Origin of the sequence: Pseudomonas laurylsulfatiphila (genome assembly GCF_002934665.1) — a bacterium.
GTDB classification, from domain to species: Bacteria; Pseudomonadota; Gammaproteobacteria; order Pseudomonadales; family Pseudomonadaceae; genus Aquipseudomonas; species Aquipseudomonas laurylsulfatiphila.
Genome location: NZ_NIRS01000001.1, coordinates 801184 through 857042, shown reverse-complemented (window position 1 = coordinate 857042; position 55859 = coordinate 801184). Strand labels below are relative to the sequence as shown.

59 protein-coding genes and 1 pseudogene (2 of these 60 only partly in view) are annotated in these 55859 nt (G+C 62.0%); 29 read left to right on the top strand and 31 right to left on the bottom strand.

Annotation, left to right across the window (positions count from 1 at the left end):
* The 7 genes from CD175_RS04040 to CD175_RS04010 form a co-directional block, all read right to left on the bottom strand.
* Positions 1-270 carry the 5' portion of a TusE/DsrC/DsvC family sulfur relay protein gene (locus CD175_RS04040; RefSeq protein WP_104447769.1) on the bottom strand. The gene continues 66 nt to the left of window position 1, outside the view, so only the first 270 of its 336 coding nucleotides appear in the window; it begins with the start codon at positions 268-270; the stop codon falls past the left edge of the window.
* Positions 267-560 carry a sulfurtransferase complex subunit TusB gene (gene tusB / locus CD175_RS04035; protein ID WP_104447768.1) on the bottom strand — a complete coding sequence of 98 codons (294 nt, stop codon included), beginning with the start codon at positions 558-560 and terminating at the stop codon, positions 267-269. Before tusB ends, CD175_RS04040 begins: the two co-directional genes overlap by 4 nt.
* A complete protein-coding gene (gene tusC / locus CD175_RS04030; RefSeq protein WP_104447767.1) occupies positions 560-922 on the bottom strand; it encodes a sulfurtransferase complex subunit TusC in 363 nt (120 codons plus the stop codon). The genes tusB and tusC overlap by 1 nt, the downstream gene beginning before the upstream one ends.
* 1 nt (position 923) lies before the next feature.
* Positions 924-1316, bottom strand: coding sequence for a sulfurtransferase complex subunit TusD (tusD, locus tag CD175_RS04025; RefSeq protein WP_007977064.1), 393 nt, complete (start codon positions 1314-1316; stop codon positions 924-926).
* A gap of 186 nt (positions 1317-1502) precedes the next feature.
* Positions 1503-2207 carry a YoaK family protein gene (locus tag CD175_RS04020; RefSeq protein WP_104447766.1) on the bottom strand — a complete coding sequence of 235 codons (705 nt, stop codon included), beginning with the start codon at positions 2205-2207 and terminating at the stop codon, positions 1503-1505.
* Between the two features lie 25 nt (positions 2208-2232).
* The gene (locus CD175_RS04015; protein WP_007977062.1) at positions 2233-2562 is read right to left on the bottom strand and encodes a DUF6388 family protein; all 330 of its coding nucleotides are present in this window, start codon (positions 2560-2562) and stop codon (positions 2233-2235) included.
* A 20-nt stretch (positions 2563-2582) separates the two neighbouring features.
* Positions 2583-2831: a hypothetical protein gene (locus tag CD175_RS04010; RefSeq protein ID WP_057714184.1), complete on the bottom strand. Its 249-nt coding sequence runs from the start codon at positions 2829-2831 to the stop codon at positions 2583-2585.
* A 148-nt stretch (positions 2832-2979) separates the two neighbouring features.
* Here CD175_RS04010 and CD175_RS04000 point away from each other — a divergent pair, with 148 nt between their 5' ends.
* A complete protein-coding gene (locus CD175_RS04000; RefSeq protein ID WP_104447765.1) occupies positions 2980-3330 on the top strand; it encodes a hypothetical protein in 351 nt (116 codons plus the stop codon).
* A gap of 85 nt (positions 3331-3415) precedes the next feature.
* Here the strand turns inward: CD175_RS04000 and CD175_RS03995 are convergent, their stop codons facing one another.
* On the bottom strand, positions 3416-3838 hold the full coding sequence (locus CD175_RS03995; protein ID WP_104447764.1) for a GNAT family N-acetyltransferase: 423 nt from the start codon (positions 3836-3838) through the stop codon (positions 3416-3418).
* Between the two features lie 145 nt (positions 3839-3983).
* Between CD175_RS03995 and CD175_RS03990 the strand changes: the two genes are divergently transcribed.
* Both CD175_RS03990 and CD175_RS03985 read left to right on the top strand, forming a co-directional pair.
* On the top strand, positions 3984-4421 hold the full coding sequence (locus CD175_RS03990) for a hemerythrin domain-containing protein (protein WP_104447763.1): 438 nt from the start codon (positions 3984-3986) through the stop codon (positions 4419-4421).
* 57 nt (positions 4422-4478) lie between these two features.
* Entirely contained in the window at positions 4479-5072 is a 594-nt protein-coding gene (locus CD175_RS03985) for an NUDIX domain-containing protein (protein ID WP_104447762.1), read from the top strand.
* An 89-nt stretch (positions 5073-5161) separates the two neighbouring features.
* Here CD175_RS03985 and CD175_RS03980 read toward each other — a convergent pair whose 3' ends face one another.
* On the bottom strand, positions 5162-5674 hold the full coding sequence (locus CD175_RS03980; RefSeq protein ID WP_104447761.1) for a methylated-DNA--[protein]-cysteine S-methyltransferase: 513 nt from the start codon (positions 5672-5674) through the stop codon (positions 5162-5164).
* A gap of 138 nt (positions 5675-5812) precedes the next feature.
* Between CD175_RS03980 and ggt the strand changes: the two genes are divergently transcribed.
* Entirely contained in the window at positions 5813-7540 is a 1728-nt protein-coding gene (gene ggt, locus CD175_RS03975) for a gamma-glutamyltransferase (protein ID WP_102699181.1), read from the top strand.
* A 69-nt stretch (positions 7541-7609) separates the two neighbouring features.
* Positions 7610-8143: a cysteine hydrolase family protein gene (locus CD175_RS03970; RefSeq protein WP_104447760.1), complete on the top strand. Its 534-nt coding sequence runs from the start codon at positions 7610-7612 to the stop codon at positions 8141-8143.
* A 94-nt stretch (positions 8144-8237) separates the two neighbouring features.
* Here the strand turns inward: CD175_RS03970 and CD175_RS03965 are convergent, their stop codons facing one another.
* Positions 8238-9140: a LysR family transcriptional regulator gene (locus CD175_RS03965; RefSeq protein ID WP_104447759.1), complete on the bottom strand. Its 903-nt coding sequence runs from the start codon at positions 9138-9140 to the stop codon at positions 8238-8240.
* Positions 9141-9338: 198 nt separating this feature from the next.
* On the opposite strand from CD175_RS03965, the gene CD175_RS03960 reads away from it, so the two are divergent.
* From CD175_RS03960 to CD175_RS03930, 7 genes are all read left to right on the top strand, one after another.
* A complete protein-coding gene (locus CD175_RS03960; protein WP_104447758.1) occupies positions 9339-10838 on the top strand; it encodes a purine-cytosine permease family protein in 1500 nt (499 codons plus the stop codon).
* Complete coding sequence (locus CD175_RS03955; RefSeq protein ID WP_104447757.1) at positions 10835-11677, top strand: nitrilase family protein; 843 nt, start codon at positions 10835-10837, stop codon at positions 11675-11677. The genes CD175_RS03960 and CD175_RS03955 overlap by 4 nt, the downstream gene beginning before the upstream one ends.
* Before the next feature lie 87 nt (positions 11678-11764).
* Positions 11765-12787: a helix-turn-helix transcriptional regulator gene (locus CD175_RS03950; protein WP_104447756.1), complete on the top strand. Its 1023-nt coding sequence runs from the start codon at positions 11765-11767 to the stop codon at positions 12785-12787.
* A gap of 201 nt (positions 12788-12988) precedes the next feature.
* Positions 12989-14785, top strand: coding sequence for an amidohydrolase (locus CD175_RS03945; RefSeq protein WP_104447755.1), 1797 nt, complete (start codon positions 12989-12991; stop codon positions 14783-14785).
* Positions 14786-14803: 18 nt separating this feature from the next.
* The gene (locus CD175_RS03940) at positions 14804-16543 is read left to right on the top strand and encodes an amidohydrolase (protein WP_104447754.1); all 1740 of its coding nucleotides are present in this window, start codon (positions 14804-14806) and stop codon (positions 16541-16543) included.
* 107 nt (positions 16544-16650) lie between these two features.
* A complete protein-coding gene (locus CD175_RS03935) occupies positions 16651-17391 on the top strand; it encodes a TorF family putative porin (RefSeq protein ID WP_104447753.1) in 741 nt (246 codons plus the stop codon).
* A gap of 45 nt (positions 17392-17436) precedes the next feature.
* Entirely contained in the window at positions 17437-18825 is a 1389-nt protein-coding gene (locus CD175_RS03930) for a purine-cytosine permease family protein (protein WP_104447752.1), read from the top strand.
* 149 nt (positions 18826-18974) lie between these two features.
* On the opposite strand, the gene CD175_RS03925 is transcribed toward CD175_RS03930, so the two are convergent.
* The 7 genes from CD175_RS03925 to CD175_RS03895 all read right to left on the bottom strand — a co-directional run bounded on the left by CD175_RS03925 (position 18975) and on the right by CD175_RS03895 (position 26177).
* Complete coding sequence (locus tag CD175_RS03925; protein ID WP_104447751.1) at positions 18975-19691, bottom strand: L,D-transpeptidase family protein; 717 nt, start codon at positions 19689-19691, stop codon at positions 18975-18977.
* Entirely contained in the window at positions 19688-20446 is a 759-nt protein-coding gene (locus tag CD175_RS03920; RefSeq protein WP_104447750.1) for a M15 family metallopeptidase, read from the bottom strand. Before CD175_RS03920 ends, CD175_RS03925 begins: the two co-directional genes overlap by 4 nt.
* Before the next feature lie 33 nt (positions 20447-20479).
* Positions 20480-21469: a lipoyl synthase gene (gene lipA / locus CD175_RS03915; RefSeq protein WP_104447749.1), complete on the bottom strand. Its 990-nt coding sequence runs from the start codon at positions 21467-21469 to the stop codon at positions 20480-20482.
* Positions 21470-21635: 166 nt separating this feature from the next.
* Positions 21636-22892 carry a serine hydroxymethyltransferase gene (gene glyA, locus CD175_RS03910; protein ID WP_104447748.1) on the bottom strand — a complete coding sequence of 419 codons (1257 nt, stop codon included), beginning with the start codon at positions 22890-22892 and terminating at the stop codon, positions 21636-21638.
* 32 nt (positions 22893-22924) lie between these two features.
* Positions 22925-23308, bottom strand: a complete 384-nt coding sequence (gcvH, locus tag CD175_RS03905) for a glycine cleavage system protein GcvH (protein WP_104447747.1) — start codon at positions 23306-23308, stop codon at positions 22925-22927.
* 376 nt (positions 23309-23684) lie between these two features.
* The gene (locus tag CD175_RS03900) at positions 23685-25193 is read right to left on the bottom strand and encodes a transcriptional regulator GcsR (RefSeq protein ID WP_104447746.1); all 1509 of its coding nucleotides are present in this window, start codon (positions 25191-25193) and stop codon (positions 23685-23687) included.
* Positions 25194-25262: 69 nt separating this feature from the next.
* Complete coding sequence (locus tag CD175_RS03895; protein WP_102699166.1) at positions 25263-26177, bottom strand: LysR family transcriptional regulator; 915 nt, start codon at positions 26175-26177, stop codon at positions 25263-25265.
* Positions 26178-26328: 151 nt separating this feature from the next.
* On the opposite strand from CD175_RS03895, the gene speB reads away from it, so the two are divergent.
* The 5 genes from speB to CD175_RS03870 all read left to right on the top strand — a co-directional run bounded on the left by speB (position 26329) and on the right by CD175_RS03870 (position 32952).
* Positions 26329-27330, top strand: a complete 1002-nt coding sequence (gene speB, locus CD175_RS03890) for an agmatinase (RefSeq protein ID WP_104447745.1) — start codon at positions 26329-26331, stop codon at positions 27328-27330.
* A gap of 55 nt (positions 27331-27385) precedes the next feature.
* Entirely contained in the window at positions 27386-28894 is a 1509-nt protein-coding gene (locus tag CD175_RS03885; RefSeq protein ID WP_104447744.1) for an aldehyde dehydrogenase family protein, read from the top strand.
* Between the two features lie 167 nt (positions 28895-29061).
* Positions 29062-30636, top strand: a complete 1575-nt coding sequence (locus CD175_RS03880) for a purine-cytosine permease family protein (protein WP_104447743.1) — start codon at positions 29062-29064, stop codon at positions 30634-30636.
* A 2-nt stretch (positions 30637-30638) separates the two neighbouring features.
* Positions 30639-32327 (top strand): choline dehydrogenase, encoded by a 1689-nt coding sequence (betA, locus tag CD175_RS03875; RefSeq protein ID WP_104447742.1) that lies wholly within the window; start codon positions 30639-30641, stop codon positions 32325-32327.
* A gap of 166 nt (positions 32328-32493) precedes the next feature.
* Positions 32494-32952: a GNAT family N-acetyltransferase gene (locus CD175_RS03870; RefSeq protein WP_104447741.1), complete on the top strand. Its 459-nt coding sequence runs from the start codon at positions 32494-32496 to the stop codon at positions 32950-32952.
* Positions 32953-32965: 13 nt separating this feature from the next.
* On the opposite strand, the gene CD175_RS03865 is transcribed toward CD175_RS03870, so the two are convergent.
* Positions 32966-33271 (bottom strand): NIPSNAP family protein, encoded by a 306-nt coding sequence (locus CD175_RS03865; RefSeq protein WP_102699161.1) that lies wholly within the window; start codon positions 33269-33271, stop codon positions 32966-32968.
* 230 nt (positions 33272-33501) lie between these two features.
* Between CD175_RS03865 and CD175_RS03860 the strand changes: the two genes are divergently transcribed.
* Complete coding sequence (locus CD175_RS03860; RefSeq protein ID WP_104447740.1) at positions 33502-34164, top strand: ATPase; 663 nt, start codon at positions 33502-33504, stop codon at positions 34162-34164.
* A 67-nt stretch (positions 34165-34231) separates the two neighbouring features.
* A complete protein-coding gene (locus CD175_RS03855; protein ID WP_104447739.1) occupies positions 34232-34570 on the top strand; it encodes a hypothetical protein in 339 nt (112 codons plus the stop codon).
* A 286-nt stretch (positions 34571-34856) separates the two neighbouring features.
* Here the strand turns inward: CD175_RS03855 and ppk2 are convergent, their stop codons facing one another.
* Positions 34857-35774 (bottom strand): polyphosphate kinase 2, encoded by a 918-nt coding sequence (gene ppk2, locus CD175_RS03850; protein ID WP_104447738.1) that lies wholly within the window; start codon positions 35772-35774, stop codon positions 34857-34859.
* A gap of 177 nt (positions 35775-35951) precedes the next feature.
* Between ppk2 and CD175_RS03845 the strand changes: the two genes are divergently transcribed.
* The 4 genes from CD175_RS03845 (at position 35952) to CD175_RS03830 (ending at position 38393) form a co-directional block, all read left to right on the top strand.
* Entirely contained in the window at positions 35952-36881 is a 930-nt protein-coding gene (locus CD175_RS03845; protein WP_104447737.1) for a Ppx/GppA family phosphatase, read from the top strand.
* Between the two features lie 24 nt (positions 36882-36905).
* The gene (locus CD175_RS03840; RefSeq protein ID WP_104447736.1) at positions 36906-37349 is read left to right on the top strand and encodes an arsenate reductase ArsC; all 444 of its coding nucleotides are present in this window, start codon (positions 36906-36908) and stop codon (positions 37347-37349) included.
* A gap of 62 nt (positions 37350-37411) precedes the next feature.
* Positions 37412-37804, top strand: coding sequence for a DUF1801 domain-containing protein (locus CD175_RS03835; protein ID WP_104447735.1), 393 nt, complete (start codon positions 37412-37414; stop codon positions 37802-37804).
* 199 nt (positions 37805-38003) lie between these two features.
* Positions 38004-38393 carry a c-type cytochrome gene (locus tag CD175_RS03830; RefSeq protein WP_104447734.1) on the top strand — a complete coding sequence of 130 codons (390 nt, stop codon included), beginning with the start codon at positions 38004-38006 and terminating at the stop codon, positions 38391-38393.
* Here the strand turns inward: CD175_RS03830 and CD175_RS03825 are convergent, their stop codons facing one another.
* Positions 38394-39251: a LysR substrate-binding domain-containing protein gene (locus CD175_RS03825; protein WP_104447733.1), complete on the bottom strand. Its 858-nt coding sequence runs from the start codon at positions 39249-39251 to the stop codon at positions 38394-38396.
* A gap of 134 nt (positions 39252-39385) precedes the next feature.
* Between CD175_RS03825 and CD175_RS03820 the strand changes: the two genes are divergently transcribed.
* The 4 genes from CD175_RS03820 to CD175_RS03805 are packed head-to-tail and all read left to right on the top strand — an operon-like array spanning position 39386 to position 43627.
* Complete coding sequence (locus CD175_RS03820) at positions 39386-40438, top strand: agmatine deiminase family protein (protein WP_104447732.1); 1053 nt, start codon at positions 39386-39388, stop codon at positions 40436-40438.
* Between the two features lie 4 nt (positions 40439-40442).
* Positions 40443-41351 carry an N-carbamoylputrescine amidase gene (gene aguB / locus CD175_RS03815; RefSeq protein WP_104447731.1) on the top strand — a complete coding sequence of 303 codons (909 nt, stop codon included), beginning with the start codon at positions 40443-40445 and terminating at the stop codon, positions 41349-41351.
* A 1-nt stretch (position 41352) separates the two neighbouring features.
* Complete coding sequence (locus tag CD175_RS03810) at positions 41353-42453, top strand: extracellular solute-binding protein (protein ID WP_104447730.1); 1101 nt, start codon at positions 41353-41355, stop codon at positions 42451-42453.
* Between the two features lie 49 nt (positions 42454-42502).
* Complete coding sequence (locus CD175_RS03805) at positions 42503-43627, top strand: agmatine deiminase family protein (protein WP_104447729.1); 1125 nt, start codon at positions 42503-42505, stop codon at positions 43625-43627.
* A gap of 128 nt (positions 43628-43755) precedes the next feature.
* Here the strand turns inward: CD175_RS03805 and CD175_RS03800 are convergent, their stop codons facing one another.
* From CD175_RS03800 to CD175_RS03750, 11 genes and pseudogenes are all read right to left on the bottom strand, one after another.
* Positions 43756-44184 (bottom strand): nuclear transport factor 2 family protein, encoded by a 429-nt coding sequence (locus CD175_RS03800; RefSeq protein ID WP_104447728.1) that lies wholly within the window; start codon positions 44182-44184, stop codon positions 43756-43758.
* Entirely contained in the window at positions 44177-44920 is a 744-nt protein-coding gene (locus CD175_RS03795) for an SGNH/GDSL hydrolase family protein (RefSeq protein WP_104447727.1), read from the bottom strand. The genes CD175_RS03800 and CD175_RS03795 overlap by 8 nt, the downstream gene beginning before the upstream one ends.
* Before the next feature lie 28 nt (positions 44921-44948).
* Positions 44949-45149: a helix-turn-helix transcriptional regulator gene (locus CD175_RS03790; RefSeq protein WP_104447726.1), complete on the bottom strand. Its 201-nt coding sequence runs from the start codon at positions 45147-45149 to the stop codon at positions 44949-44951.
* A pseudogene (locus CD175_RS03785) lies at positions 45146-45510 on the bottom strand (hypothetical protein). The gene CD175_RS03790 and the pseudogene CD175_RS03785 overlap by 4 nt, the downstream one beginning before the upstream one ends.
* A gap of 211 nt (positions 45511-45721) precedes the next feature.
* A complete protein-coding gene (locus CD175_RS03780) occupies positions 45722-46294 on the bottom strand; it encodes a chorismate mutase (RefSeq protein WP_104447725.1) in 573 nt (190 codons plus the stop codon).
* A gap of 81 nt (positions 46295-46375) precedes the next feature.
* Positions 46376-46666, bottom strand: a complete 291-nt coding sequence (locus CD175_RS03775) for a DUF7693 family protein (protein WP_008049285.1) — start codon at positions 46664-46666, stop codon at positions 46376-46378.
* A gap of 220 nt (positions 46667-46886) precedes the next feature.
* The gene (locus CD175_RS03770) at positions 46887-48440 is read right to left on the bottom strand and encodes an amino acid permease (protein WP_104447724.1); all 1554 of its coding nucleotides are present in this window, start codon (positions 48438-48440) and stop codon (positions 46887-46889) included.
* A gap of 163 nt (positions 48441-48603) precedes the next feature.
* Positions 48604-49764: an iron-containing alcohol dehydrogenase gene (locus tag CD175_RS03765; RefSeq protein WP_102673960.1), complete on the bottom strand. Its 1161-nt coding sequence runs from the start codon at positions 49762-49764 to the stop codon at positions 48604-48606.
* A 3-nt stretch (positions 49765-49767) separates the two neighbouring features.
* Complete coding sequence (locus CD175_RS03760) at positions 49768-51159, bottom strand: aldehyde dehydrogenase family protein (RefSeq protein ID WP_104447723.1); 1392 nt, start codon at positions 51157-51159, stop codon at positions 49768-49770.
* 7 nt (positions 51160-51166) lie between these two features.
* Positions 51167-52540, bottom strand: coding sequence for a glutamine synthetase family protein (locus CD175_RS03755; RefSeq protein WP_104447722.1), 1374 nt, complete (start codon positions 52538-52540; stop codon positions 51167-51169).
* A 295-nt stretch (positions 52541-52835) separates the two neighbouring features.
* Positions 52836-54425 carry a winged helix-turn-helix domain-containing tetratricopeptide repeat protein gene (locus CD175_RS03750; protein ID WP_104447721.1) on the bottom strand — a complete coding sequence of 530 codons (1590 nt, stop codon included), beginning with the start codon at positions 54423-54425 and terminating at the stop codon, positions 52836-52838.
* Between the two features lie 226 nt (positions 54426-54651).
* On the opposite strand from CD175_RS03750, the gene CD175_RS03745 reads away from it, so the two are divergent.
* Entirely contained in the window at positions 54652-55404 is a 753-nt protein-coding gene (locus CD175_RS03745; protein WP_104447720.1) for an SDR family oxidoreductase, read from the top strand.
* Positions 55405-55447: 43 nt separating this feature from the next.
* Positions 55448-55859, top strand: partial view of a cupin domain-containing protein gene (locus tag CD175_RS03740; RefSeq protein ID WP_007979246.1) — the 5' portion only. It continues 2 nt past the right edge of the window; the window shows 412 of its 414 coding nt (coding positions 1-412); it begins with the start codon at positions 55448-55450; the stop codon is cut by the window's right edge — 1 of its three bases falls inside, at position 55859.

Sequence of the window (55859 nt, the reverse complement as noted above, 5' to 3'; positions counted from 1 at the left end):
GAACAGTCGGTTCAGGTGCAGGCTGTTGCCTTTTTCCGGGCCGAGTTTCAATGCGGTGTACTTGATCAACGGGCGCGTGGCCGGTGACAGCTGGAACTCGGCGTAGAAACTGCGCAGCAGGTCGAGGACTTCCCAGTGCTCGGGCGTCAGCTCGATGTCTTCGGCAGCTGCCAGGGCACTGGCCACATCGGCAGACCAGTCATTCAGTTCGACCAGGAAACCGTCCTTGTCCAGCTCGATGGCGCGGGCGCCGACCGTCAATGCATTCATAGCCAACTGTTGACCTTGTCATAGTGAATCGACAGTTCGACGAAGGCCGGGTAATCGATCGCCTGGGCCCAGTCCGGAACCACCAGCGCACGGGCCTGGGCATCTTCGGCCAGGACGAACAGTTTCAGGCCCTGGGTGCTGAGTGCCGTGAACGGCGCGGTGCCTGGCTGCAACGCATAGGCGGCATCGCCGGACAGCAGCAATCCGTCGTTGGCGCCGATCACGCGCAGGCAACTGGTCAGGCGTTCGTCGCCGAACGGGGAATGAGACAACACATGCAAAGTCGACATCAGAGGGTGATCACCTGGTCGTAGCGGTCAATGAGGGCGGTGATTTCGTGGGCGGCCAACACCCGGGCTTCTTCCAGCGCCAGGCCGCTCGGGTCGAGGCCGCGCCGGGTGATGCTGTCGCCACAGGCAAACAGTTCCTCGACACCGAACAGCGGCAGGGCTTGCAGGTTGGCGCTCAGGTCTTTCTGTTGCAAGGTCCTGGCGTTCTGGCTGGCGGCCAGCTGGAACACGCCGTCATCGAGAAACAACAGGCCAATCGGCAGATCGAAGGCGCCGCCGGCCAGCACGATATCCAGCGCTTCCCGCGCGCCCGGGCCGGACCATGGCGACTGGCGGCTGATGATCAATATGGATTTGGCCATGTCATGCGCCTCCGAAACAGATCAGGCGGTCGGCATCCTGCGCCGCGTCATGCAATTGGCCGAGGCCGGACAATTCCCACGGCGCACCGACGGCAACGGCCTCGCGCTGATAGCGCCGGGCCTCTTCCTCATTCAAGACACCACGCCGCAGGGCGGCGGCGATGCACACCACGCCATCGAGTTGATGGTCGCTGACAAAGGCGCGCCATTGCTTGGGCAAGTCCGCTTCATCCTGGGGCGTGACCACACTGGCGGACGCGTTGTAGACACCGTCCTGATAGAAAAACAGCCGGACAATCTCATGCCCGCCGGCCAGCGCCGCTTGGGCGAACAGCAGGGCGCGGCGCGAGGAGGGCGCGTGGGCGGCGGAAAACACGGCGATGGCGAACTTCATGACAGACTCGATCAGCGAAACTGCGGCCATGATAATGCTTTATCGGCGGGGCGGCCAAAGTAACCTGCCATATACCCGCAACCCCCCTGTAGGAGCTGCCGCAGGCTGCGATCTTTTGATCTTGTTTTTAAAAAATCAAAGTCAAAAGATCGCAGCCTGCGACAGCTCCTACAGGGGATTGAGGTGTTAGCGCGGCATGTACCCCAACTGCCAGCGTCGCGGGATCTTCAGCGACAACAACCCGAGCGCGGCAGCCAGCAGGCCACTGGCAAACAACGCCTTGAGTCCCAGGTGATGTTCCAGCACGGCACCGAGTACCGCGCCAGCGAACATGCCGGTCCAGGGGATCAGTTGCACGCGCCAGCCGTTACGGCGCTCGCCGAGCATATAGCGTCCCAGTCCGCGGCCGAAACGCGACAGGGCACCGGTGACGTAAGTCAGGCCTACCGGCAGGCCGTTCACTTCTTCCACCGCGGCGTTGAGCATGCCCATTGCGATGATCGCCGCCAGCAGGGCCGGCAGTTGCGCCTCATAAGGCCAGGCTGCGGCGGCGCACAGCAGGGTGGCGATGGACAACAGCAGCGGCAGGGCCCGACGGCGACCCAGGCGGCTGACGATAATGCCCAGCGCGTTGCCGACGATGAAGGTGGCGACGAGTATCACCAGGCGCAGGGTCAAGCCAAGGTCGCCAGCGCTGATGGCGACAGCCATCCGGGTGGTATTGCCGCTCATGAACGAGACGAAGTCGCCGCTGGCCATGAAGCCGATGGCGTCGGTCATGCCCGCGAGTACCGAAAGCATGGCCACCAGGCTCAGGCCTATGCGCCCGCGCCATTTCTGCGTGTGCAAGTGACCGGGGCTGGCGTGGGTCCTGGCGGTGTTGGGCAGCATTGGCGACGGCATCCTTGAACAGTGCTTAGGGTTTTAACCCATTCAACTCGCAATACTCCAGCCAGTCCATACCGGCCATTTCCGCGACTTCCCGGTGCACTTCCAGGCGCTGCGCTTCGTAGTCTTCGGCCGTAGCCGCCGTCAGTTGCAGCGTCAGCTCCCAGGCGAACAATCCTTGCCGTTCTGCCTCGGCTTCGAAGGCTTCGTGCAAGCGTTCGTCGCGGTACTGCGCCGGGGTTTCACCCTTGGCCTGGGCCTGCAACGGGTTGAGGTTGTCGAGGTCGTGGCGCAACTCGGGGCGTTCGTCGAGAAACCGCTTCAGTGCCTGTTCATGTTGCTGTTCGGTTGCCGCCATGGTCGCTCCTTGAGAACGGATTACGAGGGTTGCTTCTTGCTGGCCTTGGCCGCTGCTGCCAGGCATTCGAGGGCAAACTGCTCGGTGTAGGTCATCTGGATCGGCGTGGTTTCGCCTTTGACGGTTCTTTCGCCGTCGAGGATGTAGCGAATCCGCTTGTCGGTGACGCCGATTCGCTTGGCGATCCAGGACGGCGTCTGACCGATCTGGCTGATCAGCTTGTCGGCATATTCAGTGCTCGGTTTGTAGAACTCGGCATTAGGTGTCATCAGATTTCCAGTCAGGGGTGCGATGGGGCGTTATTGGCGCGACAGGGTGCGCGAATCGTTGTGCGCTGTCGCGGTATAAATGCAGTAAAGCAGAACGATACGGGCTGCCGGGGTGATAAAGTCCGCTTTTTCCCGATGAGTGAATGCAATGCGAATTCTGATGGTGGCGCTGGCTGTGACGTTGCTGGCCGGGTGCGCCAGCTCGGCGATGAACGACGCCCGCACCAAGGCCCCGTACAAAACCCTGAACTCGGAAAAACCGGGAAAGGACGTCGCCCAGTGCGTGCAGTTTTCCTGGCAGGACGAGGCTGTGTTCGGCGTTGATGCCGCCGCCTATCTGCAGCCTGGCGAGAAGGGCGGCACGACCGTTTATACCCGTTCGGCGGAGTTCTTCGTCGACGTGACCACCGATGCGTCGGGCACGGTGCTGAGCTTCTACGCACAGAAGGATGATTTCGTGGCCAAGCGCCGCTTGGCGGCGTTGGCGACTTGCCTGTAGGCAAATCAGGATCAAAAGATCGCAGCCTGCGGCAGCTCCTACAGAGGGCGCGAAACCTGTAGGAGCTGCCGCAGGCTGCGATCTTTTAGCTCAGGCGCTTCTGGAAGAAGAAGTGCTTGTGCCCCGGCGGGTAATCGGCAATGTGCCCGATCTCGCTGTAGCCGCATTTCTTGTAGAACTCCGGCGCCTGGAATTCGAAGGTTTCCAGCCACAGACCGACGCATTCCTTTTCGCGCGCAAGGTCTTCGGCCATCTGCATCAACTTGGTGCCCATGCCTTGTCCCCGGGCCTGTTCCGGCACCGCCAGCAAGTCTATGAACAACCACTGATAAAACAACCGGGCGTAAACGCCGCCGACGATTTCGTCGTTGTCGTCGCGTATCAGCAATGCGATATGTTCCGGTGGCGGGCTTGCAGACTTCGAGGTGTTGTAGGCGCGCAACGGCACGAGGATCGCCTCGCGCTCTTCGGTACTGGGGTTGTGCTTGCGTTCGATACGCAGGTTCATGGCTATATCCTTATGGCAGTGAAGCCGCAGCCTATCCCGGTTGCAGCGATTGTTCCATCCCCGGGAAAGTTGAACCGTCGCCAACGCACAGCTGTCATTCCTTAAGACGCGTCACTCCTGACGCCGCTGATGAGGACAACGCCCCGTGAACATTTTTGAAGCCTTGCGCGAAAGCCACGAACGCCAACGGACCTATGCCAAGGCGCTGATCCGTACCAGCGGCGATACGCCTGAGCGGGTCGAGGCGTACAAGCAACTCAAGTCAGAATTGCAGGCTCACGCGACGGCCGAAGAGCGGCATTTCTACATTCCGCTGATGAAGTTCGACAACGGGGTCGACCTCAGCCGTCATGGCATCGCCGAGCATCACGAAATGGACGAAATGATGGAGGCGCTGGATGACACCGAAATGTCCAGCCCGGCCTGGCTGGCGACCGCGAAGAAGCTCTCGGAGAAGGTGCATCACCACCTCGAGGAAGAAGAGCAGAAGTTCTTCCAGATGGCCGGCAAGCTGCTCGACGACAAACAGAAAGAGTCGTTGGCCGGGCAATACGAGAAGGAGTACAAGGCGCAGCTTGCTTGAGGAGGCAGGTTTTCACCTAACATGTGCACTCTCTGACAAATAACAGGACGCGTTGTCATGTCGAACACGGCCGAGCGGGTCAACATCCTGGAGTCCCAGGTGTTGTCCCACGACTGGTACCTGCTGAAGAAAATCACCTTCGATTACCAACGCAACAACGGCGAGTGGCAACGCCAGACGCGAGAGGTCTACGACCGTGGCAACGGCGCGGCGATTCTGTTGTACAACCGCGAAAAGAAAACCGTGGTACTGACCCGCCAGTTTCGCCTGCCGGTGTTCGTCAACGGTCACGACGGGCTGTTGATCGAGGTGGCGGCGGGACTGCTGGAAGGCGCGGCGCCTGAAGACCGCATCCGCGATGAAGCGGAGGAGGAGACGGGTTACCGCGTGCACCATGTGCAGAAGGTGTTCGAAGCGTACATGAGCCCCGGTTCGGTGACGGAAAAACTGCACTTCTTCATTGCCGAATACGACGCCAGGTCGAAAGTCAGCGACGGTGGCGGGCTTGAGTCGGAAACCGAAGAGCTGGAAGTGCTGGAGTGGGCGTTCGACGACGCACTCGAAGCGTTCTACCGTGGCGAAATCTGCGACGCCAAGACCATCATGTTGCTGCAGTATGCGGCGATGAAAAATCTCTTCAATCAATCCTGATCTCCCCGTAGGAGCTGCCGCAGGCTGCGATCTTTTGATCTTTTCAATGCAAGATCAAAAGATCGCAGCCTGCGGCAGCTCCTACAAGGTTAAAAGCCGGGCAGGCGCGCGGTGCCTGGCGTTTGCCCGCCTTCAAGTGTGAGCAACAACGCCTTCGCCTCAAGCCCACCGGCAAACCCGGTGAGCTTGCCCGACGCACCAATCACCCGGTGACACGGCGCCACGATCGAAATCGGGTTCTTGCCATTCGCCGCACCCACCGCCCTGACCGCCGCCGGGTTGCCGATCTGTTCGGCGATCTGGCTGTAGCTGCGGGTCTCGCCGAACGGGATGGTCAGCAGCGCCGCCCAGACCTTTTTCTGAAATTCCGTGCCGGCAAAGTCCAGTTCCAGTTCGAAGCGATCGCGGGTGCCGGAAAAATATTCGCGTAGCTGCGCGGCGGTGCGCACCAGGATCGGATTGTCCGGCGCCTCGCTCATCGGGCCGAGGCGCACCCGCCCGGGTTTGTCGTTTTCCCAGAGGATGGCTGCCAGTCGCGAACCGTTCGCCACCAGCTTCAACTGGCCGACCGGGGAAACCACGGTGATGCAGGTATAGGTCATGCCAGGGCTCGCGGGAAATGGCTGAACAAGCGTTAAGGATACTGTGTCGATGAGGAGGCGCAATACGTAATCCCGACCATACTTGCTCACTGCTTTTGAAGCGTTCCCCCCTGGTTAATAACAAGAAGAGACCGACTCATGAAGTACGAACCTTTTGCCAAATCGCTGATTGCGACCTCATTGGCTCTCAGCTGCCTGACTGCTCACGCCGCCTCCGTGGCCCCGGCGACGGGGGAAAACGGCATGGTGGTCACCGCCCAGCATCTGGCCAGCCATGTGGGCGTGGATGTGCTCAAGAACGGCGGCAACGCCGTCGACGCAGCGGTCGCGGTCGGCTATGCGCTGGCGGTGGTGTACCCGGCGGCAGGCAACCTCGGTGGCGGTGGTTTCATGACCATTCAGTTGGCGGATGGGCGCAAGACCTTCCTCGACTTCCGTGAAAAAGCGCCGCTGGCCGCCACCGCCAACATGTACCTGGACAAGGACGGCAACGTCGTTCCCGATCTGAGTACTCGTGGCCACCTGGCCGTGGGTGTGCCGGGCACCGTTTCGGGCATGGAACTGGCGCTGTCCAAGTACGGCACCAAGCCGCGCAAGGAAATCATCGCCCCGGCCATCAAGCTGGCCGAAGACGGTTTCGTGCTGGAGCAGGGGGATGTCGATCTGCTGGACTACGCCACCGACATGTTCAAGAAGGACATCAAGGATTCCGGCTCGATCTTCCTCAGCAACGGCGAGCCGATGCAGGTCGGGCAGAAGCTGGTGCAAAAGGACCTGAGCAAAACCCTGCGGGAAATCTCCGAGAAAGGCGCCGACGGCTTCTATAAGGGCTGGGTGGCGGACGCCATCGTCACTTCCAGCCAGGCCAACAAGGGCATCATCACCCAGGCCGACCTCGACAAATACAAGACCCGCGAACTGGCGCCCATCGAGTGCGACTACCGTGGCTACCACGTGGTCTCGGCACCGCCACCGAGCTCCGGCGGCGTGGTGATCTGCGAGATCATGAACATCCTCGAAGGCTATCCGATGAAGGATCTGGGCTATCACTCGGCCCAGGGCATGCACTATCAGATCGAAGCGATGCGCCACGCCTATGTGGACCGCAACAGCTACCTGGGCGACCCGGATTTCGTGAAGAACCCGATTGCTCACCTGCTGGATAAAAACTACGCGACCAAGCTTCGCGAAGCGATCAAGCCACAAAAAGCCGCGGTATCGAGTGAGCTCAAGCCTGGCGTAGCGCCCCATGAAGGCAACAACACCACGCATTACTCCATCGTCGACAAGTGGGGCAACGCGGTGTCGGTGACCTACACCCTCAACGACTGGTTCGGCGCGGGCGTGATGGCGAGCAAGACCGGGGTCATCCTCAACGATGAAATGGACGATTTCACCTCGAAAATCGGTGTGCCGAACATGTACGGCCTGGTGCAGGGCGAGGCCAACGCCATCGCACCTGGCAAGGCGCCGCTGTCGTCCATGAGCCCGACCATCGTCACCAAGGACGGCAAAGTGGTGATGGTGGTCGGCACCCCGGGTGGCAGCCGCATCATCACCGCGACCTTGCTGACCATGCTCAACGTGATCGACTACGGGATGAACATCCAGGAAGCGGTGGATGCACCGCGTTTCCACCAGCAGTGGCTGCCGGAGGAAACCAACCTCGAAGCCTTCACCACCAGCCCGGACACGGTGAAGATCCTCGAAAGCTGGGGGCACAAGTTTGCCGGTCCACAGGACGCCAACCACCTGGCGGCGATCCTGGTCGGCGCGCCGTCCCTGGGTGGCAAACCAGTGGGCAAGAACCGTTTCTACGGGGCGAACGACCCACGGCGTAACACCGGGTTGTCGCTGGGTTACTGAGGGTTGTGTCCGGAGGGGGACGGGCTTATGTTCGTCCCCTGAACCATCGACCGTTCAAGGAAGGAAATCATGACCACTGCGTTGTTAATCATCGACGTCCAGCAGGCCTTGTGTTCCGGTGAGTACGAGTGCTTCGAGATTGGACGGGTCATCGACACCATCAATGACCTGTCTGCCCGGGCGCGCAAGGCCGGCGTGACCGTGGTGCTGATCCAGCACGAAGAAGTGGGCAGCCCGCTGACGCATAAGGCTGCCGGTTGGCAACTGGCCGAAGGGCTGCAAACCTTGCCCACAGATCATCGCGTGCGCAAGACCACCCCGGATTCGTTCTACAAGACCAACCTGCAAAAACTGTTGCCGGAGCAGGAGTTCGAGCGCCTGGTCATCTGCGGCTTGCAAACCGATTACTGCATCAATGCCACCGTGCGTCAGGCCCTGAAACTGGGCTATGACGTGGTGCTGGCGCGCGACGCACATTCCACCGTCGACAACGGCAACCAGACCGCCGAAGACATCATCGCCGAACACAACAAGGACCTGAAGCGCCTGACCGGTTCCGTGGCGCGGATCGATGTGATCCTGGCCAAGGACATCCATTTCTGAAACCACCACATTTCCCCTGTGGGAGCGGGCTTGCCCGCGATGAGGCCAGCACATTCAACATTGATGCTGGCTGACCCACAGCTCCCACAGGGCCCTACACCGCTCCAAAAATCTCGATCAGCTCGTTGAGGAACGCACTCACCAGATCCTTTTGACGAGACGAATGCCGCACCGCCGCATGAAAGCTCACCTCATAGCGCAGCAGCTCCGGGTTCAGCGGGTGCAATTGCCCCAGCTGTTCATGCCGGGTCGCGTAGTGCTGCGGCAGAAACCCCAGGTGCTGGCCGGACAGGATCAGCAGGGCCGCGCCGTCCATGCTGTCGGTGAGCACGGTCAGGCGTTCGATGGAGGTGGGGGCCGGCATCTCCGGCAGCGGATGGCTCGGCCAGACCCAGTCAAAACCGCTGACATCTTCGCGGGTCAGTGCACCGACCTGGTCGAACAACGGATGCGAAGGCGCGCAGTAGGCAATCTGGGTTTCCGGGAACAGCGGGAAATAATCGATGCTGGGCAAGCGGTGCCAGAAGTAACCAATGGCCAGGTCGATATGGCCGTTGATGATTTTCTCTTCCAGCAGGGACGACGACAGCTCGGTGAAATGGAAGTACAGCCCCTCGTGCCGAGCCCGCAAACGGGCAATGGCCAGGCCGATTTTCTTGTTCGCCACCGGATCGATTTGCCCCAGCAGGCCGATGTTGATGCTGCCCGAGACTTTGCGGTTGATGTGCTGCACCTCGACCCGGAATCCTTCGGCCGCCGCCAGCAAGCGTCGGGCCGCCTCGATGAACTGCGTGCCTTTGGGCGTGACGGAAAACCCGCCACGCCCGCGTTCGCACAGACGAAAACCGACCCGCGCTTCCAGCGTCGCCAATTGCGCGCTGATCGTCGGTTGTGTGGCGTTGAGGGCGGTTTGCGCCGCCGAGATGCCGCCCGCCTCGACGACGGTCAGAAATACCCGGATCAGACGCAGATCCAGCTCCGTAACAGTTCCCAGCATGGGGCTCCCGATTCTCGATTACATAGGCGCTGATCTATGTGAACAGTGTGCCTGCGATATTTTATTGCCCGGACTCACACCCTACATTGCCGTGAAACCAGCGTCATCGTCAGCTTTTTCTGGAGTTTCACCCGATCTGGACGTCGTAGCGAGCGCTGTAACCACAAAAACAACAAACACCAGCATAGGAACAATCGTATGTCAGGTTCCCCAGTGTCTGCGCGCGCCGCCGAGGCGAGTGGCGGATTGGCCATCGAAGGCCACTCCATCGATTACATTCCGGAAAACGAACGTCACGCCAAACTCAGCAGCCAGGGACCGTTCTGGTTCCTGGGCAACTTCCACTTCTTCACCATCTCCATCGGCTTTGTAGGCCCGAGCCTAGGCTTGTCCGCACTGTGGACCATGCTCGCCGGTGCCCTGGGCATCATGTTCGGCACCATTTTCATGGCGTTCCACGGCTCCCAGGGCCCGGAAATGGGCCTGCCGCAAATGATCCAGTCCCGCGCCCAGTTCGGCTATCGCGGGGTGATCCTGGCGTTGATGGCGACGATGTTCGTGTTCGTCGGATTCAACGTGGTGAACATCTCGCTGATCATGAACGGCCTGGAACATGTGTTCGGCATCGACCCGACCATCGTCGCCGTCACCGTGGTGCTGATCGGTGCGCTGTTGTCGATCTACGGCCACGACCTGATGCACAAGGCGTTCAAGTGGGCCTTGCTGGCGACCTTGCCGCTGTACGCCCTGGTGACCATCGCCCTGATGTTCGGTGCGGGTCAGGAAGGCGTCACGCCGGCGACCGATCTGGGCTTCAACTGGGTGGCCTTCGCCACGCTGTTCGCCATCGGTGCCAGCTACAACATTTCCTATGCGCCCTACGTGTCCGACTATTCCCGTTACCTGCCGAAAAACACCAGCCGGGTGAAATTGATCGCGGCGGTGTTCATCGGTGCCTCGTTGTCCGGCAGCTGGATGATCGGCCTCGGCGCCTGGCTGGCGCAGCAGTTGAAAGCAGCGGATGCACTGGTGGCGTTGAATCAGGTCGGTTCTTCCATGGTGCCGGGGTTGGGCAATCTGCTGGTGATCGTCTCGGTGGCGGGTTTTCTGCCGATCATTGCACTCAACACCTACAGCGCCATGCTGACGCTGCTGACCGGTGTCGACTCGATCAGGAAAATCACCCCGACACCCCGCGCCCGCGTGCTGTCGATCAGTGTGATCAGCGTGATTCTGTTGACCTGCGTGCTGTCGATCAAAGGGGACGGCATCGCGCTGTTGAACACCTTCCTGGTGCTGTTGCTGTATTTCCTCGTGCCGTGGACCGCCGTCAACCTGGTGGACTACTTCTTCGTGCGCAAGGGCCGCTATGCGATCCCGCATTTCTTCACACCGAAGGGCATCTACGGCGCCTGGCAATTTCGCGGGATCGTTTCGTACCTGATCGGCTTCGCCGCGATGGTGCCGTTCTTCTACATCTTCGATGCCGCCGCCGGCAAAGAGGTTTTTGTCGGCCCGCTGGCTCGGGTGCTGGAAGGCGTGGACATCGCCTGGCTGGTGGGCCTTGTGGTCTCGGGGCTGACCTATTTCCTGCTCAGCCGTTCGATTGACCTGGCCGCCGAACGCCGGGTGATCGATGCACTGAGCGAGAGCGACATCGTCGCCATGACCCATTCATCTGCGGAGGCAGGGCGTTGAACAACGCAAAAAATACCGTGGTCGCCTGCTGCCAACTGGCACCGAAAATAGGTGACCTGGGCTACAACCGCACGCTCACCGAGCGCGCGATTCGCCAGGCGGCGCACCAGGGCGCGCAAGTCGTGGTGTTGCCCGAACTGGTGCAGAGCGGCTATGTGTTTGCCGACCGCGACGAAGCGCTCAGCCTGGCGGAAACCGTTGACGGTCCGACCTTGCAGTTGTGGCAGGCACTGGCCCGTGAGCTGAACCTGGTGATCGTCGGCGGCTTCTGCGAACGCCTGCCCGGCGATGAGCTGGCCAACAGCGCGGCGATGATCGACGCCAATGGCCTGCGCGCGGTGTACCGCAAGGCGCATCTGTGGGATGCCGAAAAGGACATCTTCACCGCTGGCGATGCGCCGCCGCCGGTGGTCGAAACGGAACATGGACGGCTCGGCATGCTGATCTGCTACGACCTGGAGTTTCCCGAGTGGGTGCGCCTGCCGGCGCTGGCCGGCGCCGATCTGTTGTGCGCGCCGGTCAACTGGCCCGACGGTCCGCGGCCGCAAACCGAGCGCCCGGCGGAAGTCTTGCGGGTGCAGGCCAATGCCTCGGTGAACCGCCTGTTCATTGCCGCGTGCGATCGCTATGGCCATGAGCGCGGGGTCGGCTGGGTGCAAGGGTCAGTCATCGTCGATGCCGACGGTTACCCCTTGGCCGGTCCGGCGGAGCAGGGCGGCGAGCAGATCCTGCTGGCGACGCTGAACCTCGCCGAAGCGCGCAACAAGCGCATCAGTGCCCGCAACGACCTGCATCAGGACCGCCGGCCACAGCTGTACGGGTTGCACAGCACTTTGTAACCGATGATGTCATTGCGTGCTGGACGCCCGTCAGGGGCCTATGGCATCGTCGAAACGAAAGGCCATGCAGTGAACGGGATCGCAATGATGGGGGCGGGAAATAAAGTCGACGGTGACGCAACGATGGTCACGCTCAAGGCGTTCAATCATTGCGTACTGCACCTTGGCCGGCTGGCGCGGGAGAGCGGGGCGTCGCGATTCATCGCCGATGGCCTGCAGGCATTCGGTCAACTGGTGCCCTTCGCCTCTGCCTGGTGGGGCGAAATGTCTGCGCCAGGTCCTGAGGTGCCCATGCAAAGCTGGATGCATGGCAGCATCAATCTTCCTGAATCCTTTGCCGCCGAATGGCATCCGGTGGCGGCCAACGATCAGTTCTCCTACGCCACGCTCAATCGTCCCGGTGAGGTGGTGTGCGACAAGGGTTTCACCGACCCTTGCGAGGCAGTCAATGATTTCGCCCGGCGCTTCGATCTCTATCACTTGATGAGCATCACCTACGAATTGCCCGAAAGCGGCCTGATGTTTTTCGTCTGCCTCTACCGGGGTGAGGATGAACAGGCGTTCGAGGAGAACGAAGCCGAGCTGTTTTTGGCGTTCTGCGATCACCTGTTCCAGCTGTGGCGGTTTCAGGTGCAGGACATGATTCGCTTCGACAGTGAAAACGGCGCGAGTGATTTTGGCGTCGCGCGTATGGACGGCAGTCTGCTCTATGTGGGGGCCAGGTTGTGTGTTGCCATCCAGCGCGAACTGCCTGGCTGGAGCGGTTCCACGCTGCCACCTGAGGTGATCGCGCAATTGTCCAAGGCCCCCTGCGTGATCCGCCTGGGCCGCTGCACCCTGACCCTGAGCCCCAACGCCGAACACGTCATCCTGTCCCTCGAAGCCCCCTCGGGCGGGGACGGCCTGGCACCTCGGGAGCGCACGGCGGCGATGCTGTTCGCCGCTGGCCACTCCTACAAGGAAATCGCCAGAATGCTCGCCTTGAGCCCGTCTACCGTGCGGACCTACCTGCGCAATTGCTACTTGCAGCTCGGTGTGAAAAGCAAGGTGGAGCTGGGCTCTGTCCTGCGTTCGCCGGGTGCGCTGACGGAGTCCGTGCGCCGGGATTAATCCCTGCCGTTTCAATTATTTGCCTGACCCCTCCTCATTTGCAGAGGTCCATTCGAACGCTGCGCCCTATAGGGTAGGCCCTGTCTATGCAAGGGCTTGTGCAGCCGTTCGGGCCGCTTCAAAACAATAAGAACAGGGGTGAGGCATTTGAGACTTTCCAGGCTTTTTGTCGCCATTGCGGCGACCACGACATTTTCCGGCATGGCGTTGGCGGCGACACCCGCCGACACGGTCATGCGCAATGGCTACGTTTACACGGTCGATGGCCAGAGTTCCGTGCAGCAGGCCATCGCCATTTCGGGCGGCAAGATCGTCTACGTCGGCAGCGATGCCGGGGTCGACGGCTATATCGGCAAGCAGACACAACTGATCGACCTGGCCGGGCGCATGCTGATGCCGGGCTTCGTCGACGCGCACATGCACCCGGGGGATGGCGGTCGCGCCATGACCTTGTGCGACCTGAAATACCAGACCATGACCCGCGCGCAGTTTCAGGCGAGCATCCAGGCCTGCCTCGATGCCGAGAAGGACAAGGGCCCGGATGTCTGGCTGGAAGTCGGCAGCTGGGACCGCATGGGCATGACCGGGCTTGACGGCGACGCCGACAAGTCGACCCTGGACGCGCTGAAGACCAAGCGTCCGATCCAGGTGCGCTCCACCGATTTTCACACCGTGTTGACCAACTCTCGCGGCCTGGAACTGGCCGGGATCAACAAGAACACCGCCGACCCCGAAGACGGCAAGTACCGACGTGACAGCGCCGGCAACCCGAACGGCATCTGCGAGGACGGCGCCGCCGAGTCGTTGGCCGCCGTGGTGCCGCCGGCGACCGACGCAGAAAAACTCAACCAGATGCGAGCGGCCCTCGACGCCATGCGCCAACAGGGCATCACCAGCTTCTTCGATGCCCTGTCGGGCCCGGAAAGCGGCAAGGCCTTCACCACTCTGCAAAAGTCCGGCGAACTGACCGCCCGGGCCCTGCTGGCGATCAAGCTGGACCCGGCCGCCGCGGCCGCCGACCCGGTGAAAACCATCGCCGAGGCCAAGGCCCTGGCCAGCACCTACGACCAGGGCGAGGTGCATGTCGCGCCGGGCGTGAGCATGCGCCACGTCAAACTGTTCATGGACGGCATCATCAATGCCCCAGCGGACACCGGCGCCATGTTGACCCCGTACCTGCACAACAGCGGCACCGACAAGGCGCCGAAGTGGACGCCGGGCAAGAACCTGGGCGAGCTGTACTTCCCGCCGCAAGTGCTCAATCCGCTGGTGCTGCAAGCGGTCAAGGCCGGTCTCGATCCGCACCTGCACGCCACCGGCGAGCGCGCGGTGCGGGATGCACTGGACAGCGTCGCCTATGTGCGCAAGGAACTGCCCGGTGCGGATTTCCGTCCGGCCATCGCGCACGCCGAGTCGGTCGACCCTGCCGACTATTCACGCTTCAAGGCGCTGGATGTCACCGCGACCATGTCGTTCCAGTGGGCGCAGCAGGCACCGTCCACGGTCGACGGCACCAGCGATCACCTCGGCGCCGAGCGTTTCGAGCGCATGGAGCCCTCGGGCAGCATCGCCCATGCCGGCGGCCGTGTGGCGTTTGGCAGCGACTGGCCGGTCGATCCCCTCGATGAGTTCCTGGCGCTGAAAGTCGGTGTCACCCGCTCCGGCGACCCCACCAACCCGCACAGCTATGGACCCAAATATGCCGGGCGACTCAACAGCGATCCGGCCATGTCGCGAGCCGAAGTGCTGCGCAGCATCACCCTCAATGCCGCGCAACAGCTGAAGCTGGAGGCGGTGCTGGGTTCGGTCGAAGTCGGCAAGTTCGCTGACCTGATCGTGCTCGACAAAAACTTCATGCAGGTGCCCGAGGAGGAGCTGGGCCGCAATGACGTGCTGCTGACGCTGGTCGGCGGCAAGGTCGTGTGGGCCAAGGCGCCGTTCCTGGGGCTTGCGCCGAACGTGGTTTCCCAGGCTGTTACTTCCCGATCCGCCCAATAAAAACTAGAGAGCGTTCCGATGCGATTGATTCCAAACCTGTTGGCCGCCGCGCTGGCCTTGTCGTCGGTGCAGGCGATGGCCGCCGCTGACCTGGTGCTGTTCAACGGCAAGGTCTTTACCGCCGAACCCGGCCAGGCGCTGGTGCAGGCTGTTGCGGTGCAAGACGGCAAGATTCTGAAAGTCGGCAGCGATGCCGAAATCAATGCCCTGGCCGATGCCGGGACCCAGCGCATCGACCTGGCGGGCAAGGTAATGATGCCAGGCATGATCGACACCCACAGCCACCCGGTGGTGGGGGCGTTCGACAGCATGAAGGCCAACCTGTTGGACGAAGTCAAACCGCTGCCCGAACTTGAGCAGTGGGTGATTGACGAGGACAAGGCCGGGCGTGCCCGGGCTGGCGATGTGATCAGCGTCGCCGGGGTCAGTTCGGCCTATTGGGAAAAAAGCCGTGAACTGGGCAAGGTGTTCAATCAGGGGCGCTGGGCTGATCAGCCTGTCGTTTTCAGCGGCATCGACGGCCACACCGGTTGGGCCAACAACGCGATGCTCAAGCGTCTGAACATCGACGCTGCACTGGTCAAGAGCCTGCCGGAGAAAGAGCGCGGTTACGTCGGCCATGAAGCGGACTTCACGCCGAATGGCTACTTTGCCGAATCACGCTGGGACGTGGTGCGCAGCGCAATTCCCGCGCCCAGCCAGGCGACCATGCTCAAGGCCGCGAAAGAGGCGGTGCGGGTCAACAACCAGTTCGGCATCACTGCGTGGATGGACGCCGCGGCGAACGGCGGCAGTGAAGACTCACTGTTCGATTTCCATGCCACCGCCGAAAGCGTCGGCGTCCTGCCGTTGTACAAAGCGCTGGCGCAGAACGGCGAACTCAGCGCCCACGTCGCCGCGTTGATGGTCACCAACCCGAAGAGCAAACCGGCCGACCTGGAAGTGATCGCCACGGTGATGAAGCAGTTCGAGGGGGTGCCCAACCTGACGTTCCCCGGCATCAAGGTCTTTGTCGACGGCATCCTCGAGTTCCCGGGGCAAACCGCTGCGGTCATCGTGCCGTACAAGAACAGCCACAAGGACGGACAACTGCTGACCGACCCGGCGCACTTCGGTGAACTGGTGGTGGCGGCGGAAAAACGCGGCTGGATCGTGCACATGCACGCCGTCGGCGACCGCGCGGTGCGTGAAGCACTCAATGGCGTGGCCTATGCGCGCAAGCTCAGCCCGACCCCGGTGCCGCACAGCATCGCGCACCTGCAACTGGTCAATCCCAAGGAGTTCCCACGCTTCAAGCAACTGGGCGTGATCGCCTCGATGCAACTGCTATGGGCCACCGGTGAGTCCTACACCGTCGAACTGGTCAAGCCCTACATCAGTGCCTTTGCCTACGGTTACCAGTATCCCGCGCGGTCCCTGCATGACGCCGGTGCAACGATTGCCGGTGGCAGCGACTGGCCGGTGTCGAGCGCCAATCCGTTTAACGCCATTGCCCAGGCCAGCACGCGCAAGGGGCCGTTGGGCGTACTCAATGCCAAGGAAAGCATCGACCGCCAGAGCATGTTCTATGCCTACACCCTCAACGCGGCGAAAACCCTGCGCCTGGACAAGCAGATCGGTTCGCTGGCTCCGGGCAAGCAGGCTGACCTGATCATCCTCGACCGCGACGTGTTCAAGGTCAGCGACGACGACCTGTTCGAAACCAAAGTCCTGAACACCTTCTTCGCCGGCAAGCAGGTCTACGCCCCCGCGTCCTGACCTGCGAACACCCGACACACGCAAAAACCGCCAGCCCCTCGCAGCGCGAGGGGCCTGGCATCGCCATGCCTGAAATTCCCCGTACGCCATAACAACAAGAGAACTGTATGAACGCACTTTCAGCATTGACCCTCGCCGCACTGGCATTGGCCCCCCTGAGCAGCCAAGCCCTGGCCCTCAACGATGACTTCAGCCTTGACATGACCCTGGGCGTGGTCAGCGACTACCGTTCCCGTGGTATCTCGCAAACCCTGGGGGATCCGGCCGTGCAGGGCGGGGCAACGCTGCTGCACAGCAGTGGCCTGTACATCGGCGCCTGGACCTCCAACGTGGATTTCGGTGGCGGCTTCGATACCCGGCAGGAGCTTGAGTACTACGCGGGTTACTTCTGGCAGGCGACCGAGGCCATCAGCCTGGACTTGGGCTACATCAAGTACGACTACCCGAAAAACTCCGAATTCAACCTCAGTGAGGTGTACGCCATTGTCGATGTGTATGGCGTCAAGCTCGGTGCCTATTACTCAAAGGACACGCCGAATTTCTTCGGCGAGGACCAGGACACCCTTTACACCTACCTGGGCTACAAAATCGATCTGCCGGCTGAAGTCGGCCTGGACCTGCGCTTTGGACGCAACGATGTGAAAGACCCCGCATTCTGGTCCGCCAGTGGCGATAACCGTGAGTCTTACTACGAGTGGGAGGCCAAGCTGACACGCGACTTCGTTGGCGTGACGTGGGGCCTGAGCTACGTCGACACGGACTTGTCGAAAAGCGAGTGCAGCAGTTGGTATGGCTATGATGACCTGTGCTCGGCCACGGTCGTTGCCAGTGCCACCAAGACCTTTTAAGTACACCCCCGACAACAAAAACAGTTCCTCAAAGGAAACACCGTCATGAGTGCGCAACGCAGTCCCCTGATCGAGACCCGCTCGATCGATTTCATCCCCGAGGCTGAGCGTCACGGCAGCCTCTACAGCCAGTTCACCCTTTGGCTTGGCGCCAACCTGCAAATCACCGCCATCGTCACCGGCGCCCTCGCCGTGGTACTGGGTGGCGATGTGTTCTGGTCGCTGATCGGCCTGCTGATCGGACAGGTGCTCGGCGGCGCCGTTGTGGCGCTGCACGCGGCGCAAGGGCCGAAGCTCGGGCTGCCGCAGATGATCTCCAGCCGCGTGCAGTTCGGGGTGTATGGCGCGGCGATCCCGATTGTCCTGGTGTGCCTGATGTACCTCGGTTTCAGCGCCACCGGCGCGGTGCTGTCGGGGCAGGCGATTGCGCAGTTGATCAGTGTCAGCGACAGCGCCGGCATCCTGATTTTCGCGGCGTGCATCGCGTTCCTGACGATCTTCGGCTATCGGGTGATTCACCTGGTCGGGCGGGTGGCCAGCGTGCTGGGCATCATCGCCTTCGCCTACCTGTTCACCCGGTTGATGACCCTCAACGACATCGGCTTGTTGCTCGACAACCGTCATTTCAGCTGGAGCACGTTCCTGCTGGCGGTGTCGCTCTCGGCGTCCTGGCAGATCGCTTTCGGCCCTTATGTGGCGGACTACTCGCGCTACCTGCCGAGCAAGACGTCGTCGTGGAAAACCTTCGCCGCTGTCGGTCTCGGCACGGTACTGGGGGCCCAGGCTTCGATGGTGCTCGGGGTGTTCGCCGCCGCACTGGCCGGAGCGAATTTTCGTGGGCACGAAGTGGCGACCATTGTCGGCCTGGGCAGTAGCGGTGTGATCGCCTCCTTGCTGTACCTGAGCATTGTCTTCGGCAAGGTCACGGTGTCCACCCTCAACGCCTACGGCAGCTTCATGTGCATCGCCACCATCATCAGTGGCTTTCGCCGCCGCCTGGAAATCAGCGCCCGCCAGCGCATGGTGTTTGTGCTGCTGATCGTCGCGGCGTCCACCGCGCTGGCGTTGCTGGGGCAGTACTCGTTCCTCAACTCGTTCAAGTACTTCATCCTGTTCTTGCTGACGTTCTTCACCCCGTGGAGCGCGATCAACCTGGTGGACTACTACTTCATCAACAAGGAACGCTACGACATCCCGGCACTGTCCGACCCGACAGGCCGCTACGGTCGCTGGAACGTGCTGGGAATCAGCGTCTATGTGATCGGCGTGTTGATTCAGTTGCCCTTTGTCGACACCCATTTCTACTCCGGGCCGATGGTTGCGCAACTGGGCGGCGTGGACATTTCCTGGATCGTCGGGTTGTTGGTGCCGGGTGTGATCTATTACGCGCTGGCCAAGCCGTCGATGAGTAGCGTGGTGGTTGAGCGGGGTTAACACCTGCATTTGTGGCGAGGGAGTTTTTGTGGCGAGGGAGCTTGCTCCCGCTGGACTGCGTAGCAGTCCCATCTTTTAGGGCCGCTTCGCGCCCCAGCGGGACGGTGCGGCGATCCGACAAGCTCCCTCGCCACAGGGGCCGGCGTTGACTAGAGCTTTGGGAGTTTCAAGCGCTCACGCAACTGCTCGTACTGTGCTTCAGGCAGTTGCACCAGCACCGGGGATTTGCCCGGGTCCAGCCAATCCAGCAGCCGCGCAATATCCGTCGGGTCCATGGCCGTACAACCACGGGTCGGCGCCGTGGGGCCGCGCCAGATGTGGAAGAAAATGCACGAGCCAGCAGCGGGAGAGGCCGGGGTGTTGTGCTGGATGAAAATGCCCTGGCGGTACAACTCATCCGGGCGGCGCATCCGTTCGGAGCTGTTCCAGTCTTTTTCGACGACCGCGCCGTCGACCAGTTCGTTGTAGCGACCCGATTGGCTGTCATCCACGCATTCGATGGTCGGTGTCAGCGACAGATAGGGCAGGCGGGTATCGGCCGAAGGCGCGTAGCCAAACGCCGTGCCCAGCTTGAACATGCCAGCTGGCGCCTTGCCGTCGCCTTCCTGTTTGACCGGTCCTCCAGGTGGCCCGCTGTCGAGCAGCCCCTTGCCCCAGCCCATGCCGTTCTTGCCGAGAACGACGGCAAAGGGCCCTTCGAATTTGCGCAAGGTCTGCCCGTGCCGTTCATAGCGTTGGGCAGTACCCTGGATGTCATTCCAGCCTTTACTGGTGACCACGATCAGTTGGTCGCTGCCGTCGAGTCCCTGGGCCATGGCGGCCAGCGGAAAAAACGCCACTAACAGGGCCTTGAGCAGAGGGTTCATGGCGTCAACGGCGTGATGGGGAAGTCCATGACGTCCGGCTTCGGCGGATTGCCGCTGTACGTGAAGTGCCACCACTCGGCCGAATAACCCACAAAGCCTTCCTTGGCCATGGCATCGGTCAGTCGCTGGCGATTGGCCCTGGCCGTGGCATTGATCAGCGCCGAGTCGGTGTGCGCCCGCTCATCGAAGCAGTCGAAACCGGTGCCCATGTCGAGCGCGCCGTCGTGCCAGCGCTCACCGTAAGGCGCCGTGCAATCCACCGGTTTCACCGAAGGCGTCCAGGTGTCGGCGGGCAGGGCGTCGGGGCCGGTCATCGTCAGGTCGACGGTGTTGCCCCTGGAGTGATTGGACACCCGGGCCACATACCCCAGGCGCCAGAAGTCCTGCTTGTCGACCCGTGGATAGAACTCGGTCTTGAGCGGGTCGCCGGGTTCGCTGGCGAAGCGGCCCATGTCCGCCACCGCGCGGGTCGGGCGATAGCAGTCGAATACCTTCAGCCCGTAGCCTTCGGCTTTCAGTGCGCTTTGCACTCGGGCCAACGCCTTCGCTGCGTCCTGCGACAGCAGGCACTCCGCCGCCTGGTAGCCGTCGAGCGGGTGCCCGGTGAAGTTGTGCGCGCTGGCGTAACGGATGTCCTGCACGATGCCCGGGTCGACGCTGCGCACATACAGCATGTGCCCGGGTTTCGGCTCGTCGGCCATGCACGGCAGGGCAAGGCTCAGGCACAGCAACAACAGACAGGGTGAACGCGGCATCGGGAACGGCTCCATGCATGACCAGTCACCTCATCATGGCTTGAAACCGCCGGCACCTCCATGAAGTTGTTGATCGGCATGATAGGACGAGCGCACCAGCGGCCCGGACGCCACGTTCTTGAAACCCATGCGCGTGCCTTCCTCGGCGAACCAGGCAAAGGTGTCCGGGTGCACGAAGCGCTGCACCGGCAGGTGACTGCGCGAGGGTTGCAGATACTGGCCGAGGGTCAGCATGTCGATGTCGTGCTCGCGCATGCGCTGCATGACCTCGATCACTTCCTCGTCGGTTTCACCCAGGCCCAGCATCAGGCCGGATTTGGTCGGTACGTGGGGCACCGCGTGCTTGAACTTCTGCAGCAGGTCCAGCGACCACTCGAAGTCCGAACCAGGTCGAGCGGCCTTGTACAGGCGCGGTACGGTTTCCAGGTTGTGGTTGAACACGTCCGGCGGCTCAGTGGCGGTGATCGCCAGGGCCACGTCCATGCGTCCGCGATAATCCGGCACCAGGGTTTCCAGTTGCACGCCGGGGGACAGCTTGCGGATTTCCCGCAGGCAATCGACGAAGTGCTGGGCGCCGCCGTCGCGCAAATCGTCGCGGTCCACCGAGGTGATCACCACGTACTTCAGGCGCAGCTCGGCAATCGCCACGGCCAGGTTCATCGGCTCGTTGACGTCCAGCGGCCTGGGCCGACCATGGCCGACATCACAGAACGGGCAGCGCCGGGTGCAGATGTCGCCCATGATCATGAAGGTCGCGGTGCCACCGGAAAAACACTCGCCGAGGTTCGGGCACGAGGCTTCTTCGCAGACGCTGTGCAGCTTGTGCTTGCGCAGCAGTTGCTTGATCCGTTCGACCTCGGGAGAGATCGGCATGCGCACGCGAATCCAGTCGGGTTTGCGCGGGAGTTCATCCGTGGGAATGATCTTCACCGGGATCCGCGCGACCTTTTCGGCGCCGCGCAGTTTGGTGCCGACCTCCACCTTGGCCGGGTGGTTGCCGGTCGATTCGACAATGGCGTTCATGGTGTTTTCCTTGTGCAACAGGGAGCAGAACCTGTGGGAGACCCTGTGGGAGCGAGCTTGCTCGCGATGAGGCCATTACATTCAGCATTGATGTTGAATGAAAGTCCGCCATCGCGAGCAAGCTCGCTCCCACAGGTTTTTTCCCACAGGGTTCTATGTTGTGTGCTTAGTCGCGGTAAACCGGGAAGTCCGCACACAGGGCCGCCGCCTGGCGGGCGACATTGGCTTCGATGTCGGCATCGCCGAGGTGATCGAGGATGTCGCAGATCCACCCGGCCAGGGCGATGCTTTGCGCTTCCTTGAAGCCACGGCTGGTGATCGCCGGCGTACCGATGCGCAGGCCGGAGGTCACGAACGGCGATTGCGGATCGTTGGGCACGGCGTTCTTGTTCACGGTGATGCCGGCACGCCCGAGGGCGGCGTCGGCGTCCTTGCCGGTCAGGCCCTGGCGGATCAGGCTGACCAGGAACAGGTGGTTGTCGGTACCGCCGGAGACCACGTCATAACCGCGCTCGATAAACACCTGCGCCATGGCCTGGGCGTTGCGGATCACCTGCGCCTGATAAGTCTTGAATGCCGGCTCAAGCGCTTCCTTGAAGCACACAGCCTTGGCCGCGATCACGTGCATCAGCGGGCCACCCTGACCGCCGGGGAACACGGCGGCGTTGAGCTTCTTCTCCAGCTCCGGGTTGGCCTTGGCCAGAATCAGACCGCCACGGGGGCCGCGCAGGGTCTTGTGCGTGGTGGTGGTGACCACGTCGGCGTAGGGCAGGGGATTGGGGTACAAACCCGTGGCCACCAGCCCGGCGACGTGGGCCATGTCGACGAAGAAGTAGGCGCCAACCTTGTCGGCGATCTGACGGAAGCGCAGGAAGTCCAGGGTCTTCGAATAGGCCGAGAAGCCGGCGATGATCATCTTCGGCTGGTGCTCGATCGCCAGGCGCTCGACTTCGTCGTAATCAATCAGGCCGGTGGTGGTGTCGATGCCGTACTGCACGGCGTTGTACAGCTTGCCGGAAAAGCTCACCTTGGCGCCGTGGGTCAAGTGTCCGCCGTGGGCCAGGCTCATGCCGAGCACGGTGTCGCCCGCTTGCAGCAACGCCAGATAAACCGCGGCGTTGGCCTGGCTGCCGGAGTGCGGCTGGACGTTGGCGTAGTCGGCGCCGAACAGTTGTTTGGCGCGGTCGATGGCCAGTTGCTCGACCACATCGACGTGCTCGCAGCCGCCGTAGTAACGCTTGCCCGGATACCCTTCGGCGTACTTGTTGGTCAGGCCGCTGCCCTGGGCCTGCATGACCCGCTGGCTGGTGTAGTTTTCCGAGGCGATCAGTTCGATGTGGTGTTCCTGCCGCGCATCCTCGGCGTTCATCGCCGCCAGCAGTTCGTCGTCGTAGCCTTTGATCTGGTCGTGTTTGCTGAACATGGTGTGGTCCTTTTTGCGGATTCGTGGGGGCTTCAAGCGTCGGCGTGTTCGGCGGTCAGGCGTGCATAGGCGTCTTGATCCAGCAAGTCGCTCAACGCCTCGACATCGACCGGTTTGAAGCGAAAGAACCAGCCTTCGCCCAACGGGTCTTCGTTGACCAGTTCCGGGGTGCTTTCCAGCGTGTCATTGACCTCGACCACCTCACCGTCCAGCGGCATGCCGATGCTGCTGGCGGCTTTCACCGACTCCAGCACCGACACTTCAGCGCCGGCACCGAAGGCGCCCAGTTCAGGCACCTGAACGAACACCACATCCCCCAGCGACTGCTGGGCAAACGCCGTGATGCCGACGGTGACCAGGCCATTGCTCTCAAGGCGCAACCATTCGTGATCGACGGTAAAACGCAATTGGCTCATATCAACTCCTTATTGTTTTAAGGCTCGTGGCGGGGCGACGAGCGGGGTTGGAGGAGTGATAGCAAGGGTGGTGCCAATGTTTATTAGTTGTTTTAAATCAATGGCTTGTAAAGATTTTTCAAAGTGGCGATGACTGACGTTGTACTGAAATCAATACAGACAGGTAACGCCTCGGACGCAAGCGCTGTGATTGCTGGCAGGGCAGGGTTGTCTTGATTTCGCTACGCTGTATCGATTCGCAGACATGGACGTCGCACATCGCGTAGGAGCTGCCGAAGGCTGCGATCTTTTGATCTTGATTTTCAGCGATCTTGAACGGATCAAGATCAAAAGATCGCAGCCTTCGGCAGCTCCTACAAAGGCCCGTGCGACGGCTTCAGGGTTTGCCGGGAATCCCATACTTGCGCAAGCGAATGGCAATGGCGCTATGGGACGTCTGCAACCGCGCAGCGAGCAACCGACTGGACGGATAGCTGCGGTAAAGCTGTTCCAGCAAGTTCTTTTCAAAGTCGCCAACGGCCTCTTCCAGGCTGCCGACTTCACCGTCGTTTTGCCGCTCGACGGCGGTGCGGGCGATGTCGAGGTCGTCGATGTCCACCAGCGGATTTTCGCAAATCGCCGCCGCGCGGAATATCACGTTTTGCAGTTGCCGCACGTTGCCCGGCCAGCGGTTGCCGAGCAGGGCGCTGAAGGTGCTCGGTGCCAAGCGACAGGCCGGCCGCTGGATCTGCGCGCAGGCCTGTTGCATGAAGTGATTGGCCATCAGCAGGATGTCGTGACCGCGCTCGCGCAGCGGCGGCACTTGCAGGTTGAGCACGTTGAGGCGGTAGAACAGGTCTTCGCGAAAACGTCCTTCGGCGACCATTTTTTCCAGGTCGCGGTGGGTCGCACTGAGCACCCGCACGTTGACCCGTACTTCCTTGTCGCCACCGACCCGACGGAAGCAGCCATCGCTCAAGAAACGCAGCAACTTGGCTTGCAGATAGGGCGACATTTCTCCCACTTCATCGAGGAATACCGTGCCCTGGTCGGCCAGTTCCAGCAGGCCGAGCTTGCCGCCCCGTTGTGCGCCAGTGAAGGCGCCGGGGGCGTAGCCGAACAGCTCGCTTTCGGCGAGGCTCTCCGGCAGTGCCGCGCAGTTCAGGGCCAGGAATGGCGCGTCGTGCCGTGGGCTGATGGCATGGCAGGCACGGGCCACCAGCTCCTTGCCGGTACCGGTTTCACCCTGGATCAACAGTGGCGCATCCAATGCTGCGACCCGTTGCGCACGGGCCTTGAGCGCGCGGATCGGCGGCGATTCGCCGAGCAGCGCATCGAAGCCTTCGGCATGGTCGTGGTGCAGCGCCGACAGGCGTTCGCCGATGCGATTGGGTTGATACAGGGTGAGCAGGGCGCCAGCGTCGGTGATCGGCATCGCGTCGAGGAGCAAGGTCTGGCCGCCAAGACTGACCTCGTGCATCGGCAGGCGGAAATGATGGGCGATCAGGGTGCGCTGCAAATCGGCATCGTCGAACAGGGCGGTCAGCGACTCACCGGCCGGTTCGCGGCCGCACAGGGCGATCAGCGCCGGGTTGGCCAGCAGCACATGACCACGGTCATCCACTGCCAGCACCGGGTCGGAACTGGCGGCCAGCAAGGCGTCCAGTTGCAGGCGCCGGCGTTGCCCCGGAAGGATGTCGACCAGGGTCACGGCCTGCACGCCGCGCACATCGAAAAGGGCTTCGCGCAACTCTTCGAGCACCTCGGCGCCGAGGGTCGGCGCATCGATGTAGACGTTCGGCGGGACCATCTCCACGGCGTCCAGGTTGAAACTGCGTCCACCGAGCAGGGCCAGCACTTCCTGGGTGATGCCGACGCGGTCGATGAAGGTGACGTGGATGCGCATGACGGGCCTGCAAGGTTGGCGAACTAAAATCAGTATGCCCGGCAAAATTTCAATTTGGCGAGTGCCATATCACGGCTTGGCGGTTTTACGGGCGCTGGCGGCCAGGTCCTCAAGGAACGCCTGGAGGATGGGTGGCGGTGCCGTACCGCGCCGGGTGATCACGTCGAAGGGTGACTTCAGGCGCAGGCTCGCGGCTGCCAGTTGATGCATCTCGCCGCTCTTGACCCACTGGCTGGCGAAGTGCTCGGGCAGGAATCCGACATAGGCGCCGGAGATGATCAGGATGGCCGAAGCCTCGATGTTATCGACGGTGGCGGCCGCCTTGCTCACGCCCAGGTGTTCGAGGTCGTATTGCTGCATGTAGCCACGCACGACGATGCGCCCGGCAGCGACTTCTTCGAGCAGTTCCTCACCTTCAGCCTGGCTGCCAAACAGCGGATGGCGCCGCCCGCAATACAAGCCCAGGGCTTCCTGGTACAGCGGCGATTGCAGGAGCCCCGGCACATGGATCGGGAAGTGCCCGATGGCGAGATGGAGTCGACCGTCGAGCACCCGTTCCTCGAGTTCCGCCGGGGTACCGACGTACACGTTCAGGTGAACGTCGTGGCCCCGTGAGACGAAGCGCTGGGTTGTGCGCGGGATCGGCGAGTCGGGGTCGGTGATCGTGGTGTCGATGATCCCCAGGTTGAGCTTGCCGCTGATGTGCTGCTTGAGCACGTCGGCGTCCATGCAGAAGTTTTCCACCGCCGACAGCAGGCGCTGGGTGGCTTCATGAATCGCCACGCCCTGTTCGGTCAGGCGAAAGCCGCTGCGCCCGCGCTGGCAGAGTTTGACCCCCAGGCGGGTTTCCAGGTGGGTCATCTGCTCGCTGATGGTCGACTGCCCGGCATTCAGCGCCGCCTGCGCGGCCGAGAAGCCGCCGCAGCGGACAATCGTGGCAAACACCCTGAGCAGTTTCAGGTCGACATCGTGCAGCTGGATCATCTTGGACCTCCGGCCGGTGAACGCATCGGGAATGCCGATATGAGTATCTGATGTTTAGCATTTTTTCCACGAAAACCTGCGCCCATAGTCTTTCCAACGGCGGTCGCCTTGCAGTCCGCCAGGCCGATAACAAGAAGTGGAGAGGCTAGAAATGTCGAACAACGGTTATGAATCCGGTCGCCTGAACCTGCCATTCGTGGGTCATTGCACCTTTGGCAAATCCCCGGTGTGCACCGATTGGGATGCACTGGATGCCGACGTCGCGGTGCTGGGCGTGCCCAACGACATGGGCACCCAGTGGCGCTCCGGCGCACGCTTCGGACCCCGCGGGATTCGTGAAGCATCGACGCTGTTTTCCTTCGGCCACGCCGGTGCCTACGATCACGAAGATGACGTGATGTACCTCACCGCATCGGATGTGCGCATGGTCGACGTCGGTGATGCCGACATCGTCCACACCGACATGGCCACCAGCAACAAGAACACCGAATACGCCGTGCGCAAGATCCTCGACGCCGGCGTGATGCCGGTGGTGCTCGGCGGCGATCACTCGGTGCACGCGCCGGTGATCAAGGCTTTCGAAGGTCGGGGCCCGATCCACATCATTCACTTCGATGCGCACTTGGATTTCGTCGACGAGCGCCACGGTGTGCGCTACGGCCACGGCAACCCGCTGCGCCGCGCTTCGGAAATGAACCACATCGTCGGTATGACCCAGATGGGCATCCGCAACGTGTCCTCGTCCAACCGTGACGACTACGAAGCGGCCCATGAAGCCGGCTCGAAAATCCTCTCGGTACGCGACGTGCGCCGCCTCGGCGTCGAGGGTGTGCTGGCGCTGATCCCGCAGAACATCAACTACTACATCACCATCGACATCGACGGTTTCGACCCGTCCATCGCCCCCGGCACCGGCACCCCGAGCCACGGCGGCTTCCTCTACTACGAAGTGCTGGAAATCATCCAGGCCCTGGCCAAGCGCAGCAAGGGCAACATCGTCGGCATGGACCTGGTGGAAGTGGCGCCTGTCTACGACCCGACCGGCATGACCTCGATCCTGGCTGCGCAACTGCTGCTCAACAGCATTGGTTTCATCTTCCACGAACGTGGCAAGGTGCGGGCCGCCGCCGAGAGCGAGTCGACTCCAGCCTGATCATCGAAACCACAAAAACCCGGCAGGCTCTGACTCCCGGGCAGAGAGAATAAAAATGGACACGATCGTCAAGAGTTACCTGCAGAAATTCGGCGTCAGCGAAGCCACCCAGGCCTTCCTCAGCAAGGTCCAGAAAATGTTCATCGGCGGCGCCTGGGTCGAAGCCAGCGACGGCCAGACCTCCGATGTCATCGAACCTTCGACCGAAGGCCTGATCACCCGCATTCCCATGGGCACCACCGATGACCTGGACCGCGCCGTGCAAGCTGCCCGCGCGCAGTTCGACGGCGGTGCCTGGCGTCAGGCCAAACCGGCCGAGCGCGAGCGCATGATGCAGCGCCTGGCCGACCTGATCGAACAGAACGCTGCCGAACTGGCGCAAATCGAATCGATCGACATGGGCAAATCCGTGGCCTTCGCCAAGGACGTGGACATCCAGGGCACTGTCGATACCCTGCGTTACTTCGCCGGCTGGGCCACCAAGCTGCACGGCCGTACCGTCGAGCCTTCGCTGCCGGGCAATTACCTGGCTTACACCCGCAAGGAAGCGGTAGGTGTGGTCGGCGCCATCGTGCCGTGGAACTTCCCGCTGCAGACCATGGCCTGGAAGCTCGGCGCGGCGCTGGCGACCGGTTGCACCGTGGTGGTCAAACCCGCCGAACTGACCTCGTTGTCGGCCCTGCGTTTTGCTGAACTGGTGCAGGAAGCGGGCATCCCCGACGGTGTGATCAACATCGTCACCGGGCGCGGCAGTGTGGTCGGTGCGGCCATGGCCACCCACCCCGGTATCGACAAACTGACCTTCACCGGCTCGACCCCGGTCGGCCAGACTGTCGGCCGTGCAGCGCTGGATGACATGAAGCGCCTGACCCTCGAACTCGGTGGCAAGTCACCGGTCATCGTCTGCGCCGACGCCGACATCCCGGCCGCCGCCCAAGCGGTCGCCAACGGCGTGTTTTTCAACTCCGGGCAGGTATGCGACGCCGGTACACGGGCCTATATTCATAGCAGCGTCTACGACCAATTCCTGGGTGAGCTGATCGCCTATACACGCACCCTGAAAATGGCCCCGGGCCTGGACCCGGACTGCTTCATTGGCCCACTGGTTTCGGCCCTGCAAAAGCAGCGCGTGACCGAGTACATCGAAACCGGCAAGGCCGAAGGCGCGGAACTGGTCTACGGCGGACAAGCGGTCGATGGCCCAGGCTTCTTCGTCGAGCCGACCATCTTCGCCCATTGCCGCAACGACATGCGCATTGTCCAGGAAGAGATCTTCGGGCCGGTGCTGGTCACCGCACCCTTCGACGATGAAGAAGAGGCCCTGGCACTGGCCAACGACTCGCCGTACGGCCTGGCTGCCGCACTGTATTCCAACGACCTGGGCAAAGTGCACAGCCTGATCCCGCGCCTCAAGGCCGGTTCGGTCTACGTCAACGCCCACGGCACCCTCGATCCGTCGATGCCGTTCGGTGGCTACAAGCAGTCCGGGTTCGGCAAGGATCTGGGCGCCGAGCAGCTCGATTACCTGCTCGAAACCAAGGCGGTCTGGATCACGCTCCCCTGAGTCAAGGCTGACTCAATCCCTGTAGGAGCTGCCGCAGGCTGCGATCTTTTGATCTTTGCTGTCCTGTCGGACGGCTGAAGATCAAGATCAAAAGATCGCAGCCTGCGGCAGCTCCTACAAGGGCGTACACCTATCTCGTCATGATCTTCCAACAATAAGAGACCATCATGAACACTAACGCCAAGTCAGCCCCGAGCGTGTCCGGCCTCGATGACAAACCCGTCGTCGAAAGCCATTCGATCGACTTCATCCCCGAGAACGAGCGCACCGACAAACTGTCGAGCCAGGGCCCGTTCTGGTTTCTCGGCAACTTCACTTTCTTCACCATGACCATCGGCTTCGTCGGCCCGAGCGTCGGCCTGACCGCGCTCTGGACCACACTGGCCGGCACGCTGGGCATCATGTTCGGCACGTTGTTCATGGCGTTTCACGGTTCGCAAGGCCCGCACCTGGGCCTGCCGCAAATGATCCAGTCCCGCGCGCAGTTCGGTTATCGCGGGGTGATCCTGGTGCTGCTGGCGACGCTGTTCGTGTTCGCCGGCTTCAACATCGTCAACCTGGTGTTGATGATGCAGGGGTTGCACACGCTGTTCGGTTTCAGCCCCGCGGTGATCGCGGTGGCGGTGACCATCCCGGCGGCGGTGCTGGCGATCCTCGGCCATGACTGGATGCACCGCAGCTTCAAATGGGCGTTGTTCCTGTCCTTGCCGCTGTATGGCCTGGTGACCATGGCGGTGCTGATGGGCTGGGTGCCGGATGCGGTGCTGCCGGCACTCGCGCAAGGCGAGGTGGCCCGGGAGCCGCTGGGTTTCAACTGGACCGGTTTCATTGCGCAGTTTGCGGCGGCCGCCAGTTACAACATCGCCTATGCGCCTTATGTGTCGGACTATTCGCGCTACCTGCCGAAAAACACCTCCAGCGGCAAGCTGATCGCGGTGGTGTTCCTCGGGGCTTCGCTGTCCGGTGCATGGATGATTTCCGTGGGTGGCTGGCTCGCCGATCACCTGCATTCCACTGACGTGCTGGTGGCCCTGGGGCAAGTCGGCAACACCGTGTCGCCACTGATGGGCACGGCGGTGGTGGTCGTCACTATCCTGGCGTTCCTGCCGGTGATCGCGATGAACATCTACAGCGCCAAGCTGACCACGCTGACCTGCGTCGACTCGATCAAGCACATCGAACCCACCCGCAAGGCACGCATCCTGGCCATCGGCTTCGTGATCCTGCTGCAACTGGGCGTGGCCCTGAGCATCCAGAGCTCCGGCAAAGGCCTGTCGGTGCTCGGGATCTACCTGGTGGTGATGCTGTACTTCCTGGTGCCCTGGACCTCAGTCAACCTCACCGATTACTTCTTCGTGCGCAAAGGCCGTTACGCCATCCCGCATTTCTTCATGCCCCACGGCAACATCTATGGCAGCTGGGGACTGCGCGGCATCGCCGCCTATGCCATCGGTTTTATCTCGATGATTCCGTTCTTCTACATCTTCGACGGCGTTGAACAGCGCGAGGTGTATGTCGGCCCGCTCGCCAAGGCACTGGGCAGCATCGACATCGCCTGGCTGGTCGGGTTGATCGTCTCGGGCCTGGCCTACTACTGGCTGAGCCGGTCGATCGATCTCAAGCGCGAAGAGGCGGTGATCCAGCAGATCGAAAAAACCTCCCCGCAATACACCACCGGCGACACGCTGACCCACAAACAGCAGCCACTGCCGGTATTCACTGAATCGACGGTCGGGAGATAAGCATGACCACGCAAAAATACGACTACATCATCATTGGCGCAGGCTCGGCAGGTTGTGTGTTGGCCAACCGCCTGAGCGAAGACCCGGCTACCTCGGTGCTGGTCCTGGAATTCGGCGGCAGCGACAAGAGCGTAGTGATCCAGATGCCCAGTGCCTTCTCGATCCCGATGAACACCAAGAAGTACAACTGGCGCTACGAGACCGAGCCGGAGACTTTCCTCAACGGCCGGCGCATTCACTGCCCACGGGGCAAGGTGCTGGGCGGTTCGTCGTCGATCAACGGCCTGGTGTACATCCGTGGCCATGCGCTGGATTTCGACGAGTGGGAATCCCTGGGCGCTGAAGGCTGGGGCTATCGCAACTGCCTGCCGTACTTCAAGCGTGCCGAGAGCTATGAGTCGGGCGGCGACAGCTATCGCGGGCAGTCCGGACCCTTGCACACCACCAATGGCAACCACATGAAAAACCCGCTGTACGGTGCCTGGGTCGAAGCCGGCGCAGAGGCGGGCTACATCAAGACCGAAGACTGCAACGGCTACATGCAGGAAGGTTTCGGCGCCATGCACATGACCGTGAAAAACGGCGTGCGCTGCTCCACGGCCAATGCTTACCTGCGTCCGGCCACGGGCCGTCCGAACCTGACGGTGATCACCCACGCGATGACCCGCCAGGTCATCCTCGAAGGCAAGCGTGCGGTGGGGGTCATGTATGACCACGGCGGCCAGACCCACCAGGTGCTTTGCAACCGCGAAGTGCTGATCTCGTCCGGCCCGATCGGCTCGCCGCACTTGCTGCAGCGCTCCGGCATCGGCCCGGCGGACGTCCTGCGCAAGGCCGGGATCGGCGTGCGCCATGACCTGCCGGGGGTAGGGGAGAACCTGCAGGATCACGCCGAGGTGTACATCCAGTTCGGCTGCAAGGAACCGGTGACCCTCAACAGCAAGATGGACCCGCTGAGCAAGCTGATGATCGGTCTGCGCTGGCTGCTGTTCAAGGACGGCCTGGGCGCCACCAACCACTTCGAGGCCGGTGGTTTCATTCGCTCCGAAAAAGGTCTGCGCTGGCCGGACATCCAGTTCCACTTTCTGCCGGCAGCGATGCGCTACGACGGCAACAAGCCGATCAAGGGCCATGGCTTCATGGTGCTCACAGGTCCCAACAAACCGAAAAGCCGTGGTTACGTGCGGGTTCGCTCGGCCGACCCGTACGAGCATCCGGAGATTCGCTTCAACTATCTGGAGCGGGAAGAGGACCGCGAAGGCTTCCGCCGCTGCATTCGCCTGACCCGCGAGATCATCGGCCAGAAAGCCATGGACCGCTTCCGCGACGGCGAAATCGCCCCCGGCGCGCAGGTGACCAGCGATGAAGACCTCGATGCCTTCGTGCGCGACAACCTGGAAAGCACCTACCATCCCTGCGGTTCATGCCGCATGGGCGAGGACGACATGGCGGTGGTTGATTCCGAATTGCGCGTGCGCGGCATCGCCGGTCTGCGGGTGATCGATTCGTCGGTGTTCCCGACCGAGCCGAACGGCAACCTCAATGCGCCGACCATCATGCTGGCTGAGCGGGCGTCCGACCTGGTGCGTGGCGTGCAGATGCTGCCGTCAGCGGATGTGCCGGTGGGGTTGGTGGAAGGTTGGGAAAGCAGCCAGCGTACATCGTTGCCAGGGCGTAACGTGCGGGTCTGATCCACAAGCAAAGATCGCAGCCTGCGGCAGCTCCTACAGGGAAACACATTCCAATGTAGGAGCTGCCGCAGGCTGCGATCTTTTGATCTTGCCTTGAAAAATATCCCTCTGTGCTACATCTCCATTGCTAGTCTGTAAATCCTTGAGACCGCAATGGAGCACCCTCATGGCTATTCAGGCCCTGCGCGCCGACGCATCGCATATCGACCAGATCGCCCCTCTGTTTGACGCCTACCGGATGTTCTACGAGCAGCCGTCGAACCTGGCGCAGTCGCGCGCCTTCATCGCCGAGCGCATTGCCCGGGATGAGTCGGTGATTTTTCTTGCCCGGGACACCGACGGTGAAAACCTAGGCTTCGTCCAGCTGTTCCCGACTTTCTCCTCGATCGATGCCCATCGCACCTGGCTGCTCGGTGACCTGTTCACCACGCCCGCGGCCCGGGGCAAAGGCGTCGGCACCTTGCTGATGAACACCGCCAGGGATTTTGCAAGGCTGGCCGGTGGCAAAGGCATGACCCTGGAAACCGCCACCGACAATTTCACCGCCCAGCGCCTGTATGAATCCCTGGGCTGGGTGCGCGACCCCGGTTACTACACCTACTGCCTGGATCTGAAAAAAGACTGAGTCAGCGAGCCTTTCAGGCAAACACCGGCCGCATGAATGAACGCTCGTAGCTGAGGATGAATTTCCGGTCTTCGGCGTATTTGAACGCCGCGATGCACGCCGGATCGTTCATCGATTGCTGCCGGTAATGTTCGTAGGCTGCCAGGCTGGGAAAGGTGAACAGTGCCAGGGCGATGTTGTTGGCGCCCTCCGAAGGCAAAAAGTAGCCGTGGTGCTGGCCGCCGAACTTTTCCACCAAGGGAATCCACAACTTGCCGTAGTGCTCGAATGCCTCGAGCTGGTAGGGGTCGAGCACGTATTTCAGGTAGCAGGTCACCATTGTTTCACTCCTTGATCAGGTTTTGGGGGCAGTCGCCACTGTAATCAACAGTGGGCGCCCGGCACAGCCGCTTGTTCGACATTGACCGGTAAGTTTGCGCCAGAGGCCTGTGCTGGCCCCGCCGCACTATTGGTTCAGTCAATAGTCACCATCAAGCATCGCAAGTTCTGTTTTTTGCGCAAAGGCGGAAAATTGCCGGCATTGAACACGCCGCTCAAGGAACCTGCGCGATGAAAATCTTGACCCGACTGGCTGTGATCGCCCTGTTGCTGGGCAGTGTTGCGTCTACCGCATCGGCCTTTGCCGAGGACGCACGCACCTGCCACCTGCCGCCCATCACCGGGAGCCAGGGCGGCTTGCAATACGGGCAGACGGTCGGGGTGCTCTACAGCGAAAACACCGTGGAAAACCTGCAATACCTTGAGCAATACCACTCGGTGGCCGTCAATGGCGCGAAGAACGCACTGGATGCGCGAATTCGCCAGGCCTTCGTCGACAGCTCCGATCCGCAACTGGCCATCGACTGGCTGATGAGTTCGTTGCACAAGACCTTTCTGTCGGTGACGGTCTACGACAACCTCGATGCCCTGGTGCAGGCCCATCCCGATGTCGTGGTGATGCTCGATACCCACAACCAGTTGCTGACCCAGCGTAACGACCGGGTCGAGGCGCGTTTTGCCGCGCGGTTCTACGACGCCAGCCTGCAATACATCGGCAAGGCCGAAGGCGCGGTGGAAAAACAGCTGCCGTCGGTGTGGGTGCATGACAAGGCCGCGCCCGAGATTGCCGCGCAAGTCGAACAGCAACGCGAGCTGCAACTGACCGCGTTGAAACAGTTCGATGCGTCGTTGAACGCGCTGGTCTCCGCCGGATTGACCGCAGCAACAAATTAACCATCCCGACGTCCGTTGAACGGCGGGCAAGCCCATTCACCGTAGATTGCTTTTCAGGACCTGATTCATGCGCACTTTTTTTGCCCCGACCCTGGCCTTCGCCTCGCTGTTGCTGGCCGGTTGTGCCACGCCGAACAATCCGACGCTGACCTTGCAGACCAGCAAGTCGCCCGAGGAGTACACCCATTGCGTGGTGCCGAAGTTGCAGCACGATGCACTGGCGCCCACGGTGTCGCAGACCCAGCGCAGCTACCGGATCGTCGTATCGAGCAAAGTGGCGGCAGACAACGTGCTTGAAACCTACAAGGCCTCGAACGGCGGCAAGGTGTTCCTGTACGAGCGCAAGCTGCTGGCGTCGACCTTCGTGCCGTCCAGTTTCGAGCGTGCGGCGCAGGAATGCCTGTAAGCGCAATTTCAGGCAAAAAAAAGCCGCCGGGAGAGGCAGCAGAAAGTTAAAGCACGCATTGGATGAGCTGAGTATGGCGCCCACTTCATGACGATTCGATGACAAATGAACAATTGTGGCGAGGGAGCTTGTCGGATCGCCGCACCGTCCCGCTGGGTTGCGAAGCGACCCCAAGACCATCCATCGCGGTTTTTCAGGCATACCGCGTGGTTCTGATTTACGACTGCTGCGCAGCCGAGCGGGAGCAAGCTCCCTCGCCACAGGTTTGAGTTGACCAAGCTGATTGTCAGTAAACCTCCGGCACGATGATTTCCTGCGGCACAGGCCCCCGCGAATAGTCTTTCTGGCGCTCGCGCTGCGGCAATTCGATCACCGGCAGTTCGACTTCTTCATAAGGCATTTGGCTCAGCAGGTGATGGATGCAGTTGAGCCGGGCCTTCTTCTTGTCGTCGGCCTGCACCACCCACCAGGGCGCTTCGGCGATGTGGGTGCGCTCGAGCATGATTTCCTTGGCCTTGGTATAGGCCTCCCAGCGACGGCGCGACTCCAGGTCCATGGGGCTGAGTTTCCACTGCTTGAGCGGGTCGTGAATGCGGCTGAGAAAGCGCAGGTTCTGTTCCTGGTCGGAAATCGAGAACCAGTACTTGATCAACTGGATGCCGGAGCGGGCAAGCATGCGCTCGAATTCCGGCACGGTGCGGAAGAACTCTTCGTACTGGTCGTCATTGCAGAACCCCATGACCTTTTCAACGCCGGCGCGGTTGTACCAGCTGCGGTCGAACAGCACGATCTCACCGGCGGCGGGCAGGTGCGACACGTAGCGCTGGAAATACCACTGCGTGCGTTCGCGGTCATTGGGCGCGGGCAGGGCGGCCACCCGGCAAACCCGGGGGTTGAGGCGCTGGGTGATGCGCTTGATCACGCCACCCTTCCCGGCGGCATCGCGGCCTTCGAACAGGATCACCACTTTGTGCCCGGTCTTGACCACCCAGCTTTGCAGCTTCACCAGTTCGCCTTGCAGGCGAAACAGTTCGGCGAAGTAACGGCGCCGGGCTTCTTTCTCGCTGCCATCCTCGATGTGTTCATCGAACAGTGCGTCCAGGTTGTGTCCGTCTTCCGATAATTCCAGTTCCAGCTCTTCATCACTGATATCGAGCAGCTCGCGGTGGATGCGCTGGATCAAGGTGTCCTGATTGGAAAGCATGGTGAGACACTCGCGTCATGGGTGGCACAGCCGATCCTAGTCACAGTTTGTTACGAAGTAGTGATGCCCGGTGGTGTCACATGGGTGTCATCGAAGCCATGGCAAGATCCTCGCAATCCGTCTTGAGTGCCCGACGGCCGTCAGTCCGTCGGCAGATGAATGTGCAAGGAACCCCGTATGAAAGACGCCCCGCTGTTTGCCGCCATCGACCTGGGCTCCAATGCGTTTCGCCTGATGATTGGTCAGTCGGTGAAACGAAACCAGCAGATGGTCATTCAGGAAGTGAAGACCCTGCGCGAACCGGTGCGTCTGGCCGAAGGCCTGCAGGGCGGGGCGCTCGATGAGTTGGCGCTGGACCGTGGCTGGCAGGCGCTGGCGCGGTTCGGCAAGAAATTGCGCGGTTTCGAGGCCGGACGCGTGCGGGCGGTGGCCACCAGTGCCGTGCGCGAGGCGGACAACGCGCCGCTGTTCCTGGCCAGTGCCGAGCGTCACCTGGGTTTTCGCATCGACGTCATTTCCGGTCACGAAGAGGCGCAACTGGTCTACGCCGGCGTGGCCCACACCTTGCCGGCGCAAAGCACGCGGCTGGTGGTGGATATCGGCGGTGGCTCCACGGAAATGATCATCGGCCGTGGCGACCAACTGCTGGTTACCGAGAGCATTGCCATCGGCAGCGGCACCTTCGGTGCGCATTACTTCCACGGCGGGCGGATCGTGGCCGAAGCGCTGCTGGAGGCCGAACGCGCGGCCACGGTGCAATTCGAACGCATTGCCCGCCGCTACCGCGCCATGGGCTGGCAGCAGGCGATCGGCTCTTCAGGGACGGCGCGGATGCTGGCCAAGGTGCTCAAGGCCAATGGCCTGAACGATGACGGGCTAAGCGGTATCACCTACGGCGGCCTGTTGCGCCTGTCGTTGCGCCTGCTGGAAGTCAAACATGTGAAACACCTCAAACTGGCCGGTCTGCCCACCCACCGCCTGAGCATTCTGCCCGGCGGTCTGGTGGTGATGCTGGCGGCGTTCAAGGTGTTCGGGATCACGCATATGATTGCGTCCGAACCGGGATTGCGGCTCGGCGTACTGCATGGATTGATGAGCAAACACTGACAACCTGCCAGCCGAGGTAAACCCATGACCGACCCACGTCGCGTGCTGTTCGTCTGCGCCAGAAACGATGTCCGCTCACCCATGGCCGAAGCCTTGCTTCGCCACACCGACCCTGCCGACTTCCTGGCCTTCAGCGCCGGGCTTGAGGCCACCGAGATCGATCCACGTACCTTCGAATCCCTCGAACATATCAATGTCGATGCCAGCGGCTTGCGCAGCAAGTCCCTCGAGGATTTCGAAGGGCAGGAATTCGACTACGTCATCACCCTGTGCGACAAGTCCCGGGAAGAGGCCGCGCGCATGCCGTTTACCGGCGAGGTGATCGTCTGGAACTTCGAAGACCCGACCACCAGCGAAAGACACGACCCGTTCCGCCATACCCTCCAGGAAATCGGCGACCGCATCAAAATGTTCATCACCGTGAAAACCCGCCCCGTGCCCCAGGCACCGTCAGTCAGCGATTCCTGAAAAGCCGCCAACAGCGTCTACCCTCATCGGTCACAACCATCATGATGAGGGTGCAGACGGTGATGAAAACGGACAAGGTTGAATCAAACGAAGCCTCGGCGCTGATCGACGAGCGAATCCGCGAACTGGCCGACTGGCGCGGCGAAACCCTGGCCCGCCTGCGCAAGATCATCCGGCAGGCCGACCCCGAAGTGATCGAAGAGTGGAAGTGGCGCGTGCCGGTGTGGTCCCGTGGCGGCATCCTCTGTACCGGCGAGACCTACAAGCAAGTGGTGAAGCTGACCTTCGCCAAAGGTGCGTCGCTGGACGATCCGTCGAAGCTGTTCAATGCAAGCCTTGAAGGCAATACCCGCCGTGCCATCGATGTTCGCGAGGGCGAGCAGATCGATGAAAAGGCGCTGACGGCGTTGATTCAGGCGGCGATTGAACTCAATACCTCGCACAGCAAAAAATAAGTCAGTACACAGATCCCCTGTAGGAGCGAGCCTGCTCGCGATGGTCGTCAACGATAACGCGGCGAGCCTGACACCCCACGGCGCCTTCGAATTCATCGCGAGCAGGCTCGCTCCTACAGGGGCCCTGCCCACCTGACCATTTTGGATATGCTCAGCTGTCATGTTCCAATAGCGAGCATTCGCAGACTGGAAACGCAACATGAAGAAAATCGCCGCCCTGACCCTCGCCCTGGCGCTCACCGCTGGCCTGTTCAGCACACCCACCCTGGCTGCGGGCGATGTCCAGGCCGGGGAGAAAGTGTTCAAGCGCCTCTGCAGCGGCTGCCATCAGATCGGCGAATCGGCTCGCGCCTTCTTCGGCCCGCAGCTCAATGGCGTGATCGGTCGCCACTCCGCCGTCACCACGGACTACGTGTATTCCGACGCAATGAAATCCGCCAACCTGGTCTGGGATCGCGAAACCCTGATCGCCTACCTCGAGGCGCCGAAGAAAGTGGTGCCCGGCACGCGCATGATTTTCTGGGGCCTCAGTGACCCGGAAAAAATCGAAGACCTGTTGGCCTATCTGCAAACGTTTCCGGCGCAGTAATCACTCCCCCAGGTTCTCCACCAGCCATTGAGTGAAGCTGCGCGCCATCGCCGTGTTCTCGCTGTCACGGTGGGTCAGCAGCGCCCAGTTCGGGCCGCGGATGGTTTGCTCCACCATCGGCTGCAACAGCCCGGTGGCCCGCGCCTGCCGGCTCAGCAACTGGCTCACCAGCGCAATGCCGAGCCCGGTGCAGGCGGCGTCCAGCAGCAGCCCCGGATCGGAAAAATTCAGGCCCTGATCCATCTGCCCCACATCAATGCCCGATTCCACCGCCCAATGGCTCCAGTCCATTTCCCGCTCGCCATGCAGGGTGGTGCGCTGTTGCACCGGCACCGCCAACAGGCTCGGGTGGCACGCCGGATAGAGGCGGTCGGCGTGCAGCACCTTGAAACTGCATTCGGCCTGGGAACTGATGTCGTCGCGCACCGCCAGGTCGATGGTCTGGCTGGCCATGTCCGGCACCTCATCGGTGCTGAAGATCCACAGATCGACCTGCGGATGCTGGCGACGGAAATCCCCCAGGCGCGGCAACAACCAGTGCCGGGCGAACGCCGGGGTGGTGTTGAGCACCAGTTGATTGGGTTTCTGGTATTGCCCCAACCGGCGAATGCCCACCGCCAGTTGCTGTAACAACGCCTGGGTGGTGCTGAGCAGATCGTGACCGGCATCGGTCAGGCTGACGCTGCGCCCGCTGCGATAGAACAGCGGTTGCTCCAGGTACCCCTCAAGGCTGCGGATCTGCTGGCTGATCGCCGACTGGGTGAGGTGCAACTCTTCGGCGGCCTTGTGAAAACTGCCCAGCCGGGCGGCGGCTTCGAAGCCGCGCAGGGTGCTCAGGGGCGGCCAGTGTTTGAGCATATTGATAAGTTCCTCTAATCAGTTGCCTGCAAAATCCATCGTTTGTTAGCCCGTTTTTCCAGTCGTAGCATGCATGCCAAGACCGCCAAGGGCGTTTTCATTGAACACAATGACTTAACTCAGAGGTACTTGTCATGCAGCAGAACGTTATTCAAAACAGTGGTTGGACGATGCCGGCCGAATGGGTCTCCCACACAGCCACCTGGATGGTCTGGCCGCACAACAAGACCCTGTGGGAGTCGGGCTGGCGGGTGACGCTGCCACAGGTTCAAGAGGACTTCGCCCGGGTGGCCAACGCCATCGCCCGCTTCGAACCGGTGAAACTGGTGGTCGATCCATCAGCGGTCGCCAGCGCCAAAGCCCTGTGCGGGCCGAACATCGAGTTGATCGAACTGGCGGTCAACGACAGCTGGTGCCGCGACTCCGGCCCGAGCTTCGTCTGCCACCCGCAGCAAGGCCTGGCCGGTGTGAGCTGGCGCTTCAATTCCTGGGGCGGCAAATCGGCCCACGATCTGGACGAAAGCCTGGCCCGCCGCGCGCTCAACCATCTGGGCCTGGAGTGTTTCGGCACGGCGCTGAGCAACGAAGGTGGCGCCATCCATGTGGACGGCGAAGGCACGCTGATCACCACCGAGTCGGTGCTGCTCAACCCTAACCGCAACCCGGGCGTGACCAAGGCCGAGATCGAAGAGATCTTCACCCGCCTGCTGGGCGTGAAGAAAACCATCTGGCTGCCGGGCGATCCGGACTACGTGACCGGTGACATGACCGACGGCCACGTCGATGGCGTGTGCGCCTTTGCCCGCCCTGGCGTGTTGCTGGTGGATGCGACCCACGACAAACAATCGGTGTACGCCGAAGTCGCCCGGGAGAACCGTCGCGCCCTTGAACTGGCCACCGACGCTCAAGGCCGCAAATTCGAGCTGATCGAACTCTATGAAGCCACCGACGCGGTGGACACCGAGGCCGAAGTGTTCTGCGCTTCCTACACCAATTTCTACATCGCCAACGGCGCGATCATCATGCCGGCCTACGGCATCGATGCCGACAAGGTCGCTGCCGAAGTGCTGGCGCAGGCGTTCCCCGGTCGCGAAGTGGTGCCGGTGCGGATCAACCATCTGGCCCATGGCGGCGGCGGTGTGCATTGCATCACCCAGCAACAGCCGGCCTGGCCGGTGCGGGGTTGATGCCATGACACTGTTGACCATCGCCACCACGCAAATGCCCTGCAGCTGGGACCTGAAACACAACCTCGACCAGGCCGAGCAATTGGTCCGCGAGGCCGCGGCCAAGGGCGCGCAGGTCATCCTGTTGCAGGAGCTGTTCGCCACGCCGTACTTCTGCATCGAGCAACACCACAAACACCTGGCGCTGGCCGAGGAGTATCGCGACAGCCACGTGCTCAAGCGCTTTGCCGCATTGGCCAAAGAGTTGGGTGTGGTGCTGCCGCTGAGCTGGTACGAGAAGGCCGGTAATGCCTACTTCAATTCGTTGAGCGTGGCCGACGCCGACGGACGCCTGTTGGGCGTGTACCGCAAGACCCACATACCCAACGCCATCGGCTATCAGGAGAAGGAATACTTCAGCCCCGGCGACAGCGGTTTTCGGGTCTGGGACACCGCGTTCGGGCGCATCGGCCTGGGCATCTGCTGGGACCAGTGGTTCCCCGAGACCGCCCGCTGCCTGGCCTTGATGGGCGCCGAAGTGCTGCTGTTCCCGACCGCCATCGGCTCCGAGCCTGGCTGCGCCACCCTCGATTCCCGCGATCACTGGCAGATGACCATGCGCGGCCACGCCGCCGCCAACCTGCTACCGGTAGTGGCGGCCAACCGTGTCGGCCGGGAAGCGGCGACCACCGACCCGACCCTGCAAATGAGCTTCTACGGCTCGTCGTTCATCTGCAATCACAAAGGCAAGTTGCTCGCCGAAGCCGACCGCGACAGCACCGGCGTGCTGGTCCACACCCTGGACCTGGCGGCCATGCGCGAAGACCGCCTGACCTGGGGCATCTACCGCGACCGCCGTCCGGACATGTACGGCGCCTTGCTGACCCAGGACGGTCGTCAGATCCATTCACGCTGGGCAACCCAAGGGGTGTGACATGAACACGATCAACAAGCTGTGCCTGGCCATGGGCCTGGCGCTGACCTGTGCGGTGCCTGCGCTGCATGCCGAGGAGAAAACCCTGCGGCTGTACAACTGGGCCGACTATTTTGCCGAGGACACCCTCAGCAGGTTCACCGCCGAAACCGGGATCAAGGTGATCTACGATGTCATGGACGGCAGTGAAACCCTGGAAGCCAAGATGCTCGCCGGCGGCAGCGGTTACGACCTGATCTTCCCCGGTGACACCGTGGCCGAACGCCTGGTGCGCGCCGGCAGCCTGCAACCGCTGGATCAGTCCAGAATCACTGCCCTGAACGATGTCGAGCCCGGGTTGCAGAAGCTGCGCTCGCACTATGTGCATTCGAGCAAAGCCACGGTCCCCTACACCTGGGGCACCATCGGCCTGACCTACAACGCCGAACAGATCACCCAGCGTGCGCCGGACGCACCGGTCAACAGCCTGGACATGCTGTTCAAACCGGAGCTGGCGGCGAAGTTTGCCGATTGCGGCATCTCGATGATCGACTCGCCGGACGAAGTGCTGGCGGTGGTGCTCAACTACCTGGGCCGCGACCCGCGCAGTGGCAAATCGGCGGACCTGGCGGCGGCCAGTGAGTTGCTGATGAAGGTGCGGCCGTACGTGCGCAAATTCCAGTCGCAACCGGTGACCGATCTGGTCAATGGCAACCTGTGCATGTCCCTCGGCTACAGCGGCGACATGACCCAGGCGCAGCGCACGGCCGACAGCGCCGGCAAGAAAACCACCTTCCACTACCGCATTCCCCGCGAAGGCACCACGGTGTGGATGGACACCATGGCCATTCCCGTCGACGCCCGGCACCCGGAATACGCCTACGCGTTCATCAACTTCGTGATGCGCCCGCAAAACATGGCGGCCATCAGCAACTTCACCGGCTACCCGACCTCCAACGCCAAGGCGCGGCCGGACGTCGATGCCGCGATGCGCAACAACCCGGACATCTACCTCGATGAAGCCACCTACGCGCGGTTGATTCCCGGAAAGGACATCCCCCAGGCCGACATGCGTGCGCGCATGCGCACCTGGACCAAGTTCAAGACTGCTACGGTCAATTGATCACCGGCCGGCCCGCGGGCCGGCCAAACCCCGGATTTCAGGAAAACACATGCCGACACGTCGAATATTCATCAAGCAGGTATCGGTCATCGCCGGGCTGGGCGCGGTGGCCTCCATGGGATTGGGCTTTGCCGCTCTGCCGGTACGAGCGGCCGGCAAAGGCAACGGGTACATGCCCGATGAAGGTGAAAAACACCAGCGGGCCTTCATCGCCTTCGGGGCACAGGCCGCGATCTGGGAGGACTTCACGCCCCACGTGCAAGACGCCCTTGGCCGGATCGCCCGCAGCATCGCCGAATACGAGCCGGTCACGGTGTTCTGTCGCCAAAGCGAACGGCGCCTGGCCGAAGCCAAATGCGGCAGCCGCAACACGACCTTCGTGATCACCGAACTGGACGACATCTGGATGCGCGACATCGGCGCCAATTTTGTCGTCGATGACAACGGCCACCTCGGCGCCGTGGACTTCAACTTCAACGGCTGGGGCAACAAACAGCAGCATGAGGACGATGCGCAATTGGCCGCCCTGGTCGCGCAAAACGCCAAGGCCGAGTACCAACGCAGCGAACTGGTGGGCGAGGGCGGTGGTATCGAAGTGGATGGCCACGGCACAGGGATCATGACCGAAAGCAGCTGGATCAACCGCAATCGCAACCCCGACTGGAGCAAGGCCGAGGTCGAAGCGGAGCTGAAGGAACGCCTGGGCCTGCGCAAAATCATCTGGCTGCCGGGCATCAAGGGCAAGGACATCACCGACGCCCACGTCGACTTCTATGCGCGCTTCGTCAAGCCCGGGGTGGTGATCGCCAACCTCGACAACGACCCAGAGTCCTACGACTACAAGGTCACTCGCGCCCATCTGAAGATCCTGGAAAACGCCACGGATGCCGATGGCCGCAAATTGCAGGTGCATACCGTTTCGCCACCGCTCAACCCGCGCAACAGCCAGTTCAGCAAGGACAACCAGGACTTCGCCGCTGGCTACATCAACTACTTCGTGATCAACGGCGCGATCATTGCGCCGCAATTCGGCGACCAGGAAGCGGATGCCAAGGCCTTCGACCTGCTGTCCGAACTCTACCCGGACCGCAAGGTGGTGCAGCTCGACATCGACGCGATCTCCGCCGGTGGTGGAGGGATTCACTGCGTGACCAGTCATCAGCCGATGGTGTAAGACTCCAGGCTGTACACAAAGCCTGTGGGAGCGGGCTTGCTCGCGAAAGCGGAGTGTCAGTCAACATCTCTATCGACTGGTGCACCGCCTTCGCGAGCAAGCCCGCTCCCACAGGGTAATTTGCTGACTCAGGCTTTTGTGGACTTCAGATACGCACCAAGGCGCCGCCCCATCTCCTCACCCAACGCCTGCAAGCCACTCAGCGGCCGCACCATCACTTCAAACTCGACAATCTTGCCCTGTTCGTTGAAGCGGATCATGTCGATACCCTTGAGCTCTTTCTCGCCGACCCTGGCGCTGAATTCGAGAATCACGTTCAAGCCATCCGCCGTCGCCAGCTCGCGGTGATAGGCAAAGTCCTCGAACACGTTCATGACCGTGTTGAGGATCATCGACACCACCGGCGCCCCCGGATACGGCGTGTGCGCCATCGGCGAGCGGAACACCGCCTGCGGATCGAGCAGTTCGGGCAAAGCGCTCAAGTCGCGGTTGCCGAGCATCGCGTGCCACTGCTTCAGGGACGCGGCGACATTAGGGTTCAGGTTCAGCTCAGACATCTTCAACTCCTGTTTTTATTGTTGTGGTGCTAAAACGTTGGCCGATAACCCTGGCGGCATCGTCGGCCCATTGACGATAAAGCATCGGCCCCGGATGAAAACCATCGCTGGCCATCAAGCCCGGTTCGGGCGTCAGCGGGGTGGTCAACATCGTACATTGATCCACGCCTGCGGCCAGATCCGCAAGCCGTGCGTTGAAACGACGCGCCCTGAACCCCAGAAACCAGCGCAGCGGCTGCGGCAGGGCGGGGAACAGGTGCATCGGCGGAAGCGGCGACAGCACAATCTGCTTCACCGCGAACTTATCGCACAACAGCGCCATCAAGCGCCGTTGCCGAGCGAGCCACTGATCTACCGCGAGTGTGCTGGTGACATCGTTGACGCCAATCGACAACAGCGCCACATCGAACGGCTCGGGGGCGTGCTGTTCGAGCAGCTCCAGCAACCCTTGCGAATCCAGACCGGTGCGCGCCCAGAGTTTCCACGACACCTGATAATCCTCGGCCAGGCGCTCGACCAGCCGACCGCTGAGGGCTTCACCTTGAGTCGCCGCCCCCACACCCGCCGCGGCGCTGTCGCCGACAATCAACAACCGCAGAACATCGCCGCTGCCGGCCTCGCCCTGGCGTTCACCTTCGGCCTCCGGCAGCCTCGGCGTCATTCGCCTGGTGTAGAGACCTTGCGCAAGCAACACCGGGCCGAGCAGGACTTTGGCGAGGGTTTCCTTATGGCTCATGGGCAGTTGCCTGATTGAAGAGTGAGAATTAGCCGGCGAACTCGTCATCGAAAATACGCTCGATAGGCAGCGCAAATGCCCGGGCAATCTGGAACGCCAAGGGCAGGCTGGGATCATAGCGGCCATTTTCGATGGCATTGATGGTCTGCCGCGAAACATTCAACAACGCCGCCAGATCGACCTGCGACCACTTGCGTTCGGCACGCAGTTCCTTGAGACGGTTTTTCATTGGTAGCGCCGCTTGGCCAGCCTGAGCCCGATCATCCACATCAGGCCCATCACTGGCCACACACAGACCCAGGATACGTGTGGAAAGCCGACATTCTCCAGAAAGCCGTAAGTGAAAGTCAGCAGCGCCGAAGCGGCAAAGGCAAAACCGAGCGCTTCGTACTGGATACGCAAGTGCATTTCGTCCAGCGTGCGCATGTTGCCCAACACATCAGCCCCGCAGGAATCACCGGCAACAGCGTGATAACGATCTTCAGCGCCATTGCCATGTCCTGCTGATCCTTGAGCAGGATGACCGACAGGATCAGCAGTACCGAGTACAGCGCTGCTGCGGCGCCCATTTCCATGTAATAGCGTTTCATTGCTTTTTTCCTGATGTAAAAGACCCTTTACATGATCGGCGGGTTTTTCAGCGGTGTAAAGGGTGTTTTACATTTGGCGTGCCCGCGTAAGGCCTGAACCCTGTAGGAGCGAGCTTGCTCGCGAAGGACTCAAGAGCGCCGCGTTTAGCCAGTAAACCCGCGTTATCGTTAACGACCATCGCGAGCAAGCTCGCTCCTACAGTAGGCAATGTCATCGACCAACGATGCACAGCTCCCCGGTCGCACGAATCATTGCCTGCCCATGCAGGTAATCCTTGATCAGCGCGGAGCGCTCGGTGGCCAGCCATTGCGGACAGTTCGGGTCTTTGCGGTAGGGCAGGAACGCAGCGTACTGATTGAGCAGCAGGTTCTGCAGCTTGTCGAGTTTGGGCCGGATGTCGTTGTTGAGGTCCGGTCGTGGCGTGTCCGGTGCCTTGTGCGCCGCTTGCCATTGCGCGAGCCGGCCGTATTGCACCAGTTTGCTGGCTTCGATCTGGGCAGCGATCAGGTCGGCGACATCGTCGGGGTCGAGCTTGCGCTGGTCCGCCTGCTTGCGCGCGTTGGCGATGACTTGCGCTTCCCGGGCATTGTCCTGGACCGGTTTGCCGCTGTCCCACTTGGTCAGCGCCACCAGCTCACTGATGTACAAGCGCTCATTCATCGTCGCCAGCAAGGGTTGCAGGGCATCGGGTGCCGGGGGCGTCGTGCCGGCCTGGGCAGCGCCAGCGAACAAACCGAGCAGGGTGCAGGCCAGCCAGGGCGATAGGCGTGGGGAACGGGGCATGGACGGAATCTCCTTGGACGCAAGAATCACTCCGGCTTGTGTATCACAAGTGCGGCCAGGGAACGACAGGTTGCGAATGATTCAGGCCAGCAACCGTTCAATCTGCGCCAGTTCCCAGGTGCTGAGCAAACTCACCGGGTCGGTGCCGAAGCGCTGCCCGTTGTCGAACGCATACTCGCGGCCATCGGGGCATTGGCCGTGCAGGCAGTGGCGCAAGTGGCCGGCGTCGACATCGAGCAACAGGCGCCAGCCGTCGATGTCGACCCGTACAAGGTTCGACGTGCAGTATTCATCGATACGCTTGAAGGTGCGAATACCCTGGGCGGCATCGCGCAACGGCTGGTAAACCTCGCGGGCGGTGAGGGCGGGCACAGGTGTCTCCGGGATGGAATCGGGGGGGAGGCACAGGATAGATCATCAGCCTGCAAAAAAGCCCGGCTGATCGGGTAATGCCGATCAGTTAAAGGTTTGAACACTGCAATCCTTGTGGGAGCGAGCTTGCTCGCGATAGCGATGGGTCAGTCAACATTGATGTTGAACTTTAGGCCCTCATCGCGAGCAAGCTCGCTCCCACAGGTTACTCATCATTCGCCTATTTCCTGTTCAACGCCGCTTCCGCCGCGGCAATTTCAGCCTGGCGCTTGACGATCATGTCGCCCACCGGTGGCCCCTGGAAGCGCCGGGCTTCAAAACCGAACCAGACGATGGCGGTCAGGACCAGGAAACCGATAGTGATGTACAGCGCCCAATCGTTCGGTGGCTGGATGCCGATGACGAATATGATGATCATCGACAGGATCGAGAGGATGGCGAACACCGAGTACCAGAATCGCCCCATGTTCCACGGCCCCATGGTCGGCCACTTCGACGTCCCGTAGGTAAACAGGCCGAGCACGATGGGGATGGCGAAGGAGAAGAACAGGAAGATCACCGTGCAGGACACCACGATCGTGTAGACCGGCGTTGCCCCGACCGAGATCACCGACGAGCCCCAGTCGAACAGGACGGCGAGGGTGGCACCGGTCCAGATGGCCGCCACCGGGCTGCGAAAGGTCGGCGAGACCGAGGCCAGGGCTTTGGAGCAAGGCAGGCCACCGTCCCGGGAGAAGGCAAAGATCATGCGTGAAACCGAGGTGACGGTGGCCAGCCCGCAGAGCACCTGCGAGACGAAAATCGCCACGTAGAGCACCAGTTTCAAGGTCGGGTTGACCTGGGTGTTCATGGCCCAGAAAAACACGTTCCAGCCTTGCTTGGCCGCCTCGTCCATGCTCGGCAGCATCAGCACGAACGCGCTGAGCATCAGCCAGCCGAACAGCAGCGACCAGACCACCGACATGACCATGCCGCGGGGCACCGACATGGCCGCGTTGCGGGTTTCCTCGGAGGTATGCGCCGAGGCGTCATAGCCGGTGATGGTGTAGATCGGCAACAGCAGGCCGAGCATGAAAACCCAGCCGTTGGAGACCTGCGGCCAGACGCTGCCGCCCGCTTCGCCGGAATAGTTGCCGAAGGTCCACAGCCTTGCGAATTCGTAGCTGGGTGCCGAGATCAGGCAGACGATGGTCAGCGCCAGCGCCGTGGCGAAGATCAGGTAACCGGAGAAGTCGGTGAGCTTGGCCGTCAGGCCGATACCCAAGTGGTTGCACAAGGCCTGAAGGCCCGTGAGGATTGCCAGGAAAATCACCCGGACCGTGGTCGTGTCCTCCATGCCCAGTGCCGGTCCGAAGGCACCGAAAAAGAAGTAATAGGTACCGACGTTGATCGCCCCCAGCACCGTGACCAGCCCCAGCAGGTTGAACCACGCGGTCAGCCAGCCGGTGAAGCGGTTACCGAGGATCGAGCCCCAGTGGTACAGGCCGCCAGCGGTGGGGTAGGCCGAGGAGATCTGCGCCATGGCCATGGCGAATACCCCGGAGATCAGGCAGCCGATCGGCCAGCCGATCCCGATGGATATGCCGCCCGCGCCCGAGGTGCCCTGGGCCAGTGAGTTGATGCCACCGGAGAGGATGCAGATGATCGAAAAGGAAATGGCGAAGTTGGAGAAAACGCCCATTCGTCGTGAGAGTTGCTGGGCGTAGCCCATGCTGTGCAGCACCTTGACGTCCTCGTCATGCGCCTCGGTGCCCGGCTGGCTTGTTGGGTTCATTGTTGTGTGCCCCTTTTCAGGTTTTGGACAGGCCGAACTGAGCCGCCGTAGGCTCGACCTTGGTTTTCTGTAGGAGCGAGCCTGCTCGCGATGGACTTGAGGACGACGCGGGGTGTCAGGCTCCCCGCGTCATCGTTGACGTCCATCGCGAGCAGGCTCGCTCCTACAGACGGCCGTGAAGTGCCGCGTCGAAAATCTTTGCCACGCCGTCCCGGGTCAAGGGCAGCGGGTTGCCACCTGCAGAGGGGTCGACAATCGCCATGTCCGCGATCAGGTCGGCCTGCCGGTCATCCACGCCCAGTTCAACCAGGGTATGGGGCACGCCGATGTCCTTGCGCAGCTTGAGGACGAAGGCCAGGAAACTGTCGAACCCCGGGGAGGGCAGGCGCAGGTACGCCGCCAGGCGGGTGATGCGCTCCTCGATGGCCGTGCGATTGAATTGCAGGACATAGGGCATGAAGGTGGCGTTGGTCATGCCGTGATGGGTGTCGTACAGCGCACCCACCGGATGGGAAAGCGCATGCATCCCGCCCAGGCCTTTCTGGAATGCCGTGGCGCCCATGGCCGCCGCCGCGAGCATTTGTGCGCGCGCCTCGAGGTCCGACGGCGTGTGTACCGCTTTCACCAGGGCGTTGGCCACCAGGCGCATGCCTTCCACCGCAATGCCATCGGCCAGGGGATGAAAACCGGGGGCGCAGTACGCTTCCAGGCAGTGGGATAACGCGTCCATGCCCGTGCCGGCGGTGACCTTGGCGGGCATGCCGACGGTGAGGGCCGGGTCACTGATGACCACCCGTGGCATCATTTTCGGGTGGAAGATGATGCGTTTGGTGTGGGTGCGCTCGTCGATGATCACCGCCGCACGACCGACTTCCGAGCCGGTCCCCGCCGTGGTCGGCACGGCTATGACCGGGGCGATGCGGCTGTCGTCGGCGCGGGTCCAGTAGTCGCCGATGTCTTCGAAGTCCCAGACCGGGCGCGTCTGGCCGCTCATGAAGGCAATCAGCTTGCCCATGTCCAGGCCACTGCCGCCGCCGAAGGCGATCACACCGTCATGTTTGCCGGCGCGCCAGGCGTCGAGCCCGCCGGCCAGGTTGGCTTCCACCGGGTTGGGCTTGAGGTCACAGAACAACGCCACACCCAGGCCGGCGGCGCGCAGCGCGTCCAGTGCCGCCGTGGTGATCGGCGCGCGCGCCAGGCCGCTGTCGGTGACCAGCAAGGGGCGCTCGATACCCTGGCTGCGACAGACGTCGGCCAGCTCGGCGATGCGCCCGACGCCGAACCGAACGCTCGTGGGGTAGTTCCAGTTTCCAGTCAGGTTCATGGTCTACACCTCGTGACGCAGATGAAAGGATTTGGCCCGGGTCAGGTGCTCGTAGCCCAGTGACGACAGAGTGACGCCACGCCCGCTGTTCTTCACGCCGGTCCAGGCCAGCGCCGGGTCCAGGTAATCGCAGCGGTTCATGAACAGCGTGCCGGTGGCGATCTGGTTGCCCAGGCGTTCGGCCGCTGCGAGGTCCCCGGTCCAGATGGACGCGCTGAGTCCGAACTCACTGTCGTTCATCAAGGCAATGGCCTCGTCATCGTTGGCCACCGGCATGATGCCGACCACCGGACCAAAGCTTTCATCGCGCATGACCGACATTTGATGGCTGACATCGACCAGGACCTGCGGCGCGAGGTAGGCGCTGCCCGGCACGTCGGCGCTGAAGGCCTGCGGATCGATCAGCGCCGTCGCGCCCTGGGCCAGTGCTTCGGCGATCTGGCCACGCACGAAAAAGGCGGCGCCCGGTGTCACCATCGGACCGAGGGTGGTGGCTTCGTCCAGCGGGTTGCCCAGCACGTACTGGCGGGTCAGTTCGGCGAAGCGCTCGACAAACGCCGGGAAGATTTTCTGGTCGACATAGATGCGTTCCACCGCGCAGCAACTCTGCCCGGAATTGAAGAAGCTGCCGTCCACCAGGTTTTCCACCGCATGCTCGAGGTTGGCGTCAGCCCGCACGTAGGCCGGATCCTTGCCGCCGAGCTCCAGGCCCACGCCGATGAAGCGTCCCGTGGCGGCGCTTTCCATGGCCTTGCCGGCATCGACTGAACCGGTGAAATTGACCTGCTGTACCCGACCCGAATCAATGATCGCGGCGGTCTGCCGATGATCGAGCAGCAGGTTGTGGAACAGGCCATCCGGCAGATGGGCGCGGCGCATGGCCTCGGCGAAACGCTCACCCACCAGCAGGGTCTGCGACGCATGCTTGAGGATCACGCTGTTGCCGGCCATCAGCGCCGGGATGATCGTGTTCACCGCCGTCAAATAGGGGTAGTTCCACGGCGCAACCACCAGCACCGTGCCCAGCGGCTCGCGTTTGATGTAGCGTCGAAAACCCGCCACTGGCTCCGGCTCTACAGCGGCCAGCGCTTGCGGCGCGATGGCGATCATGTGTCGGGCGCGTTCGGCAAAACCGCGCAGTTCGCCAGCCCCATAGCGCACCGGGCGCCCCATCTGCCAGGCCAGTTCCGGCACGATGTCGGCCTGCATCGACAACATCGCGTCCACTGCGGCGCTGCACAATGCTGCGCGTTCGCTCAGTGAGCGGCGTTGCCATGCCGCCTGTGCGCTGGCAGCGGCGGTCAGCGCCTGCTCGACCTGCGCCGCATCGGCCATCTCTCGTTCGACGTACACCCGGCCATCGACCGGGGAGATCAATTGCACCTTCGCAGTCATGATGTTCTCAATAGCGCTCGAAGCCGCGCTGCAGTTCCCAGTCGGTGATTCGCCGGTCGTACTCTTTCTGTTCCCACTCGGCGGTGTGCACGTAATGGTCGACCACCTCATCGCCGAACGCCTCGCGCAACATGGCGGAGGCCTTGAGGGCGGCGCTCGCCTCGCGCAGGGTCTTGGACACTTCCGGCAAATGCTCGTCCTGGTAGGCATCCCCTTCGAATGGCGGGACGAGATCGAGCTTTTCGTCGATGCCGGCCAAGCCCGCTGCGATCAACGCGGCGAAGGCCAGATAGGGGTTGAGGTCGGCGCCGCCGATGCGGCATTCGATGCGGATGGACTTGCTGCCTTCGGCACACAAGCGAAAGCCGGCGGTGCGATTGTCGCGGCTCCACACCGCCCGCGTCGGCGCAAACGTGCCGGCCTGGAAGCGCTTGTAGGAGTTGATGTAGGGCGCGAGAAAACAGGTGATGTCGTTGGCGTACTTGAGCTGCCCGGCGACCCAGGCACGCATCAGTTTCGACATGCCGAACTCGGCTTTCGCGTCGAAGAACAGCGGCTTCTTCGCGTTCTTGTCCCACAGTGAATTATGGATATGACTGCTGGAACCGGCGGCGTCGTAGCGCCACTTGGCCATGAAGGTGATCGCCTTGCCCTGCAACTGCGCGATCTCTTTGCAGGCGTGCTTGATGATGACGTGGTGGTCGGCCATGGTCATCGCATCGGCGTAGCGGATGTTGATTTCTTCCTGGCCCGGGCCCCATTCGCCCTTGGAGTTTTCCACGGGAATGCCCGAGGCCTGCAGATGCTTGCGAATCGCCCGCAGCACCGGCTCTTCGCGGGTGGTCTGGAGGATGTTGTAGTCCTCGATGTAATGGCCGGCGGTTTTCGGTTTGTGATAGTTGCGTTTGTGGATCGCCTCGTAGCTCTCATCGAACAGATAGAACTCGAGTTCCGAGGCAAACATGCCGGTATAGCCACGCTCGCGCAGGCGCTCGACCTGCTTTTTCAGAATCGCCCGCGGGCTGTGGGGCAGGTCCTGGCGATGGTGATGATCGAGCACGTCGCACAGCACCAGCGCCGTGCACTCAAGCCAGGGCACGCGCCGCAGGGTGGACATATCGGGCTTGAGCACGAAATCGCCGTAGCCCTTGCTCCAACTGGCTGCGGCGTAACCCGGCACTGGCTCCATGTCGATGTCGTCAGCCAACAGGTAGTTGCAGCAATGGGTTTCTTCGTGGCCGCTGTCGATGAAAAACTCGACCTGGAAGCGCTTGCCGACCAGGCGTCCCTGCATGTCGACCATGCAGACCAGCACGGTGTCGATTTCGCCGGCGGCAGCGGCGCGTTTGAGTGCATCAAAGCTGAGGAGGGGCTCGGTCATCACGGCAATCCTGCGTGAAAGGTTTTGGCCAGTCTGAGATCGCTGTTGCAGACGCTCTCCAGAAACACCCAAAACCTGCAGAACCGAGCATCATGAGCAACGAGTTGCTCAAAGCTTAGCCTACCGTAGCAATGTGCAACTATTGCCAGGTAAAAGCTAATGCACGACCTGGCCCCCTGTAGGAGCGAGCTTGCTCGCGATGGACTTCAGGACACCGCGTTTAATCAGAAGACCCGTGTCATCGTTGACGACCATCGCGAGCAGGCTCGCTCCTACAGGTCAAGGGTGGTCGCCTTTACTCCGGCAATCCCGCCAGGCGCAATCCCTCGACGAAACGGGCGAAATCCTCGGGCCGTTGAATGGGCAGCCAGTCCTTGAGGGCGCACAGGCGCAAAGAGGGATCCAGCGCTAGCAGGCGTTGCATCGCCAGATTCGCTTTGTCCATTCGACCGCCGAGCGCATGACTGGCCGCCACCAGTGCCGCGGCGACCAGCAGGCTGGGCAGGTTGCCCAGTGCCTTGTCCGCCCAGGCCGCCGCGGCATCGAAGTGCCCGGCGAAGAAATGCGCGAGCGCCATGCCGACCTGCATCCTGAACATTTCCGGGTCCAGCGGGCTCAAGCGAACCGCATGGTTCAGATGCTCGATGGCTGCGTCCGTTTCGCCGCGCAGCGCCCGCAGGATACCGCCCAGAAACCAGGCGGGGGCGAGGTTGGGGTTGAGCAGGCGCGCCCGGTCGAGCAGTGCAATGCCGCCGTCGACTTCGCCGGCGAGATGGGCCAGCGCATGTCCGCCCCGGGTCAACGCGACGGCATCATCGCGGCCGAGGGCCACCGCCAGCCGCGCCAGTCGTATACCCTCGGCGATTTCCGCAGGCCGATCGCCCATCCAGCCATTGAGCTTGCGCCAGAAGTGGCACCAGGCAGCCATGCCATAGGCCGAGGCAAATTCCCCATCGAGCTCGATGGCCTGGTAGAACATCGGCAGCGCCTGCTCGATGGCTTCCCGGCCGCCGCTGTGCAGTTTTGCCATGGCCCGCAGGTAGTAGTCGTAGGCGTCCAGGCTTTCCGTCGGCTTGCGCTTGGCGCGTTCGATTTCTGCCCGCTCCAGTTGCGGCGCGATCGCGCCGACGACGCTTTCGGTGATTTGGTCCTGCAGCTCGAAGATATCGTCCAGCAGGCCTTCGAAGCGCTCGGCCCAGAGGTGCGTACCGCTTGTCGCGTCGATCAGTTGCCCGGTAATGCGCAGCTTGTTCCCGCTCTTGCGCACGCTGCCTTCGAGCACGTAGCGCACGCCCAGCGCCTGGCCAACGCCTTGGGCGTCCACCGTCTGGCCCTTGTAGGTGAAGCTCGAATTGCGCGCGATGACGAACAGCCAGCGAAGACGCGACAGGGCGGCGATGATGTCCTCCACGACGCCGTCGGCGAAGTATTCCTGCTCCGGATCGCCGCTCAGGTTCTGGAAGGGCAGGACGGTGATCGAGGGTTTTTCCGGCAGGACCAGCGCAGGGGAGGGGGGTGGCTTCGGGGCGGCGGTCGGGTATTCATCGTTCTCGGGCTGTCGCGCTTGCCCGGTCGAGTCGCCATTGATCCGGCCAACGAAGCGGTAGCCTTTGCGGGCGACGGTGCGCACCAGGCGCTGCTCCTCACCGGTATCGCCGATGGCCTTGCGCACGGCATTGATGTGGCTGGTGATCGTCGATTCCGAAACGATCCGGTCGCCCCACACAGTCTTGAGCAGTTCGTCCTTGCTGACGACGCGGTCGGGATTGTTGACGAACAGCAGCAACAAGTCGAAGACCTGCGGTCCGACGGCCACGACTTGCCCGCGCAGGGTCAGCTCCCGGCGTTCCTGATCGAGTACGTAATCTTCAAAACTGAATGGCAAGACGGGCATCCCGGGCGGCTGGTTGTGACTGCAAAGAATGATACGGCAGCTCGTCAGTCGCTGCACCGTCAGCGGCAAGGGAGGCTGGACGACCGTCAGTTGCCTTGGACAAAAATCCAAGCGCTCGCCAAGGCAAACCCAAGCCCGGCGCAAGGACTTGCCTTGTGCGTGCAGGCAATCTCTCTACACCGACGCAATGGTTGCAGTCGACCAGTGGAGAACAGTCATGAAGATCGTCGTCATCGGAGGCTCCGGCCTCATCGGATCGAAACTTGTGAACACCCTTCGCGAGCGCGGCCATGATGCGCTCGCCGCGAGCCCCAGCACGGGCGTGAACAGCATCACCCGCGAAGGCCTGGCTGAAGCGATGGATGGTGCTGATGTGGTGGTCGACGTGGCGAACGCGCCGTCGTGGGAGGACCAGGCCGTTCTCGATTTCTTTGAAACATCGAGCCGTAACCTGCTGGCCGCCGAAGCCGCTGCCGGGGTTCGTCATCACGTTGCCCTGTCGATTGTCGGCAGCGAACGGCTTCCCGATACCGGTTATTTCCGGGCCAAGGTCACGCAGGAGGCCCTTATCAAGGCGTCCAGCATTCCCTACACCATTGTGCGTGCCACGCAGTTCTCCGAGTTTGCCGGCGGCATTGTCCAGTCGTTTGCCGTTGGCGATGAGATTCGTGCTTCGCCGGCGCTGATCCAGCCGATAGCCTCCGACGACGTGGTAGCGGCGCTGGCCGATGTCGTGCTGGCAGCACCGGTCAATGGCACGGTGGAAGTCGGCGGCCCGGAAACCATGCCGATCGACGAACTGGCCAGGCGCTATCTGCGAGCCACCCAGGACAACCGCAAGGTCGTGCCGGATGTACATGCCCGTTACTTCGGCGCCGTGCTCAACGATCAATCGTTGGTCACCGGCAAGAACGCACGCCTGGGCGCGATCCGCTTCGACGACTGGCTGGCCCGGTCGACAGCGCAGTAACGCATCGCACCTCACATATACCTACCCATCCAGGAGAAGTCCCATGGTTACCCGATTGCTAATGGCCGCTGTGTTCGCAGCGCTCTCGATCAGCGCCGCCTCGGCCGCCGAGCCGCCCCCCGGCAAGGTCACGGTGGTGTTCGACCGTCCCATTCCCAACATCCCTGGCAAAAGCATGAGGGGCGTGGTCGTTGAGTATGGGCCGGGTGCCGCGTCACCGGCCCACACCCATCCGAAAACAGCCTTCATCTATGCGACGGTGCTGGAAGGCTCGTTTCGCATCCAGGTCAAAGGCCAGCCGGAAAAGATCTACAAGGTCGGCGAAAACTTCGTAGAGGAGCCGGGTTCCGTGCACCTGGTCAGCGCCAACGCCAGTGACACCCAACCGGCACGCCTGTTGGCGGTGTTCGTCCTCGACACCGAGGAAAAGGTGCTCGTTACACCCATCAAACAGT

Coding starts and splice junctions, on each gene's coding strand:
- tusB (WP_104447768.1), bottom strand. CDS start 560: ATGTCGACTTTGCATGTGTTGTCTCATTCCCCGTTCGGCGACGAACGC.
- tusC (WP_104447767.1), bottom strand. CDS start 922: ATGGCCAAATCCATATTGATCATCAGCCGCCAGTCGCCATGGTCCGGC.
- tusD (WP_007977064.1), bottom strand. CDS start 1,316: ATGAAGTTCGCCATCGCCGTGTTTTCCGCCGCCCACGCGCCCTCCTCG.
- CD175_RS04020 (WP_104447766.1), bottom strand. CDS start 2,207: ATGCTGCCCAACACCGCCAGGACCCACGCCAGCCCCGGTCACTTGCAC.
- CD175_RS04015 (WP_007977062.1), bottom strand. CDS start 2,562: ATGGCGGCAACCGAACAGCAACATGAACAGGCACTGAAGCGGTTTCTC.
- CD175_RS04010 (WP_057714184.1), bottom strand. CDS start 2,831: ATGACACCTAATGCCGAGTTCTACAAACCGAGCACTGAATATGCCGAC.
- CD175_RS04000 (WP_104447765.1), top strand. CDS start 2,980: ATGCGAATTCTGATGGTGGCGCTGGCTGTGACGTTGCTGGCCGGGTGC.
- CD175_RS03995 (WP_104447764.1), bottom strand. CDS start 3,838: ATGAACCTGCGTATCGAACGCAAGCACAACCCCAGTACCGAAGAGCGC.
- CD175_RS03985 (WP_104447762.1), top strand. CDS start 4,479: ATGTCGAACACGGCCGAGCGGGTCAACATCCTGGAGTCCCAGGTGTTG.
- CD175_RS03980 (WP_104447761.1), bottom strand. CDS start 5,674: ATGACCTATACCTGCATCACCGTGGTTTCCCCGGTCGGCCAGTTGAAG.
- ggt (WP_102699181.1), top strand. CDS start 5,813: ATGAAGTACGAACCTTTTGCCAAATCGCTGATTGCGACCTCATTGGCT.
- CD175_RS03970 (WP_104447760.1), top strand. CDS start 7,610: ATGACCACTGCGTTGTTAATCATCGACGTCCAGCAGGCCTTGTGTTCC.
- CD175_RS03965 (WP_104447759.1), bottom strand. CDS start 9,140: ATGCTGGGAACTGTTACGGAGCTGGATCTGCGTCTGATCCGGGTATTT.
- CD175_RS03960 (WP_104447758.1), top strand. CDS start 9,339: ATGTCAGGTTCCCCAGTGTCTGCGCGCGCCGCCGAGGCGAGTGGCGGA.
- CD175_RS03950 (WP_104447756.1), top strand. CDS start 11,765: ATGGGGGCGGGAAATAAAGTCGACGGTGACGCAACGATGGTCACGCTC.
- CD175_RS03945 (WP_104447755.1), top strand. CDS start 12,989: ATGGCGTTGGCGGCGACACCCGCCGACACGGTCATGCGCAATGGCTAC.
- CD175_RS03940 (WP_104447754.1), top strand. CDS start 14,804: ATGCGATTGATTCCAAACCTGTTGGCCGCCGCGCTGGCCTTGTCGTCG.
- CD175_RS03935 (WP_104447753.1), top strand. CDS start 16,651: ATGAACGCACTTTCAGCATTGACCCTCGCCGCACTGGCATTGGCCCCC.
- CD175_RS03930 (WP_104447752.1), top strand. CDS start 17,437: ATGAGTGCGCAACGCAGTCCCCTGATCGAGACCCGCTCGATCGATTTC.
- CD175_RS03925 (WP_104447751.1), bottom strand. CDS start 19,691: ATGAACCCTCTGCTCAAGGCCCTGTTAGTGGCGTTTTTTCCGCTGGCC.
- CD175_RS03920 (WP_104447750.1), bottom strand. CDS start 20,446: ATGCCGCGTTCACCCTGTCTGTTGTTGCTGTGCCTGAGCCTTGCCCTG.
- lipA (WP_104447749.1), bottom strand. CDS start 21,469: ATGAACGCCATTGTCGAATCGACCGGCAACCACCCGGCCAAGGTGGAG.
- glyA (WP_104447748.1), bottom strand. CDS start 22,892: ATGTTCAGCAAACACGACCAGATCAAAGGCTACGACGACGAACTGCTG.
- gcvH (WP_104447747.1), bottom strand. CDS start 23,308: ATGAGCCAATTGCGTTTTACCGTCGATCACGAATGGTTGCGCCTTGAG.
- CD175_RS03900 (WP_104447746.1), bottom strand. CDS start 25,193: ATGCGCATCCACGTCACCTTCATCGACCGCGTCGGCATCACCCAGGAA.
- CD175_RS03895 (WP_102699166.1), bottom strand. CDS start 26,177: ATGATCCAGCTGCACGATGTCGACCTGAAACTGCTCAGGGTGTTTGCC.
- speB (WP_104447745.1), top strand. CDS start 26,329: ATGTCGAACAACGGTTATGAATCCGGTCGCCTGAACCTGCCATTCGTG.
- CD175_RS03885 (WP_104447744.1), top strand. CDS start 27,386: ATGGACACGATCGTCAAGAGTTACCTGCAGAAATTCGGCGTCAGCGAA.
- CD175_RS03880 (WP_104447743.1), top strand. CDS start 29,062: ATGAACACTAACGCCAAGTCAGCCCCGAGCGTGTCCGGCCTCGATGAC.
- betA (WP_104447742.1), top strand. CDS start 30,639: ATGACCACGCAAAAATACGACTACATCATCATTGGCGCAGGCTCGGCA.
- CD175_RS03870 (WP_104447741.1), top strand. CDS start 32,494: ATGGCTATTCAGGCCCTGCGCGCCGACGCATCGCATATCGACCAGATC.
- CD175_RS03865 (WP_102699161.1), bottom strand. CDS start 33,271: ATGGTGACCTGCTACCTGAAATACGTGCTCGACCCCTACCAGCTCGAG.
- CD175_RS03860 (WP_104447740.1), top strand. CDS start 33,502: ATGAAAATCTTGACCCGACTGGCTGTGATCGCCCTGTTGCTGGGCAGT.
- CD175_RS03855 (WP_104447739.1), top strand. CDS start 34,232: ATGCGCACTTTTTTTGCCCCGACCCTGGCCTTCGCCTCGCTGTTGCTG.
- ppk2 (WP_104447738.1), bottom strand. CDS start 35,774: ATGCTTTCCAATCAGGACACCTTGATCCAGCGCATCCACCGCGAGCTG.
- CD175_RS03845 (WP_104447737.1), top strand. CDS start 35,952: ATGAAAGACGCCCCGCTGTTTGCCGCCATCGACCTGGGCTCCAATGCG.
- CD175_RS03840 (WP_104447736.1), top strand. CDS start 36,906: ATGACCGACCCACGTCGCGTGCTGTTCGTCTGCGCCAGAAACGATGTC.
- CD175_RS03835 (WP_104447735.1), top strand. CDS start 37,412: ATGAAAACGGACAAGGTTGAATCAAACGAAGCCTCGGCGCTGATCGAC.
- CD175_RS03830 (WP_104447734.1), top strand. CDS start 38,004: ATGAAGAAAATCGCCGCCCTGACCCTCGCCCTGGCGCTCACCGCTGGC.
- CD175_RS03825 (WP_104447733.1), bottom strand. CDS start 39,251: ATGCTCAAACACTGGCCGCCCCTGAGCACCCTGCGCGGCTTCGAAGCC.
- CD175_RS03820 (WP_104447732.1), top strand. CDS start 39,386: ATGCAGCAGAACGTTATTCAAAACAGTGGTTGGACGATGCCGGCCGAA.
- aguB (WP_104447731.1), top strand. CDS start 40,443: ATGACACTGTTGACCATCGCCACCACGCAAATGCCCTGCAGCTGGGAC.
- CD175_RS03810 (WP_104447730.1), top strand. CDS start 41,353: ATGAACACGATCAACAAGCTGTGCCTGGCCATGGGCCTGGCGCTGACC.
- CD175_RS03805 (WP_104447729.1), top strand. CDS start 42,503: ATGCCGACACGTCGAATATTCATCAAGCAGGTATCGGTCATCGCCGGG.
- CD175_RS03800 (WP_104447728.1), bottom strand. CDS start 44,184: ATGTCTGAGCTGAACCTGAACCCTAATGTCGCCGCGTCCCTGAAGCAG.
- CD175_RS03795 (WP_104447727.1), bottom strand. CDS start 44,920: ATGAGCCATAAGGAAACCCTCGCCAAAGTCCTGCTCGGCCCGGTGTTG.
- CD175_RS03790 (WP_104447726.1), bottom strand. CDS start 45,149: ATGAAAAACCGTCTCAAGGAACTGCGTGCCGAACGCAAGTGGTCGCAG.
- CD175_RS03780 (WP_104447725.1), bottom strand. CDS start 46,294: ATGCCCCGTTCCCCACGCCTATCGCCCTGGCTGGCCTGCACCCTGCTC.
- CD175_RS03770 (WP_104447724.1), bottom strand. CDS start 48,440: ATGAACCCAACAAGCCAGCCGGGCACCGAGGCGCATGACGAGGACGTC.
- CD175_RS03765 (WP_102673960.1), bottom strand. CDS start 49,764: ATGAACCTGACTGGAAACTGGAACTACCCCACGAGCGTTCGGTTCGGC.
- CD175_RS03760 (WP_104447723.1), bottom strand. CDS start 51,159: ATGACTGCGAAGGTGCAATTGATCTCCCCGGTCGATGGCCGGGTGTAC.
- CD175_RS03755 (WP_104447722.1), bottom strand. CDS start 52,540: ATGACCGAGCCCCTCCTCAGCTTTGATGCACTCAAACGCGCCGCTGCC.
- CD175_RS03745 (WP_104447720.1), top strand. CDS start 54,652: ATGAAGATCGTCGTCATCGGAGGCTCCGGCCTCATCGGATCGAAACTT.